Here is a 56,198-nt window from a genome sequence, read left to right as displayed (position 1 = left end):
CCGGCAGGCCGTTCGCCTGGGTCGACGACGAACTCGGCGCCGCCGACCGCGCCTTCGTCGCGGAGCACCACGAAGGATCCGCCCTGCTGCGCCGCGTCGACGCGCGGCTCGGCCTGCTGGACGCCGACTTCGAGGCGCTCGACTCCTTCGGGCGCACCCGGTGACCCGGATTCCCTGCTTGACCTGAAGTCCGGTTGAGGTCTTAGCGTCAGCTCTCGTTGATCATCCTCGATCCAGATGACGGGAGAAGACCTCATGATCCTGGTGACCGGGGCCACCGGAAACATAGGAAGCGCCCTCCTGCGAGAGCTTCGGGCATCAGGCGCGGGACCGTTGAGAGGGCTCACCCGAGAGCCCGAACGGGCGGCGTTCCCCCGGGGGGTCGAAGCCGTGGCGGGCGACCTCGCGCGGACGGCCTCGCTGAAGCCCGCCCTGGCGGGGGCGCGGTCACTGTTCCTCGTCTCGCGTATGGGGGCGGACGACGAGATCATCGAGGCGGCCCGATCGGCCGGTGTGGAACACGTGGTCCTGGTGTCGTCCATCACCGTCCAGACCCATCCGCATCTGGGCCCCGCCGACGAGAACCTGGCCGTCGAGCGGCTGCTCAAGGAGAGCGGTATGACATGGACGATCCTGCGTCCCACACAGTTCACCTCGAACGCACTGTGGTGGGCGCAGGCCATCCGTGACAACGAGACGGTCCGTCTGCCGTACGCGGACGTCGGCCTCCCCGCCATCCACCCGGCGGACATCGCCTCGGTGGCCCGGGCCGCGCTGACCGGGTCCGCGCACCAGGGGCGCACGTACGCGCTGACCGGTCCGGCGCGGATCACGGCCCGACAGCAGGTCGCGGCCGTCGCGGCCGTCCTGGGGCGGGACGTTTCGTTCGCCGAGATCAGCCGGGAGGAGGCACACCGGGGGATGGCCGTCCTCCTGGGCGGCGAATCCGCGGACGCGGTGCTCGACCTGACGGGCGGCGACGTCAACGACGAACTGCTCATGGTGCGCGACACCGCACCCCGGATCAGCGGTACCCCGGCCAGGACGTTCCAGCAGTGGGCCGCGGAGCACATCGGGGCCTTCCGCTGATCAGCGGGCGCCCGGCCGCCGCCTCGGCCGGGCCCCGTCGGCCGGGCCCGTCGTCGGGGCGCGGTCGGGGCGCGGTCGAGGCGTGTTCGGTCAAGGCGTGCTCGGCCAGGGGGTGTTCGGTCAGAGGCCGGTCAGCAACCCCTCCAGTGCCCCCGCCGTCTCCGGGTGGCGGGCGGTGAGGACCGCGCCGGCCGGGGCGGGTGTCGTCGTCTCCCACGTGCCCTCGTAGCCCAGCAGATCCGCGACCGCGTCGCACGTCGCGGGGTACGCGGCGAGCAGCGCGGCACCCGCGCCCGCGCCCGCACGCGTATCGGCGGTCCGGGTGGATCGAGACATGACCCCGGTGTCCGCCTCCTCCAGCCAGGGCGGCACCCATGCGTCCAGCGCCGCCAGCCGGCCGGGGAAGATCCGGCCCGCCTCACGGATCAGGAGCGGAGCCAGTTCGGAACCGTCGGCCCGCAGAGTGCTGATCAGGGTCGGCAGCCACGGCAGCAGTACCGGATCCGGCAGCCGTCCGAACGCGTGGGACACCGCCTCCACGACGAAGTCCGCGAGCTGCGGCACCGGCTCCAGCGCGTGCAGGAACCCGCTGAGGTAGCGCGGATAGACCGGCACCACCAACGGATCGCCGAGCAGGTCGTCGCAGCGCGAACGCAGTTCGGCACGGGAGAGCTGTCCCAGCTGGACCTGGGCCGCCCACAGGAGCGCCACCTTGGCCGGCTCCCGCGGATGCGACTGCGCGAACGCGAGCTCCAACTGCGTACGGTCGCAGCCGAGCGACAGCGCCAGACTCTCCATGCTGAACAGGAAGCCCAGCATCGCGGCGACCTGCCGGACAGTCGCGTCCTCGTCGACGAACGCCGTTGGCAGCAGGGTGCAGTAGTGCGCGTAACCGGTCTTGACGAAGGACTCGATCCACGCCGGCAGCACCGGCTCGCTGGTCCGGTAGTACGCGAGCAGCCGGCGCACCCGGCGCAGCACCTCCGGCGCACCGTCGACACTGCGCTCGGTCGCCAGGACCTCAAGGGCGCGCGTGCCCAGTTCGTCGGCGAGGCGGCGGCTGCGCAGATACAGCGTCGCGTCCTCCACCGCCTTCAGCACCTCCGCCGTGGTCGCCCGCGGATCGTACGCGCGGCGCCGAAGACGCTGCTCCAGGACCTGCTCGATGGTGACGCCCTCGTACCCGAGCTCGATCAGTTCCCGCTGGTGAGTGCCCAGCGCAAGATCCCACGACTCCTGGATGGGCCGCTCGCCGAGCCGCCGTTCGCCCATGATCGCTCGCGCGGCGCCCCACGGCAGCAGATGGCGCAGCATCCACAGCACGTCGGAGCACCGCCCCAGCTCCGGACTGGCCGCCATGTCCAGCAACGCCCTTTGCACGCCGCGTTGTTGGAGTTTCAAATTCAGCGGCGCGAGCCGGTCGTGCACGTCGCGCGCGAGCGGCGGCAGCGAGTCGTAGCCGACCTGTCCGATCCGGTCGCCGCCCATCATGATCTCGACGATGCGGCGTACGTCGCGCCGGCCCGGCACCGAGTCCTTCTCGATACAGGTGATCGCCGCGTCCTGGAAGTCGTACGGCGTGGGCCTGGCCCGGTCGCGCATACCGGCCAGCAGGATCGAGGTCTCGAAGACGGCGATGGCGTCGGCGGTGGAGGCCGGATAGCCGTTGCGGCGCGCGGCGCGCACGATCTCCACCGACCAGCCGAGCAGCTCGGCCTCGTCCAGCGGATCGAGCACAGGCGCGCGCCGCAGGAAACCGGAGAGCCTGTCCGAGGGTTCGTCCACGGCTTCGAGAGCGAGGGGCACCGCGGCCTTCGTGGTCTTCGCCCGCTTCTCCGCGCCCACCTGCCCCGCCAGCCGGAACGGCTGGATCCGTGTGCGCTTGAGGTTCTTCGCCCACTGGGTCGCCGCGATGGAGACGGAGCCGGCGGTGAGGCCGAACTGCGCCTCGATCGCCGTGTGGCTGGAAGGAATCAGACCGTGCTGCCACACGCTGGCGCCGCGCGGAGTGATCTCGAAGGTCGCGGCGCCGTCGACGCCGAACTCCTCGACCCGGCTGGCCGCGTGGAACGCGCCGCAGACGTAGAGACAGTCCGCGGGGTCGGTGCCGGACGCGGCGAGATGCTCCCGCATCCTGGTCCACATGTAGCGCTCGCGGTCCTCGTCCACGCGCACCCGCCCGGCGTCGCCGGGCGCCAGCCGCCGGAAGAGGCTGCCGATCAGCAGCATGACCTGCCGGTAGGTGTCGTGGTCGCTGTCGCCGAGCGGCAGCTCGACGTACTGGTGCCACCACTCCGACCAGTGCCGCACCCGGCCGTGGCGCAGCAGGTGCTCCTCCAGTTCGGCGAAGCGCGGGCGCAGGTCGCCGATCTCCACGCCGACGGCGTCGCCGTGCAGCGGGGCCTCCTCGTCGGCCTGCGGCGCCTCCGCAGGCGCCAGGGGACCGGGGGAATCCGTCTGGGCCGTCCCGCCCGCCTGCCACTGGAACACGTGGTCCGACGAGCGGTCGACGAGCACCAGCTCCACGCCCGGCGTGTCCAGCGCGTAGGCGATCGCCTGGTACTCCGCCGACGCCTCGGTGATCGGTGCGACCACCGACAGCGGCGCCCAGTCCGCCGGGAAGCCCTCGACCTCACTCGCGAACGCCTGCACCGCCACCGGGAGTCGGCAGTTGCGCAGCTCGGACAGGAGCGGTGCCATGTCCTCGCACAGCTCCAGATACACGACCTTCGGCCGCTTCTCCCGCAGCCGCCGCGCCATGGCGATCGCCGAGGCCGGTGAGTGGTGGCAGACGGGGAAGATCTCCAGCGGTTCGCGGACCGCGCGGTCGACGTCGTCGACGATGCCGAGGAGGATGCCCTCCAGCGCGTCGGGCCCGTCGGCCAGCGCCGTCGCGGCCTCCCGCAACTGCCCGCGCAGGGCCTCGAAGACCGCCCCCTCCCGCGCGGGGCTCACGAGAGGGTGGCGATCGCGTCCCGACCGCCCTCCAGGAACTCCGGCCAGGAACCGCCCTGTTCCTTGCTGCGCGGCTCCACCACACCGTGCAGGTACTTGTTGAGAATGGCCAGGTCCTCCGGCTCCCGCCGGGCCAGCGATCCGACGAGCGAGGAGGCGAGGGCACGGGCCGTGAGCTCCCGCTCGCCGAAGAAGTTGCTGTGCAGGACGGCGTCCTCCAGGACGCCGATCTGCTCGGCGCTCGACAGCGCGGACTCCAGCTTCTCGTCGTCGCTGCCCGCGGCCGCGGCGGAGGCACGCAGATCGGCGAAGCTCTGGAGCAGCACGTCCAGCAGCGTGGGCGGCACGTCCAGCTCGATCCGGTGCCGGCGGAGCAGCTCCTCGGTGCGGAAGCGGACGATCTCCGCCTCGCTCTTCCTGTTCGTCACCACCGGGATACGGACGAAATTGAACCGGCGCTTGAGCGCGGAGGACAGGTCGTTGACGCCCCGGTCGCGGCTGTTGGCGGTGGCGATGATCGAGAAGCCGGGCTTGGCGAAGACGATGCCGTCGCTGTCCAGCTCCGGGACCGAGATGTACTTCTCCGAAAGGATCGAGATCAGGGCGTCCTGGACATCGCTGGTGGAGCGGGTGAGCTCCTCGAACCTGCCGATCGCGCCGGTCTCCATCGCGGTCATGATCGGCGAGGGGATCATGGATTCCCGCGACTGGCCCTTGGCGATCACCATGGACACGTTCCACGAATACTTGATGTGGTCCTCGGTGGTGCCGGCCGTGCCCTGCACCACCAGGGTGGAGCTGCGGCATATCGCGGCGGCCAGCAGCTCGGCCAGCCAGCTCTTGCCCGTTCCCGGGTCACCGATCAGCAGCAGGCCGCGGTCCGACGCCAGAGTGACGACGGCGCGCTCCACCAGACTGCGGTCACCGAACCACTTCTGCGGGATCTCCCGGTCGAGGCCGTCGGCCCGCTCGGACCCCAGCACGAACAGGCGGACCATCTTCGGTGAGAGGCGCCAGGAGAACGGCTTGGGACCGTCGTCGACCGACTCCAGCCAGTCCAGTTCCTCCGCGTACTTGACCTCGGCGGGGGCACGCAACATGTCTGACACAGCAGGGCCTTTCTAAGCGAGAAACGTCTTGAGTTCGTGGACGAGCTTGCGGATGTGACCGGAGACCACCGGTGTGCCGAGCGCCTTGAAGCGCTCCCGGAACCAGGGATTGACCTCCTGGCGGCCGGAGCTGGTCACCGAGCCGACCGGGATGAACTTCACGCCGGACCGGTGGACCTCCTCGATGCCCTCGAACAACGGCTGGGAGCGGTCGAATTCATAGAAGTCGGAGATCCACACCAGCACGGTGTTCCGAGGTTCGGTGATCTTCGGGCGGGCCATCGCCATCGCGACGGGACCGTCGTTCCCGCCCCCGAGGTTGGTGCGCAGCAGCGTCTCGAACGGGTCGTTCACCCACGGAGTCAGGTCGATCGCCCGGGTGTCGTAAGCGATCAGGTGCACATCCACCTTCGGCAGCCCCGCGAAGACCGAGGCCAGAATGGTGCAGTTGACCATCGAGTCGACCATGGAGCCCGACTGGTCGACGACCACGATCAGCCGCTGGGGTGTCGTCCGGCGCGCGGTGTGGCGGTAGAAGAGGCGGTCGACATAGAGCCGTTCCTCCTCGGGGCTCCAGTTGGTGAGGTTCTTCCAGATCGTGCGGTCCAGGTCGAGATTGCGGTAGACGCGCTTGGGCGGCACCGAGCGATCCAGGGCGCCGACCGTGGACTTCTCCACCTGCGTACGCAGCACCTCGGCGACCTCGTCGACGAAGCGCCTGATGAGGGACTTGGCATTGGCCAGTGCCACGCCGGACAGATTGCTCTTGTCGCGCAGCAGCTGCTCGATCAACGACATGCTCGGGGTGAGCCGCGCGGCGAGCTCGGGGTCGGCGAGCACCTCGCGCAGGTGCATCCGCTTGACCAGGTCCGCTTCGATGGCTCCCAGCTCCGGACCCATCCCCGGTACGAGCCGGCCGATGTCGGGGCCTCCGGCGCCCTGTGCGGGGCGGCCTCCGCGCAGCGCGCCGGGCTCGCAGCCCAGCGCGCGCTCCAGCCAGCCCGCGTCGGACTGCCACTGCGAGAGCTGTCCGGCGGTGACCGTGCCGGAGCCGGCGGCGGGGGCATAGACGTTGAGCAGCACCTTCGACACCAGTGCCGCGCGCCGTACCTCGGCGGCACGGTCACGTCCGTCGACGGTGTCAACCTCGTCGCCCCCGCCCCCGCCCCCGCCGTCGCCCTCGCCGTCATCCGTCGCGGACGGCGGCGTCGGCACCATCAAGCCGTCGAACTCGGCGGTCAGTTCGGGGTGACGCTGCACGGTCGCGCCCACCGACACCCTCGGGTCCAGCAGCGCGGGCGGCAGGCCGATGTCCTCCACGACGGCGAGGCTCGCCGACTCCAGCGCCGCCTGCTCCTCGGGGTCGAAGAGCTGGGCGAGGAGACGCCAGTAGAGAACCTGGCGGCGGTTGTCGTGGAAGCTCACCTCGGGGCTCTGTCCCGTCATTTCCGTCATTTCCGCAACAGCCTTCCGGCTCGCTCGCGCAGCACCGCTCCGGCGTCCGTCGCGGCCTTCTCGGCCTTGACACCGGCCTTGTCGGACGTACCGCCCGCCCACGCCCCGGCGTGGATCGCGGCACGCTTCTTCCGTACGAGGGTCTCGACGGCGAGTGGCTGAACGGTGAACTCCCCGGCATCCCAGCGGAGCAGGCCGACGCACGCGACCGACGAGGCGACGGCGGCGGGGGTGAGCGGTCCGGCGGTCGGAATACGGTCGGTGTCGACGGCCAGACGGTGCCCGGCGACGGTGAACGTCAGCCCGTCGTCGTCCTGTTGGGCGCTGTAGCCCTCCAGGAAGACGGGTGCGGCGATTCGCGCGGGGTGCCGGTCCAGGGGCGCGGTCGCGGGAGCCGTGGCGGTGGCCATGGCGACACGGGCGGTGGCGAAGGCGTCGGCGGGCTTGCCCGTGCGTGCCAGGGTGTCGTTCCAGATCAGGTCGCCCTCGGCGGTGACCGGCATGTCGGTGAGGTCCATCGAGCGGCCTTCGCTCACGGCTGCCAGGAGCGACATGTGCGGGCGCAGCAGTTGCCAGAGGCCGGCACCGACGACCGTGTCGGGCTTCGGCACCGACACATTCGCGCGCACCAGACGGGGCACGGCGCCGTCCGCGTGCTCGAACACCGCGTACACCTGGGCCTGTACGGCGGTCGCGTGCTCCCGCACATCGACGCCCAGGGGGAGGAGACGTCCGGTGGCCGTACCGGTCACGGGTACGTCGGCCGCGCCGGGCACCGTCAGGATCATCGCCCGCGACCACAGGTCGGCCCAGCGGCGGACCGGTACGCGGTCCAGGGCCGTGCCCGGACAGGACGCGGCGAGTTCGGCGGCGAAGCCGTCGAGAAGCGTCGCCAGGCGTCGCACGGCCGGGTCCGGCAGCATCGCGGAGACGACGGGCGCCGCCCCGGAGACCACGTCGTGGTCGATGCCCCGCCAGCCGCAGCGTGCCAGGTCGGAGAGCCAGGAACGGGCGGCGGCGAGCAGATTCCCCGCCTGTTGACCGGTCGGTGCCGGGACGGTCTCCTCGGCGCGGGCCCGGCCGGTCGCCTCCTCCACGCGGGCCGTGAGCGCGTCGTGGACGGAGCCGGTCAGGGCGGTACGGGCGGCGGCCAGGGCCACGAAGTGGTCCTCGCTCGCCGCACCGGCCGACGCCTTCTCCGCCGCTTCGGCGACTCGCGCGGCCAGTGGCGTCCCCGCGACGGCGTCGGCCAGCTCCGTCAGGCCGGTGGCCAGAGCGGTGTGGGGACGGAGCAGACCGACGACAAGAGCCCGGTCGAAGGCGTCGACGGCGGCCAGGGCCTCGTCGAGCCCGTCGATGGTCTCGGTGAGCAGGTCGGCGCGCATCACGCCACCGCCCTGGTCGGCGGGAACCACTGCATCTCCGGCAACGGCCCGGTCGTCGGGGCGAGTTCCAGATACGCCAGATGGCGCAGGAACCGGCTGAACACGGGCGCGGCGGCCGTGGTGTCGCCCTGCGAGGGACGTGTGCCGATCATGCTCATGGTGAGCGACTGGGCGTTCGGCTCCCCGTCCGCGGTCTCGACCCGGAGATAGCGGGCGACGCGCTCGGCGCCGTACTGCAGCACCGCCTCGTTGATCAGGGTCCGGATGTGATTGCAGAACCCGCCCCGCGCGCCGCCGCACGGGCGGTTGTTGTTGGTGCTGCAGGCGTACGCGTAGGTGCCGGCCCCGACCGACGAGACGTACACCCGCTCGATGTCCGATCCACTGGACACCACACCTTGCAGGCGCCCGTCGGCCAGTTCGACGAACGGGACCTTGGCGAGCTTGCGCGGCCGAGCGGGTGGAACCACCCGTGCCGTGCTCGACCTCTCCCAGTCCGACACCGCACCATCTCCTTTTCACCAGGGGGGACTCGCGCGCCGCCGGAACGGCGGAACACGAACGAACCTACTGGTGACCACTGACAACGACGATCACGATCCACAGGGGGTGAGCGTCGGTGGGGTGAGGTGCGGCGGCGAGCGGTGAGAGCGCGGCGGAACGGGGGACGCCAGACTCGGTGACGGTGGTCCGGGGGCCGGGCGGCGGCCGTGCGCCCGGCCCATGCACCAGGTCAGGTCTTACCCTGGCGCACCAGACCCTCGTCCTGGAAGTGGCTCACCCACGCGTTCACCTCGGGGCGCAGCGACTCGGAGGCCATGCCCCAGTGCTCGGCCAGGACCTCGGCGGCCCGGTCGGGCTTCCAGTCCTGGCGCTGGAGAGCGATCCACATCAAGGTGCCCGTGGGGCCGCAGCGGTGCCGCAGACCTGTGCGGGGAAGGAAGAAATCCACCTTGCCGTCGGGCAATACTTGCGTCTCCAGACCGCTTTCCGATCGCATGGTGACTTCGTCCTCCAATTGTTCGCGGGTGGTCTCGCGCCGTGCTGCTGTACGAGCATATTGCTGTGTGCATCACGATGAAATGCGGCAGACCCCCGAAATTCAGGTGGACGAAGCGTCACCGGTCGTAGGGGGGCTGTGTCCACCTTGACAACGGGCCCATTCGGCGCCTCTGGGAGGGGTGGCCGAAAACTGTTCTCATCAGGCGTGATGTAGTTCGTCGGGAGATTATTTCCGGCCAGGAAGTAGAGCGACTTCTACTCCCGATACACCGCTTGAGTCCAATGAATCGAAGGCGTCCGGTACTTGTGCTTGTGCTTGTCGACACACCACACGTGTCACTATTCGGTTGGCACGTCCCTGGGCACGTGAATGAACTTCGCGTCCGGGAAACGGCGGTACGGCTCGATGTCGTCGCCAGGGCCTACGGGGCGGTGACAATGAGGCCGGCGCTCTCGTGAATTGGCCCTGAGCATCGGCGCGGGAACTCTCACCGCAGGCACGGGCCCGCCCGTTCGGACAGGAACTGCTTCCCGCTCCGCGTCAAGCCGCCGAGCCGCCACCTCGGGCCGCCCGGTGGTCGCCATGCCCTCCGGCCGGCGGTCGGAGGCACCCCCACCTGTCTTCGGAAGAGCGAGTGTGTCGGCCTGATGACTGCCGCAATGACGTGCGACGACCCGTCACTGGAATCGCCGACCGGATCGCCGGTGGGATCGCTTTCCGTCTCCGGATCGCAGCCGACGCGTGCACCACTACGAACGCAAGCCCGAGCATTTCCTTGCCTTCCTTGCCTTCGTTGGCGCAGCGGCCCCGCGCATCTGCTTCCGACGGCCGGCCGTCCGAGCCCGGGGATTCGGGCAGGGTGGTGATCCTGATCCGTCAAAGACCCGACGGGCTGCCGGAAAGCCAGTGGGCATGCCGGTCACGCGTCCGGTCCCGTTCTTCGGGCGTGGCAAGGAAAACGTCGGCGCCCCCGTCGTAGGGGTAGTGAATGCGTCGCATCCGAGGGTCGGTCACGAAGACTCCCGCCACCTTGTCGTCGGCGATGTCACGGAGCAGTTCGTCGAGGCATCCATGTCGCCAGGGTCGGCGGGCGGCGAATAGATGGCAGTAGGTGCGGAACTCCGGGTCGGGGTCGTCCGCCACCAGCAGGCTCTGCCAGTAGTCGTCGTCGGGCCGGCACGCTGGAACCTCGGCTACGGTCGTCCAGACCGGTGTGATCACGTACACGTCCTCACCGGCGAACAGCTCATCGAGGACCGTGTTGTACCGCCCCAGGACGACGGTGTACTCGCTCTCATCCTCTGCGTACCGCTTCGACCCCGGCAGGCTGTGGAAGCGAACCCAGACATGCCGGTACGGGGCGCGGAGCTTGTATCCAACCGGCGGGCAGTCGGGCCAACGCCGCTGCCACAGATCCGTCAAGTCCCTCCGCGCGCCTCCGAACACCTGACTCACTTCGTCCTCCTGGGCATGAGCTCCTGTCGACGACCATGCTGCCCGGCCCCAGTCACCAAGCGAAACGACTTCCAAGCGGCACGCCACAGTCCGTCCCGACCCGTGAGTGACCGCGGGGGAGTCGGTCGCCCCGCCCCCTCGCGGCGCCGATCGCTACGATCGCGACGTGTGCGCAAACATCGTGGTCGCCGAAGACGACGTCAAACAGGCCGAATTGGTGCGCCGGTATCTGGAGCACGAGGGGCACGCCGTCACGGTCGTCGCCGACGGCCGAGCGGCCCTTGAGGAGGTACGGCGCGGAGAACCGGATCTGCTCGTCCTCGATGTGATGATGCCTCGGGCCGACGGCCTGGACGTGGTGCGGATCCTGCGCGCCGAGTGCCACGAGGTACTGGTGCTGATGCTGACCGCCCGCAGTACCGAGGACGATCTGCTGCTCGGGCTGGATCTGGGCGCGGACGACTACATGACGAAGCCGTTCAGTCCCCGGGAGCTGATGGCCCGGGTACGTACGCTGCTGCGCCGCAACAGGCGTTCCGGCGCCCCCGCTTCAGGCTCCGCGAGCGGCGCGCGCGCCGCGCCCGCCGCGCCCGCTGCCGTCGAGGACGAGGCGCTGTCGGTGGGCACCCTCAGGATCGATCCCGCTCGGCACGAGGTAACGGTCGGCGGGACGCAGGTGGTGTGCACCCCCGGCGAGTTCCGGATACTCGCCGCGATGGCCATGGAGCCCGACCGGGTCTTCACCCGGGAGCGGCTCCTGGAGGAACTGCACGGCTTCGACAAGTACATCAGCAACCGCACCGTCGACGTGCACATCATGCATCTGCGCAAGAAGATCGAGCACGCCCCACGGCGCCCGGCCCGGCTGCTGACCGTGTTCGGCGTCGGATACAAACTGACGGACCCCGCGAAGAAGGCACGCCATGCGCCGTCCTGAGCAGCGGCAACAGAAGAAGCGGCAACACAAGCAGCAGGAGCGGAAGAAGCAGCGACGCAGGCTGCCGCTCCGCCGGAGCCTGCTCGGGAGGCTGCTGATCGTGTCGGTGTCGGTGGCCTCCTGCGCGGTCGCCGCCACCGCCTGGCTCGCCGTGCAGACGACCTCCGGGGCGATCCGCCAGGAGCAGGGGCGGGACCTCAGCTCCGACGCGAAGATCTACGACTCGCTGCTGGAGTACGGCGCCACCCACCCCAGTTGGGAGGAGGTCGAGGGCACCGTTCGCGAATTGGCCCGGGCGTCCCAGCGCCGGATCGTACTGACCACCGAGGACCGGCGGCCCCTCGTCGACTCCGCCGGTGAACCCTCCGCCGGTGCTCCGTCCGTCGCGCCGCTGCCGGCCCAGGCCTCGGCGGTCGTCGATCCGCTGTCCGTCGACACGGTGCTGGTGCCCGACGACATGACCGCCGCCGGCGCGGACCGTGTCGACCCACGGGCCGTGGGCCCCTTCCTGCTGCCCGCGAAGGAACGTACCGAGCTACGGCGCATCACGGCCGAGCACGTCGCGTGTCTCAGCTCGATGGGCATCGCCGCGGACGTGGTCGTCGGCCCGAGCGGCCGGCCCCGTGTCGAGTACGTGCGCAACGACAACGACCGTCCCCTGGAGATCAAGTGCCTGGCCGACGAGCCGGGCCCCACCGTGACCGAGAAGAAGGCCCTCGACGAACTCGACGCACTGGCCGACGCCTGCCTGAAACGTCAGGGGCGCGAGGGCGCGACACTGAATCTGGACCTGTCCTGGGACCGGGGGTACGACCAGGTCGGCGTCTCCGCGTCCGAAGAGGCCCGCGAGCGAAAAGCGGAGGCCGCCCGGCAGCAGGCCGAGAAGAAGCCGGTCGTGACCGCCGACCGAGGGAACGACCGGGCCATCGCCTCCTGCGTCGGCAGTGCCCGCCGCGAGCAGCTCACGGCCTATGTCGCCGCGCCCGCACTGCTGTTCATCGAAGGTACCGGCGCCGTCAGCGTGCCCGGATTCGATCTCTCACCGGCGAACACCGGCCGTATCGTCGGGGTCACGGCCCTCGTCCTCGCTCTCACCGTGGGGGTCTCGGTGATCGCCGGAGCCCGGCTCGTACGGCCCCTGCTCGCGCTCACCGGCGCCGCTCAGCGGATGCGGGACGGCCTGGACTCGGCACCGGTGCCGGTCGGCCCGGACAACGAGATCGGACGGCTGGCCGCCGCCTTCAACGACATGGCCGTACACCGCGCCCGCCTCGAGGAGCAGCGCAAGGTGATGGTCAGCGATGTCGCCCACGAGCTGCGTACCCCGCTGAGCAACATCCGTGGCTGGCTGGAGGCGGCACAGGACGGTCTGGCCGATCCGGATCCGGCGTTCGTCTCCTCACTTCTTGAGGAGGCGGTCCAGCTTCAGCACATCATCGACGATCTGCAGGATCTGGGAGCGGCGGACGCGGGCGCGCTGCGCCTGCACCCGGAGCCGGTGTACGTCGACGATCTGCTCGGCCAGGTCGCCGCGGCGTACCAGGGCCCGGCCGAGACCGCCGGCGTCTCCCTCATGGTCGCCGAGGGGAGGCCCGGCCGGCCGGGACCGTCGCTGTACGCCGATCCGGTCCGGCTCCGTCAGGCGGTGAGCAATCTCGTCTCCAACGCGGTACGCCACACACCGTCCGGGGGCCGGGTGACCTTGCGTTCGTACGTGACCGGCCCCGGGGACGGGGACGAGGCGGCCCGTACGGACGAGGTGGCGCTGGAGGTGTCCGACACCGGCGCCGGTATCCCGGCCGACGACATCCCGCATGTGTTCGACCGCTTCTGGCGCGCGGAGAAGTCCCGCAACCGGAGCACCGGCGGCAGCGGCCTCGGCCTGGCCATCGTCCTCAAGCTCGCCGAGGCGCAGGGCGGAACGGCGAGTGTCGTGAGCACCGAGGGACAGGGGTCGGTCTTCACCTTGCGGCTGCCGGCCGCGCCCGGCGAAGCGGACGGCACGGCCCCGGCGGAGGGTTCCGGGGCGGGCGCCGCCCGGTCCTGACGGGATCAGGCCCTGATGCGATCAACATGACGCTCTGACAGCTTCTTCACAAGTGGCCGCCAGCCTGGAGCCCTGCCCGGGGCCTGGTGCGATTCGGCATCCAGGTACCACCGAATTCGGGCTGGAACTGGAGCCGTACATGTCTCACCGTCACCGCCTGCGTCTCGTCGTCCTGCCGGCCGTCGTGGCCGGGGCGCTGCTCGTCCCGGTCTCTGCGGCCGTCGCCTCCGACGGGAAGCCGACGCCGTCCGCGTCGGTGGCCGAGGAGAAGAAGACCGCGGAAGAGAAGATGAAGGAGGACGCCGCGAAGAAGGCCGCGGCCGCCAAGGCGGGCGCGGGCCAGGAAATGACGAAGGAGGAAGCCGCGAAGAGGGCCGAGGACGCCAAGCAGGCCCCGCGTGGCGGCGTCGCCGCGGGCGAGGCCCCGGCCGAGGACTCCGCGACGACCACCGTCGTCGGCTCGGCCGCCGGAGCGCTGCTGCTCGCGGGCGCCGGCACCTTCGTGATCCGCCGCCGCTCCACCGCCCGGCGCGGTATCTGACCCGGCGCGACAGTGGCGCCGCCCTTCGCCGGGCGGCGCCACCGCGCGTTCACCGGGCCTGTCGCCCGCCTCTCGCGGGGTCCGCGTCTGTCACCTGCCGCCGACAACCGCCCGGTGATACGCGGTACTCGGACCCGCGACCCGCGTATCCGGCCCTGATCCGACGACAGGCCCCCCGGCCCTGCTCTGGAGCCCGCCGTGATTCCTGCCCGCCTCGCTCTCGTCGTACCTGCGGTACTCATCGTGCTGACCGGCTGCTCGTCCACACCGGACACGGCTGCCCCGGCCTCCGCGACCGGCCCCGACACCGCCGTCGGTACCCCGTCTCCCCTTCACCCGGGGGCGGTTGGGCAGCCCGGCACACCCGTCGAGGTCGCCATCCCCTCGATCGGTGTGACAAGTTCCCTGATGTCGCTCGGCCTCAACGCGGACGGAACCGTCGAGGTGCCGCCACCCGAGAAGGGCATGACCGCGGGCTGGTACACCGGTGGGGCCGTACCCGGCGAAGCCGGCGCCGCCGTCGTCATCGGCCACAACGACACCCGATTCGGCAAGGCGGTCTTCCACGACCTCAAGAAGATCACCAAGGGCGCGGACATCACGGTCACCAACAGCCGTGGGGAGTTGGCGCGCTTCACCGTCACGGGCACCGAGAGCGTCAGCAAGGATTCCTTCCCCACCGACAAGGTCTACGGCGACACGGAGGACCACGCCCTGCGGCTGATCACCTGCGACGGCGACTTCGACGCCGATGGCCACCCGGTGAACAACCTCATCGTCTACGCGACGCTGGACTGACACCGCCGGGAAGCCGCGGGCCTGCCGTGTCCTGCCGCCCGGCCGCCGCGCCGACGGCTAGTTTCGGTCCATGCCTCCGTTCTCGCCCGTCTATCTCTTCCACAAGCTGCTGGGCAACGAGCGGTGGCGGCGGCTGCACGTCAAGGCGTCCATGTGGGCGGCCGTGGGTGTCGTTCTGGTCATGTTGATCGGCTCCTGGATCATCGTCCCGTGCGAGGCGTCGGCGCCCCGGGCGACCATCACCTCGTTCCCGCTCGCGCTGTGGTGGTCCATCGAGACCGCGACGACCGTCGGGTACGGGGATCTGTATCCGGTCACGGCCGCCGGACGCGTCATCGCGTCGATCGTGATGCTCGTCGGGATCTCCGTGTTCAGCATCGTCACCGCCTCCCTGGCCACCTGGTTCGTCGGCAGCGCCGCGCGCCGCGCCCGCCAGGCGGCGCAGGCGGTCGAACACGCCGAGGCGCGGGGGAGGGCGGACGCCGGCCAGGAACTGCGGGCGCTGCACGCCCGCTTCGACCGGCTGGAACAGCTGATCACCCGTGAGGGCGGCCCCGGTTCCGGGGAGCGCCGGTGAGCCCGGCCGCGCCCGTTCCTGCGGGGTGGACGGGCGACGGCACGACGTACCCGCTCAACTGGCGTGACTCCCCGCCCCGTTACGAAGCCGCCTCGGCCCTCCGGTCCTCCGGCGCGGGCTCCGCGCCCGGCCGCGCGGGCCCGTCCGGCGAGGCCCCGTCCGCCGACGGCCGGACCTCCGGCGGCCGGACCTCCGGCGCGCGCGGCGTCTCCAGACGCGCCATCAGCGCGGGGGTGACCCGGCGGTAGGCCGCGGGGTTGATGGGGTTCAGCCAGTGGACCGCGCGGACCAAAGGGCTGATGTTGAGGCCGAGATCGTTCAGCACTTCGTCGGCGTTGTGCATCGAGAACGGGATGATCTTCGTTCCCCGGCAGTGGTGCCGGTTCGTGGCGTCGTCCATGAAGGCGATCTGGTCCACCACGGCCTGTCGCCGGGCGGCCGGTTCGGGCAGGGGGAGCAGACCCCCGAGGTCGGCGGCGATCCAGAGTGCGGCCATCTCGGCGTTGAGTGGGCTGAAGAGAGAGGAGTTGTAGCCGTTGAAGTACAGCCCGGGTGCGCCGAGCGGCAGGATCTGCCGGTAGAGCATGAAGTTGCCGTTTTCGTCCAGGAGTTGGTCCCGTACGTCATCGGCGAGGAACGGGACGCCCTGGGTGAAGCCGGTGGCGCAGACCACGAGGTCGGCGGGCAGCGTCGTACCGTCGCCGAGTTCCGCGAAGGGGCGGCCCGCCTCGGCGAACAGCCGGGTGATCGTACGATCGCGGCGCACCGCGATCGCGCCCGCTGCCACCGCCTCGAAGAAGCCCTCGGTGCCGAGTCCGATCGCTCCCTGGATGATGTGCTCCATCCGCCCCTTCGGGACCAGACCGTGCCTCTCCAGGCCGTATTGCCGTACGGAGACCGAGCCGATCGAGTTGAGCATCCGCCGGCGCAGACCGTTGCCCGGCCCGTGCAGGAACCGTTCGACTCCCCGCAGTCGCCGGTAGCGGAACAGGGCCTCGCCCATGCGCGTCAGCAGCAGCATCTTGAAGTTGAGGAGACCGCCGATCCTGCGCGGCACCTTCCAGAGCAACTGCCGGGCGACGACGTCGGTGCTCGCCGCCGTCCCGCTGATCGGTACGGCCACATCGCACGCCGACTTGCCGTAACCCACCACGAGCACGTGCTTGCCGCGCGCCTCCTCCGCGTCGTGGAAGGCGCTGCCGGCGCACAACCGGCCCCCGGCCGCGACGAATTCGTCCAGTCCGGGATACGCGGGAACGGCGGGCTCGCAGAACACGCCGTTGGCGACGACGATCCGGTCGAACCTCTCCACGGCCGGTACGCCCGCGCCGTCCGGTGTGCCTCCACCCTCCGGTGTGCCTCCACCCTCCGGTATGTCGGCGTCCGGTGCGTCGGCGTCCGGTGCGTCGGCGTCGCGTACGTCCACCGTCCAGCCACCCTCGGCCGCCCGCACGCGGGTCACCTCGGTCCGCAGCCGCAGATGGCCTTCCAGCCCGAAGTGCCGGGCGTAGGCGGCGAGATAGCCCTGCACCTGGGCCCCGCCCGGCCACTCCGGCAGCTCTTTCGGCATGGGGAAATCCGACAGGGCGTACTGCGTCTTCGGGCTCTGCGTCGACAGGCCGGGATAGCGCCGGGTCTCGCTCCACACACCCCCGACGTCCGGAGTCCGGTCGAAGACCACGACCTCGTGGCCCGCCTGCTTGAGCACCTTGGCCGTGGCCAGCCCGGCGACACCGGCGCCTATGATCCCGATCCTCATGGCTCAGTGCCCCCCGGGCGGCAGGTGCAGCACGATTCCGAAGTCGTCCATGATCGCCTTGATCCTGGAGATGTCCTTCGGTCCCGGCGGCATGGCGGCCAGGGCCTGGTAATACCCTTCGAGCCCCGCCGGCGACACCACGGAGATCACCCGTGACTCCTCTCCGTACGGGTTGCGGAAGGCGTGCGGCACATCGCGCGGCAGATACATGTAGTCGCCGAATTCGAGGACGTAGTCCTGGTCGCCCAGCGTGACGTCCAGGCGGCCGGCGAGACAGATGAAGGACTCGTCCTCGCGTGTGTGCGTGTGCAGCGGTGGTCCGTCGGTCTCCGGGGGGATCGCGTACTCGAACAGCGAATACGCGTCGTGCGTCGACTTGCCGTCGGTCTTCATCGTGATGCCCAGCCCGATCGCGGCGATCTTCGTGCCGTCGCGCGAGGGAAGCAAGTAGCCACCGCCGAGGGTCATTTCTGGGGCTCCTTCGGAGTTGTCGCACCGTCGGTCGACCGGTGTGTCCTGGCTCACAGGGTGACGGGACGCGGTCGATCCACCAAGCTCGCGTCCCGCTCACCGGGACAGCTTCCGCTTCCGGGCTCCTCGGTGCCTCCGTCGGCTCCCGCGCTCACCGCCGCCGCGTGGAGTAGGCGCGCGAGGCGGCCGCGGCGGCCATCCGTACGGCGGGCCCGACGCGATCGGCACGGACCAGTTCCGTCGGTCCGGTGACGGAGAGGGCGGCGACGGCGTCGCCGAGCGGCCCGAAGACCGGCGCGGCCACACAGCTCACTCCGGTGTTGCCCTCCTCCCGGTCCACCGCCCAGCCCCGGTCGGGGATGGCGGCCAGCTCGCGCCGCAGGGCCACCGGGGTGGTGAGGGTCCAGGGCGTACGCGGAGTGAGCCCGGCCTCGATCACCGCGTCGACGGTCGCGGTGTCGGACCACGCGAGGATGGCCCGTCCGAGACCCGAACAGTGGGCCGGGATGGTGCCACCGACCTGCGAGAGCATCGGCATCTGCCGGTGGCCGCTGATCTTCTCGACGACCAGTATCCGCGGGCTGTCGAGCACGCCGAGCTGCACCGTCGCGCGGGTGGCTTGATAGAGGTCCTGGAGATACGGCAGTACGGCCTCACGCAGTTCGTGCCGGACCGGGGCAAGACCGGAGATCTCGAAGAGGCGGTTGCCGATCCGGTAGCGGTCGCGTGGTTTGTCCAGCCAACCCAACCTGATCATGGTGTCGGCGGTGCGGTGCGTGGTCGAGCGCGGCAGACCGCTGCGCTGGACCAGTGCGGCGAGGGTCAGTTCGCGGTGGGTCGGCGTGAAGGCGCCGAGGATCGCCGCGGCGCGGTCGAGCGCGCCCATGGCCGCCGCCGCGGCGCGCGCTTGGGCCGTACCGGTGTCCCGTTCAGTGGGACTCATGGTTGGTACCTCGGTGTCATGCGGGCCAGGCTAGGACCGTCCTCCGGATCGGGCCAGATCCCGTGAGCCCACAACATCCGGACGACGGAGCCCAGTTCGCCGACCCAGGGAGACCGCCATCAGCGATCGGACCGCACTTGTAGGTGGGGGAGCCACCGGAATCGGGTACGCCACCGCCGAACAACTGGCCCTGGCCGGCCACCGGGTGGTCATCACAGGCCGACGCGCCGACGCCCTTGAACCGGCGGCGGCCGGTCTGCGGGCGAGAACCGGGGGAGACGTGCACTGGCTGGCCGGAGATCTGGCCGACCCCTTCTCCACGGACGCGGTGGCGGCCGAGGTCGCGAGCCGGTACGGCTCCCTCGACATCCTCGTTCTCAACGCGGGCGGCCCGCCGCCGGGCCGGATCCTGGAGATCGACGACAAACAGTGGCAGTCCGCGTTCGGCCTCCTGCTGCTCGGCCCCCTCGCACTGGCCCGAACGGCGCTTCCCCGGATGGCGGCCCGCGGCTTCGGCCGCGTGGTGTTCCTGACCTCCACGGCGGTCCGGCAGCCGCAGCCGGACCTCGCGCTCTCCGTCGTGCTCCGCTCGGCGGTGACGGCGGCGGCCAAGCTGCTGGCCCGGGAGTTCGCGGCCGAGGGCGTGACCGTCAACTGTGTCGCACCGGGCCCGACCGCCACCGGCCGGCGCGAACAGATCCTGACCGCCCGCGCCACGGTCACCGGGCGCACCTACGCCGACCTCGACGCCCAGGACGCCGCGAGTGTCCCGGCCGGCCGCGCCGGCCGGCCGACGGAGATCGGAGCCGCTGTGGCCTTCCTGGCCTCGACGGAAGCAAGCTACGTCAACGGGACGGTACTGACCGTCGACGGCGGACGAACGGAGACGATCTGATGGCCGAGTCCGGACCCGACTTCACCCTGGCGGACTTCCTCGGAAGCATCTCCGACACCGTCCGCCCCAGCACGGCGCGCCCGGTCGTGGTGCGCGCGGCGGAACTTGAGCGGCTCCCCGCCGACCAGGTGCACAACCCCACCGCGCTCTCCATCGCCGGGCGGCTGCCGACCACGACATTCGAGATCTTCCGGCAGACGATCCCGGCGGGCGAGAGCTCCGACATGCAGCGCCACCACCACGAGACGGTGCACTACGTCATCTCCGGCGACGGCCACAGCGAGGTCGAGGACGACACCGAGTCCTGGTCGAGCGGCGACTTCGTCTACACCCCGCCGTGGACCTGGCACCGCCACTACAACGACTCCACCGAGCACCCGGTCGAATTCCTGACGATCGAGAACTCCCGGCTGCTCGGACTGCTCGGTGTCGCACGCCGGCAGAGCGCCGGCCTGGTCACGATGGCGCAGGCCCGCGCCCGCTTCGAGGAGGAGAGATCATGAGCGGCCCGTCCGAGCACGCCGGCCTCCCCGACCACATCAGCGTCTGGGCCGAACTGGCCGACGTCGACCACGAGTTGCTGCATGTCGACGTCGGCGGTGTCCGCACCCGGGTACTACGGGCGGGCGCCGGCCCCGATCTGATCCTTCTGCACGGCACCGGCGGGCATCTTGAGGCGTACGCCCGCGACATCGCCGGGCTGGCGGCCGACTTCCGCGTCACGCTCTACGACATGGTCGGCCACGGCTGGTCGGACCTGCCGGACACGCCGTACACCATCGACGTGCTCTCCGGTCATCTGCTGGGCCTCATGGACGCGTTGGGCATCCGCAGCGCGCACCTGTCGGGCGAATCGCTCGGCGGCTGGGTGGTGGCGTGGACGGGCGCCCACCACCCAGGGCGGGTGGACCGGCTGGTCCTCAACACCCCCGGCAACATCGCCAACAAGCCCGACGTCATGACCCTCGTGCGGGAGAGCACGCTGGCCGCCGTGCGGGACCCCAGCGACGCGACCGTACGCCGCCGGGTGGAATTCCTCTTCCACCACAAGGAGTTGGTGACCGACGAGCTGGTGAATCTGCGGCGGGCCGTCTACAGCAGACCCGGATTCGTGCGGGCGATCACCAACACGCTGGTACTCCAGGACCCCGTCGTACGCGAGGACTTCGCCTGGGACCCGGAGTGGGTCGGCCGGATCGGCGCGCCGACGCTGCTGCTGTGGACCGACCACGACCCGACCGGCAGGCTCGACGAGGCCGCGACGCTCCTCCGGTGGCTGCCCGACGCCCGCCTGCACGTCATCGAGGACGCCGGCCACTGGCCCCAGTGGGAGAAGGTCGACGAATACCTGCGCGCGCACCGCGACTTCCTGCTTCTCGACAAGGACCCGGCATGAGCGAGATCATCGGCTTCGTGGGGATGTCCCACTCTCCCTTCGTCACCATGCTGCCGCCCGACTCCGCCGCCGCGCCGGGCGGGGGCTTCCTCAGCGCCGCCGCCAGGGTCGAGGCCGCGGTGGCGGAACTGGCGCCGGACGCGATCGTCGTCATCGGCCCCGACCACTTCCACGCCAACTTCTACGACGTGATGCCGCCGTTCGTCCTCGGCGTCGAGGAGGCCGAGGGCTTCGGTGACTTCGGCAGCGACTCGGGACCGCTGCCGGTGGCCTCGGCGCTCGCCTGGTCCATCCACGAGGGCCTGGCCGCCGCCGACTTCGACATCTCCCTGTCGTACGCCCTCACCGTCGACCACGGCATCGTGCAGAGCTACAAGATGGTGTCGCACAAGGACGGCATCCCGCTGGTCCCGCTGATCGTCAACACCGCGGCGCCGCCGCTGCCGGGTATGGAGCGCTGTGTGGCGCTGGGCAGGGCGCTGGGCGCGGCGATCCGGGGCTCCGACTTCGACGGGCGGGTGCTGCTCGTCGCCAGCGGCGGGCTGTCGCACTGGCTGCCCTCCAACGACCCCCGCGACGTGTCGGTCGCCGGTGAGAAGCGCGAGTCGCTGATCCACGGCCGCCGGGACACCCGCGCCTTCGCCGCGGCCCGGGAACCACGGGTGCGCGCGATGGGCGGCGACCCCACCGCGCGGGTCAACGCCGAATGGGACGGCTGGTTCCTGGAACAACTCACCGCCACCGACGTCGCGTCCGTCACCGCGCTCGGACACGAGGGCCTGGAGGAGAGGGCCGGCAGCGGCGGCCACGAGATCCGCTGCTGGCTGGTGGGACACGCCGCCGTCGGCGAGCCGCTGGTGTGGAGTTCGTACGAGCCGGTGCCGGAGTGGATCACCGGCATGGCCATCGGCACGACCTTCGAGGTCGTGTGACATGCCCCCCGAGACGACGCCCGAGACGACGCCCGAGACGACGGCTGAGAAGACGGCTGAGAAGACGGCTGAGACGACCCGCGTGACAACTCGTGCGACGACCCCCGAGGCGACCTCGTCCCCGCTCGCCCGCGCCACCGCGGAGGCGGCCCTGCGGCTGGCCGCGGCCCGCGCGTCGCGCCGCCCCTGTCCACCGGTACGTGACCTCCTGCCGCCGGACGACATCCACGCGGCCTACGCCGTGCAGTCGCGGTGGGTGGCCGGACGAGAGGCGGCGGGCGCCCGTGTGACCGGCCGCAAGATCGGCCTCACCAGTCCCAAGGTTCAGGCCCAACTCGGCGTGGACCAGCCCGACTTCGGATTCCTGCTGGACGACATGGCGTGCGCGGACGGCGCCCCCGTCGACATGGACCGGCTGATCCGGCCGAAGATCGAGGCGGAGGTCGCCTTCGTGCTCGCCACCGATCTCGACACCGACCGCATCGGCCCGGCCGAGGTCGCGGCGGCGACCGGCCACGTGGTCGCCGCCCTGGAGATCGTGGACAGCCGGATCGCCGACTGGGACATCTCCCTCGTCGACACCGTGGCCGACAACGCCTCCTCCGGTCTCTTCGTCCTCGGCTCCGAGCCGCGCCCCCTCGACTTGCTGGATCTGGCCGGGTGCGCGATGGTGCTGCGGCGCGGCGACGACGTGGTGTCCACCGGCACGGGCGCCGACTGCCTCGGCGGTCCCGTCCTGGCCGTGGCCTGGCTGGCCCGGACCGCGCGTGCCCATGGCCGGCCGCTGCGCGCGGGCGACATCGTGCTCTCCGGCGCGCTCGGCCCGATGGTGCCGGTGACGGCGGGAGATGTCTTCGAGGCGGAGATCACCGGCCTCGGCACGGTCCGCACGAGCTTCACGGGAGGCGCCTCGTGACCAAGGTCGCGGTGATCGGCTCCGGCAACATCGGCACCGACCTCATGATCAAGGTACTGCGGCTGTCCGAGCGTCTGACGATGGCCGCGATGGTCGGCATCGACCCGGCCTCGGACGGCCTGGCGCGCGCCGCCGGGTTCGGAGTGCCCACGACGGCCGACGGTGTCGAGGGGCTGCTCGCGCTTCCCGGGGCCGACGAGATCGAGATCGTCTTCGACGCCACCTCGGCCGGCGCGCACGAGGCCAACGCACGCGCGCTCGCGCCGTACGGCAAACGCCTGATCGACCTCACACCCGCCGCACTGGGCCCGTTCGTCGTCCCCGCGGTGAATCTCGGCGAGCATCTGGACGAGCCCGACCTCAACATGGTGACCTGCGGGGGCCAGGCGACCATCCCGGTCGTCGCCGCCGTCTCGCGGGTGACCCCCGTCCCGTACGCCGAGATCGTCGCGGCCATCGCCTCGAAGTCGGCGGGTCCGGGCACCCGCGCCAACATCGACGAGTTCACCGAGACCACGGCGACCGCGATCCGGACCGTCGGCGGGGCCGGTCGCGGCAAGGCGGTGATCATCCTCAATCCGGCCGAGCCTCCGATGATCATGCGTGACACGGTGTCCTGTCTGATCGGCGACCCGGATCCCGCCACACACGAGCGGGTGGTCGCCTCCGTCGAACGGGTGGTCGCCGACGTGGCGGCGTACGTACCCGGCTACCGGCTCAAACAGCGCGTACAGATCACCCCGCTCGACGACGACGTACGCACCCTGGCCGGGGACGCCCGCGTCACGCACCGCGTCGGCGTGTTCCTCCAGGTGGAGGGCGCGGGCCACTACCTGCCCGGATACGCCGGGAATCTCGACATCATGACCTCGGCGGCCCTGGCGGTCGCCGAGCGCGTCGCCAACCACCCGGTACGGGAGCCCAGTTGATGACCCGTCGACCGACCCGTCGGCTGTTCGTCCAGGACGTCACACTCCGGGACGGTATGCACGCGACGCGCCACCGGATCACCCCGGAACAGGTCGCCAGGATCGCCGGAGCGCTGGACGCCGCCGGGGTCGACGGCATCGAAGTCGCGCACGGCGACGGGCTGGCCGGCGGAAGTCTCACATACGGCCCGGGAAGTCACACGGACTGGGAGTGGATCGAGGCGGCGGCCGGGGCGATCACCCACGCCCGCCTCACCACACTCCTGCTGCCCGGCATCGGCACGGTCAAGGAGCTGCGACAGGCGTTCGCGCTGGGTGTTCGGTCGGTGCGGGTGGCCACGCACTGCACGGAGGCCGACGTCGCGGCTCAACACATCGCGACCGCCCGTGAGTTGGGCATGGACGTGGCGGGCTTCCTGATGATGAGCCACCTGGCCGCCCCGGCCGAACTGGCCCGTCAGGCACGGCTGATGGAGTCGTACGGCGCGCACTGCGTGTACGTCACCGACTCCGGCGGGCGTCTCACGGTGAACGGTGTCCGCGAACGGGTCCGGGCCTACCGCGACACCCTCGATCCCGGCACCGGGATCGGCATCCACGCGCACGAGAACCTGTCGCTGTCCGTGGCCAACTCGCTGGCCGCGGCCGAGGAGGGCGCGACCCGTGTCGACGCCTCGCTGGCGGGGCACGGCGCGGGGGCCGGCAATTGCCCCCTGGAACCGTTCGTCGCGGTCGCCACGCTGGAGGGATGGGAACACGGCTGCGACCTGTTCGCCCTCCAGGACGCCGCCGAGGATCTCGTACGCCCACTCCAGGACAGGCCCGCACGGGTCGACCGCGAGACGCTGACTCTCGGATACGCCGGGGTCTACTCCAGCTTCCTGCGCCACGCCGAGACGGCGGCCCGCCAACACGGTGTCGACGTACGCGACTTGCTGGTGGAGGCCGGGAGGAGGGGCCTGGTCGGCGGGCAGGAGGACATGCTGGTCGACATCGCGCTGGACATGCCGGGCGGGCGGCTCTGAGCGGAAGCGACCGGGCACCCCGTTGCCGTCGATCGTCAACTCGGCGAGCCCGTTCGTCAGGGACCGCCGGGCCCGTTCACCTGGGGAGGCCGGTATCCCTTCAGCCGCCAACCCTCGTCGAGCGGCGCCACCGGATCGCCGCACAACCAGCAGTCCCGCATCGCCCCGGCGTCCAGCCGCCACCGGCCCCCCGCCAAGGCCCGTGGCGTGCCCGCGCGCGCAACCGTTCGGCAACGACAGGTGTCTTAGCGATCGAGGGACTGTTCTCCCGGAGGACACCGTCCGTTTGCCCGCGTCGTACAGAGGTTCATTCAATGCCGATCCCCCCACGCAACCGTCGCACCTTCCGTACTCCTCGTACCCCTCGTACCGCTGTCGCCGCGCTGAGCGCCGCCGGGCTGGTCGCACTGTGCGCCGCCCCCACCGCCGTCGCCGACGAGACCGCACCCGAGCTGGTCATGGGAGACATCGCACCGATCGAGGGCGTGAAGCCGGGCAGCGGCTTCGACCCGTCGGTCACCGTCGCGAACAAGGGCAGCAAGGCCGCCGACGCGGTCTGGGTCTACTACTCCGTCACACGGGGCCTCGGCTACGCGGAGATTCCGTCCAACTGCCAAGCACACCAGGTCCCTTCCTACGACGAGATGACCGAGAAGTCGAACGTGGTGTGTGAGTTCGACCAGGCGGTGGAGCCCGGCGTCGTGTACGCGCCCGAGAAGCCCCTCGCGGTCAAGGCACTGGCCCGCGCGCTCAACGACCACCTGCGCGTGACCGTCGGGGACACCGCCCCGGAACTGGACGAATCCGCCACGCCGCCGGTGGCCGGAACCGCACCGCCGGTGAAACTGGTCCAGCGCCCGGGCGGGGGCGAGACCACCGAGGACGCCATCGACGTGCCGGTCACCTCCGTCAACACGGCCGACTACCAGGTCGAGGGAGCCGCCCTGAAGGGCGGCGTCGGCGACACGGTGACGCTGACGGCGAAGTTCTCCAACGCCGGGCCCGCCTGGGTACTGACCGACGAGGGGGACCCGCTCGTCGAAGTCCTCATCACACCTCCCGCCGGGACGTCGGTCGTCAAGCCCGACGGATTCTGCGAGGCCAAGGGCAAGGCGCTGGCCTGCGGCACAAGCCAGAGGTGGGTCGATGAGGGCGGGGGAGAGACCTACACGATCAAGCTGAAGATCGACAAGCGGGTGGCGGGCGCGAAGGGCTCGGTGGCGCTGAGCACCGAGGCGCGCCCGTTCGACCCCGACAAGGCCAACGACAAGGCCGACATCACGCTGGACGTGACGGGCGGGGGGTCGACCGGCTCATCGGGGTCATCGGGCTCGACCGGCAGCTCGACCAACGGCTCGGCAGGCGCCTCCTCTTCCTCCTCCTCGACGGGCGGTAGCGGCTCGACCTCGACCGGCGGCGACTTGGCCGCCACCGGCTCCTCCTCCGCGACGCTGCCGATCGCGGTCGCGGCTGCCGCAGCGGTGGTCGTCGGTGCGGGCAGCCTCCTCGTCGTACGCCGCCGCGCCCAGCGCCGGGGCTGACCTACCCCGGCATCCCGGCATTCTCAGACGACCGGTCCCGCGCCCCGGTCAGGCGCTCCCCTCGTGAGAGGACCGGATGAGGACGTTCGACGTCGGCGGGACCGTCGCGCGGCGCGACATGTACCGCGGCCGGGTAGGGAGCGCGCAGGCGCGCTGCGCGTCATCGCCGACACCGGCGAGGCGTTGGTGACAGCGTGCGTGCCCGGAGCCGAGGCGCGCCGGGCGTCGCTGCACGTCAAGGCCCGCGATGACGACGACCGTACGGTGCGTACGGCGGCGTCCGACACGACGGCGACGGGGGAGTGGGAACTCGCGCCCGGCGGGTGGCAGGACACCGAACTGCCGCTGTGGAAGCCGCCGAAGGCATGCCCCGTCCTGGCCCGCGCCATGCCTCCCGCTCGGGAAATTCGGATGACCTGGAACACGACTGTTCCTACGCTCACTTCTCATGGACGATGCCGAGTACCTGCTGAACGTGGTCGACATCGAAGCGACTTGCTGGGATGGACAGCCGCCGCCCGGCCAGATGAGCGAGATCATCGAGATCGGGCTCACGGTGGTCGACCTGCGCGCGGGGGAACGCCTCGCCAAACACCGGCTGTTGGTGCGCCCCGCGCGCTCGAAGGTGAGCCCGTTCTGTACGGAGCTGACCGGGCTGACGCAGACCGAGGTGGACGCGGGCCTGCCGTTCGCCGAGGCGTGCCGCACGCTGGCTGCCCGGCACCGGACGGGCCCGCTGCCCTGGGCAAGTTGGGGCGACTACGACCGTAACCAGTTCATCCGCCAGTGCCGGCAGACGGATACGACGTACCCCTTCGGCCACCGCCACACCAACGCGAAGGTCTCCTTCACCGCCTCCTACGGCCTGCGGCGACGCCCCGGCATGGCCCAGGCACTGAAGACGGCCGGCCTCCCGCTGGAGGGCCGCCACCACCGAGGTGACGACGACGCGTGGAACATCGCCGCCCTGGTACTGGATCTCGCGAGGCGCGGAGACTGGCCCGTCGGCTAGGGCGTGTTTCGAAAGTCCCTCCCCCAGCCTTCGGCCGGGAGGTGCCCCCAGCCCGGCGACGCCCGGCTCCCGGGGCCCGTCCGACGACTCCCGTCGCCGTTGTAGCCCGTCGGCGGCCCCGCGTTAGGCCAACTCCGCTTCTCCAGGCTCCGCTTGAGGCACTCGATTGCCTCGATCGGACGTCAACTCCGCACAACCCCGTGGCCCCGATTCTCATCCTCTCCTCAGGGACGAGAGAGATGCCCGGGACACCTGAGGCGACTGAGGTGCCCGGGCGCTGGAGCCAAACAGGAGGAGAAGGACGTTGATCCATGCCCGGCGCACATTGGTCGCCGCTGCGGCGTTGCTGGCGGTGGTGGTGGGGTCGCAAGGAGTGGCGCAGGCCCGGCCCGCCGCCGAACCCGCACCGCCCGCGACATCGGCCGACCCCGACGGCAGACTGCCGGCGGGCTGGCAGATCACCGGGGCGAGATCGGGCCAGCAGCTGACCTGGCGCTCGACCACACCGGTGCCCATGGGAGACGCCGCCGTCGAGTTCTACTCCGGCGACCGGCTCCTGGGCCGGCCCCTCGCCGCCAAGGACGGGCACACGTTCAACCTCGCCCTCCAGGGCGTGGCGCTCGGACCGGCGAAGGACTTGCAGGTACGGGCCGCCGGCCGCCGCCTCGACGAGGCCGGCATCGAGGCCGACTCACGGCGACGTGCCTCCAAGGCCCCGGTGAAGCCGTCGGCCCTGCCGCCCGCCAACCCCGTGGACCCCGGTGTGCCCGGCCCGTACCGCACGGTCAGCGGTGAGTACGAGCTGAAGTCCGTGAAGCTGCCCGACTTCCCCGAACCGGTGGAGATGCGCGCGGCCGTGGTCGCGCCGGCCGAGGCCCAGGGCAACCGCCCGCTCGCCCTCTTCCTGCACGGCCGCCACCCCACCTGCTACACCGGGGGCCCGGAGGGCGAGCTCGTCGGCGGCTGGCCCTGCCCCACCGACTCGAAGCCGGTACCGAGCCACCGCGGCACTCTGCACGACCAGAAACTGCTGGCGTCCCAGGGCTATGTGACGGTGTCCATATCCGCCAACGGCGTCAACGGACAGGACTACCTGGCGGAGGACGGCGGAGCGCAGGCCCGCTCCTCCCTCGTACGGCAGCACCTCGCCCAGTGGGCCAACTGGTCCGGCGCCGGACGGACTTCGGCACCGGCGATCGTACGCAAAGCCGCGCGGGCCGACCTCTCGCGCGTACTCCTGGTCGGTCACTCGCGGGGCGGCGAGGGCGTGAACCGGGCAGCGATGGACAGCCTCTCCGAGCCTCCCGCCGACCAGGACGGCTACCGGGGTCCGGTGCGCTGGAAGATCAGCGGGACCGTCCTCATCGGCCCCACCATCTTCGGGCAGAACCCCACTCCCGACGTGCCGTCGATGACGATCCTGCCCGGCTGCGACGGCGATGTGGGCGATCTGCAGGGTGAGATCTTCGTGGACGGGACACGCGGCGTCAGCCGTGGTGCCGCCCTGCACAGCGCGGTCTACATGGTCGGCGCCAACCACAACTACTTCAACACCGAGTGGACGCCGGGACAGGCCGAGGCGCCTGCCAACGACGACTTCTGGGTCGACGAGGAGTCGCCGGACCCGGTGTGCACGCCGGGCACCGCGACGCGCCTGACCGCCGAGCAGCAGCAGACCGCCGGTTCCACGTACATAGCCGCCGCGGCCCAGGTGTTCGTCGCGGGCGACGACCGGGTCCGGCCACTGCTGGACGGCTCCGGCGTAAGCGCGAAGTCCGCGGGTCCCGCCCGCGTCCTCACCCACGCCGTCGGCGCCCGTCGCGCCGGCGCGTTCCTGCCGGACCCCTCGGTGAAGGTGGACGGCGGCCGGCTGTGCGAGCAGGTCGACCCCGACCCGGCGACGGCCTGCCTGAACCCTGACGAGCCCGGCAGATCACCGCACTTCGCCGGCTGGGAGACGGAACGGGAAGCGGGCCGCAACGCCGTGGCGCTCGACTGGTCGACGCCCGGTTCCGCGGTACGGGTGCAGCCCGAGCGACCGGTCTCCGTGACCGGAGCCGAGTCGCTGGCCCTGCGCGTCATCGTGCCCCCGAACACCACCGGCACCCGCATGGACGTGTCCCTCACGGACACCGCGGGCCGACGGGCGAAGCTCGGCGACATCCGCCTCGACGGACTGCCGGGCTCCTCGCAGACGGCCTCGTACTGGGGTCAGGAGGTACGCGTACCGCTGACCGCCGCGACCACGGCCGGGCTGGACCTCAAGCAGGTGAAGTCCCTGGAACTGACCCCCCTCAGCGGCTCGGGGAAGGCGTGGCTGATCGACGCCTGGGGCTGGCGCCCCGGCATGACGGACGTGCAGCCGGTCTCACTGCCCCGCGTCGACATCGGCAGGCTGGCCGCCGACGAGGGCGACTCCGGAGTCAAGACCTACCGCGTGCCGGTACGGCTCTCCGGGCAGGGCAGTGGACAGATCCGGCTCTTCGTCTCGGACTCCGCGACCCGTGAGACCACGTCCAGGGTGGTGACCGTGCGCCCCGGCGGCGAGAACATCGACGTGCCGGTCGACGTGCCCGGCAACACCCGCTACAACTACGGCACGACGTACAACGTGTTCGCGAAGGCCGTCCACGACACGGTGGTCGGCAACCACCGCGGCGGCCTGATCGTGAAGAACGACGACCCGCTGCCCACGTTCAGCGTGTCGCCGGTCCTGAGCCGGGTCGCCGAGGGGCAGAACCTGACCTGGCGGATCACCCAGTCCGCGGTCGCCGACACGGAGATCTGGTTCGACGCCGCGTTCGCACCGGTCGACGGCGCCGAACTGTCCACCACCGACGTCGACCCGGACTGGCTCGGCGAAGTCACCGGTGAGTCACCGCCCCCCGCCCGGTCGGCCGCTGAGTCACTGGCCCCCGCCCGGCCGCTGTCCGAACTGGAAGGGCTCAATCTGCCCATCGCCATCCCCCCGGGCGAGCTGAGCACCGACGTGACCATTCCCATCGTCGCGGACGGCGTGAGCGAGCCGGAGGAGTCTCTGCGGATCAAGCTGTCCCTCTGGACGATGGACGGCGAACGGTTGGAGGGGCCGGTCCTCGACGGCACGGTGACCGACGCGCCGTAGTGGCTCTGTAGCCGCTCTTCGATCGGCTTCGACCGGCTTCGGCTGGGCTCGAGCGACTTCAACTGAACGGAATCAGATGCGGGGGCCCGGAAGTTCCGGGCCCCCGTTTCGCGTTCCCTGGGCTCCCTGGGTTCAGTCCGCGGGCCCGTGAGCCATGATGCGGCGCAGTTCCTCGCTGAAGTCGGCCGCTGTCGGCTCCAGCAGCAGCGCCGCCAGGGGGATGTCGGCCCGCAGCCGTTCCCGGAGGGTCTCTACGACGCGCAGCACCTTGAAGGAATCACCGCCCAGGTCTCCAGGAGACGGCGGTCTAGATCCTGTTATGAAAGCGAGCACTGAGGTAGTGCTGGCTATGGAGCTGAATGATCTGTTGGAGCACCGATGTCAGATGCGGCTGGTGCTGGCACGATGTCGCCATGGAGCGGACGTTGAGTCGACGGGAAGCTTCGGACGCGGTCGGCGACCTGGGATGGCGCTTCCTGCTGGGCACCGTACGAACCTCGGTCCCGGTCGGGTCAATGGCAGAGGCAGTCGTGATGGCGGCGAGCGCGGTGGCGGTGTGCGGGGACCATGCCGACCAGCACCTCCGCGCCGATGTGCGGCCCGGCCGGGTCGTGTTCACTCTCCAGTCGCTGGACCACGCCGCGGTGACCTCGCGCGACATCGACCTCGCGCGTCGGATCTCCGGTGCTGTGCACGAGAGCGGATCGCGGACGGAGTCCGAGATCGGTGCCGAAGGGCCACGGTCGGTCCAACTCCTGGAGATCGCGATCGACGCACTCGACATCGCGGCGATCCGCCCGTTCTGGAAGGCGGTGCTCGGTTACGCCGATGAGGCCGGAGCCCGCGGTCCCGAGGATCCGCTCGTCGACCCGGTCGGCCAGGGCCCGGCGGTCTGGTTCCAGCAGATGGACCGAGCGCGAGCGGAACGCAATCGCATTCACCTCGACGTCTGCGTCCCGCACGACGAGGCACCCCGACGGATCGAGGATACTGAACCGCCCGCACCGCCGTCAGCCACGTCGGTGGACGGTCGTGCGGGGTGGCAACGAGATCCGGCCGTGCGGCCCGGTCAAGTGCGATCAGCGCTCGGCCGACCGGCGATTCCGCCGACAGGTGCGCCACGATGAGGAAGCGATCCGCCGAGCAGACGGCACGTCACCGAGCGCTCGGCCCAGCCTTTCGCGCCGGCGGATGTCCCGGACAACGCCGGGCCCGGCCCCCGCCCGCAATCGAATGGAGCCGGCCGGCGCGGGTGCCCGGCCGGCGCCCCGCCCTTGGTTGTCAGTGGTGGCTGGGATGCTGCCCTGATGGACGAACTGATGCGGCGGCGGGTGTACGGCGCCGACCATGACGACCCGGATCCGGGGCCTCGGCCGGGCCGCGCGTACCGGGAGCTGTGCGCGGGCCCGTTGGACGGGCTGCTCCTGGATGTGACCGGCTGGACGGACGAGGAGCTGGGCACCGGCGCGATGCTTGTTACGGAGATCGGGGCGTACGGGCCGGGCGGGCGCGCCGGGTACGGGCCGCGTACCGGCGATTCGCGGCGGTGGGACTGGCAGGGCGACAGCCCGTGACAGCCGCGCGCGGGCGGATCACGTAGGCGTCCGCCACGGTCCGGATCGGGGCGGTGATCTGACGAGGGAGGCCGAGGGGTGGGGGCCGCGATACCCCGTTGGGGGCTCCTGGGCCGACCGCGCCAGGAGCCCAGGGCGGGCGCCGTTACTTCTTCGCGATGCCGTATGTGGCGCGCGCGGCGGCGCGGATCTGGTCGGTGATCAGGTCGGGGTGCGAGACCATCGCCACGTGCGAGGAGTCGACCTCGACGGTGTGGGACTTGGCGCGCTTGGCCTCGAAGCGTTCCAGGTCCGGGGCGATGGCTCTGTCGTTCCTCGCGACCACGGCCCACGACGGGATCGACTTCCACGCCGCCGCCGTCGCGTTCTGCGCGAACCCGGCGGCGGCGACCGGGCGCTGCTCGACCGCCATCTCCCTGCTCTGCCCCCTGGGCAGGTCGGCGGCGAACACCGCGTGGAACTTGGCGTTCTGGATGTACAGGTCCGTCCCACTGGTCTTCCCATCCGTGTACGGGACCTCCCGCAGCGCCGGGGCGAGTTCGCTGCCCTCGAACTTCGTCGAGAGGGTGGCCGGGCTCTCGCCCACGTCCGGCATGAACGCCGACACGTACACGAGGGCTTTCACGTTCCTGTTGCCTGCGGCCGCCTGGCTGATGACCGCACCGCCGTACGAGTGGCCGGCGAGGACGATCGGACCGTCGATCGACTTGAGGATCGACGCGAGGTAGGCGGAGTCGCCGAGCACATCCCGCAGCGGGTTCGGCGGGGCGACCACCGGATATCCGTCGTGCTGGAGCCGCTCGACCACTCCGTTCCAGCCCGACGCGTCCGCGAACGCGCCGTGGACCAGCACCACCGTCGGCTTCACGGCCCGACCGGTCGGCTCGGAGTCCCCGCTGCCGAACAGACCCCCGCCGGCGACGGCCGAGCCGTTGGCGAACACCCCCGCGGTCAGTGCGAGGGACAAGGCACCCACGCGCATGAGGCGACGTCGTACCGGATGGAGGGAGGGGGGTGACGCAACCATGAGAGGTCTCACTTCTGCTGGTGGGGAAGCCGTGTCGCTCTCAGTGTTGATCCGAATCCGTACGGTGCGCCCCCTGGTTGTGGCGGGTGAGTGAACCTGGTGCCGGTACGCGCGCGGAGTACGCGGCCGGCGTCACAGCCCGGGAGGTCGGCCGTGGTGGCGGCGGAAAGCTGCCGCGAAAGGAGCGGCGCCCGGATCGACGGCGCCGTCGCGGCCGGGCTCGTGCCCGCCGACTACGCCGTCATGACCCGCCGGCTGACGGGCACGATCGCGTCCGGCCCGGGCGGCACGGCCACCCATCGCTCCCCGGTGGTGACCACACGCCAGGAGAGCCCGGCGCCGCGGGGGATGGGCAGCCGGGCGACGGCCACGTCCACCTCGCCGTCGGCCGGCCCGGCCGACAGGTTTCCCCAGGGCACCTGGGCCGGCCGGGCGTCCATTGGACATCCTGGTCAACAACGCGGCCGTGTTCGCCGGCACGCTCGACCAGGTGACACCGGAGGAGTTCGACCGGCTCTTGGCGGTCAACGTGAAGGCCCGTACTTCATCGTCCAGCGGGCGCCGCCACTCCCGCGCGACGGCGGCCGGATCGTCAGCATCTCCTGCGCCGCCACCCGGATCGCCCGGCCCGAGACCGGGTACGCGATGTCCAAGGGCGCGCTGGACGTGCTCGGCCGGAACCTGGCCAACGGACTCGGCCCCAGAGGTATCACCGCGCTGGGCCGGGTCGGCCAACCGGAGGACGTGGCCGACGCCGTCGCGTTCCTCGTCTCCGACGACGCCCGCCGGATCACGCGCCACTGGCTCGACGCCACGGGCGGCCTGCACCTGGGGCCCGGCGGGTTCCGGGCCCGAGCCGGCCACGCGGTCCCGCGACGGCCCTTCCCGGAGAGGGACGGATCAAGTTCACCCGGCTTCGACGGCCTTCACCGCCTAGAGTTGCGGCAGATATGAGGGCACGTCAGGGCGGGGGGTCGCAGTGTTCGTCCCCGGGCCTCCCAGGCGCCCCGGACGTGGGACATCGGAGTCGGGCGGACCGCATGGCGTATGAACTTCCTCCGGAAATCGTGCACTTCGTCAATCGGGAGGACGAGCAGAACCGGGCCTTCACCGCGGTCGCCGAGTGGAACGCGCGCTCCCGGCCCCTGTGCCTCGCGTTGAGCGGGCCCGGCGGCTCGGGCAAGACGGAGCTCGCCTTCCGCCTCGCTCGCGCGCTGCGGGACCAGTACCCGGACAGCGTGCTGTACGTGGATCTCGACGACTTCCGCCGGGACGGGACGGTGGTGGTCGCCGACGCGCTGGGTCAACTGCTCGTCTCCCTCGGTGTCGCGCCCGAGATGCTGGCGTCCTCCTTCAAAGGACGCTGCAAGCAGTACTGGACTCGGACCGACGGCGAACGGCTGGTCGTGGTGATCGACAACGCCCGCTACGGAGCGGAGGTCGTCCCCCTGCTCCCGGGGTCCGGCACCAGTGTGGCGATCGTCGCGAGCCACGGTCCGCTGTACGACATCGAGGACGGCGCCGCGGTCGATCTCGAACTGCATCCGCTGGACGAGGCGGATTCCGCGGAACTGCTACGGCTCGTGGTACGGGATCAACGGCTCACGGACGAGCCCGACGCGGCGCGTGGGGTCGTCCAGCTCTGTTCCGGCCTGCCGGCGGCCCTGCACGTCGCCGCCCGCTGGATCCGTAAGTACCGGCGGCGACCGCTGTCACGCCTGCTTGCCGAACTGTCGAAGGAACTGCACGAGAAGGGCGTGCCGGTGGTCGAGAAGGTATGGGACGCGGCGTATCTCGGCCTCACCCCCGAAGCAGCCCTGCTCTACCGGCTGCTCGCCGACCATCCGGGACCGTCGTTCACTCCGGAATCCGCAGCGGCGCTTCTCGGGCTCGGCCGGGACGCGGCCGACGAAGCGCTCGAAGAACTGGAGATCGCCGGGCTGCTCGACACCCGCGAGGTGCCGGGCACCACGGACGGTGGGATCCGGATGCCCGATCTGATGCGCGCGCACGCCCGTCGCCGGGCCGGGAAGGACGGGGCGGAGCGGGAACGGGCCGAAGCGCAGCGGCGAATCGTGACCTGGTTCCTGCGGCAGGCTCAGCGGGCGGACGTCTTCGCCGCCGGCCGGAGGCTCGTCGTGGCGGACGCCGTTCCGCCGATCGAAGGTGCCCCCGACACCCCGCTCGCGGACCCCGCCGACGCGAAGGAGAGCGGGCGGCCCGAGGAGGCCAGGGCGAGGGCGCGGCGCGCGGCACGCTGGCTGCACACCGAACGGCACGCGCTGCACGCCTGCGTACGCCTCGCCCACTCGCTGGGCCTCGACACCGAGACATGGGCCCTGTGTGAGCCTCTGTGGACGCACTACCTCGACCACCCCCAACCCGCCGACGACATCGAGGTGTTCGGCCTTGGCGTCGCGGCGGCGGGGCGCGCCGGGAGTTTGCCCGCGCTGGTCCGTATGCGGTGCCAGCTGGCTCGTCCCCTGTGGGAGCAGGGGAGAACGGACGAGGCCGAGCAGGAGCTGGAGCGGGCACTCGCGACGCTGGAGACGCTCGGGGATTCGGCGCGGATGAGCAAACTGCGCGCGTCCGCCGTTGAGTTCCGAGGCATGCTGCACTCGGCCCAAGGCGACTGGGCCGCCGCGGCGGCGGACTTCCGGCGCTCGCGCGACGTGCACCACGCGATCTCCAACACGTACGGCGTCACACTCCAGACCTACCGTCTGGGCCAGGCGACTGCCGAACTCGGCGACTTGGACGAGGCGGCCCAACTGCTGGCGCAGGCCCACCGATCGGCCGTCGAACTGGGACGGGAGCGGCTGGCCGGGCGTATCGGTTTCGCGTGGGGCGGTGTGCTGTGCGGACTCGGACGTCCAGCCGAGGCGCGGGTGCTATACGTCGATTCGCTGGCCGGCGCTCGCGGCCGGGGCTCCGACGCCGACGAGCAACGGATCCTCCACGCTTTCGCCGAACTGGCCGACGAGGAGGGGCGCCCTGACGAGGCGGAGGCCCACCGGGTGGCCGCGCATGCGATTCGGGTGCGGAACGGCCTCGCCTAGAGGATCCGCCCCGTCTCCTCCGCGGTGGCGGGGGACAGGCGTACGTCGTACCGACGGCCCCCGATCACACAGGTCACAGCGATGTCAGCGGTCTCAGCGGTCCTGGAGGTCTCGGAACAGACCTGGCCGCCCGACACGGCCAGTCGCGCGTGGACGGCGGAGAGCACGGCTGCCGGATCGCTGTGGGCGATCCGGCCGTTCTCCCGTGATGGTTCGATCCGGACGGACAGCGGCGAACCGCCCCGGACCCGCACCACACAGTGCGTCGGGGAGAGCACGGCCGCGGCGGTGCGGCAGCCCGGGTAGCTGTCGAGGGCGTGAGAGGTCCAGCCGGCCACGGTCCACCCGGCGCTGTACGGCGCGGTTGCCGTCCGGTCCGTGCGCCGGTACAGCAACCCCGCACTCTGCAACTGCCGTTCCCCGGCCGCGCCGTACTCGGCGGCGAGGTGGTGCGCGGGCGCGTCGACGTGGCTGGGGAAGCGCTCGATGTGCGTCTCGTCGCCGTCGAGACGTACGCGTACGGCAAAGGCGGACGGCGTACGGGAGGGCGGAGCCGGGACCGGCAGCAGCCGGGCGGCGACGGGGACGGCGGGCGGGGTGAGGCCGAGCAGCCGGTACAGCTCCCGCCGGAGGCGTTCCAGCGCGCCCTCCTGTCCGGGGGAGGTGAACGCGAACGCGGACGTGGCCGCGGCCCGCCCGGTCCCCGCCCGACAACTCCCCAGTACCTCTTCGAGATCGGCGGAGCGGTCCAAGTGCGGTGCGTGGGCGAGGAGTTCCGCCATCGGGCTGCCGGGGATCAGCTCGTCGCCCCCGTCGTAGGCGCCGAGTATCGGACCGTCCAGCGCGGCAGCGTAGTAGAGCGCGGTCGAGCCGTGATCGGTGATCAGGGCGTCGGCGGCCACCAGGACCGAGGCCCAGTCCTCGTGCGGCCGGGCGAGGATCATTCCGGCGTCGAGCGCGGGCGCGAGTTGCTCCGACAGCTCGAACTCGCCGGTCCGGCTCCACTGGTTCGGGTGCACGATCAGCGCGAGTTGGTACGCATCCTGCGGAAGGCGGGCGGCGAGTTCGCCGGGGAGGGTCGCACGACGCCGGAGCAGGGACTCCTCGCCCCAGGTGGACGTCAGCACGACCAGCCGTCTGGCACCCGTTCCCAGCGCGGCGCGGAATCTGTCACGCAGGGGGAGCGAGGCGAGGATCCGCTCCAGGGTCGGATCACCCACCACGGTGGCGCGTGCCGCCGCTCGCGGACTGAGCGCCGCCAGCCGGTCGATCTGGCTGGGGTGAGCCAGCGCGTGCAGAGCGGGCGGTGTACCGCCGTCCGGCACCAAGTACCTCGGATCCAGGCCCGACGCCTCGCCCGCGGATCCCTCCCCTCCCTCTCCGTGGAACGTCTTGCTGAAGCCGGCGCCGTGCGGCAACAGCACCCGGGGGCCGCGCAGGAGGTGCGGTTCGCCCTTCGGACTCGCGGTGACGATCAGGTCGTACGAGGTGCGGCAGGCCTCGTCCCAGGGGACGGTGTGTGCGCCGACCCGTTCGACGGCCGCGAGCGCGTCGACCCCGAACTCGGAACCGGGAACGAGGGTGAACACACGGCTGACGCGCTCGTCACCGGCGAACACCGGAAGGACATCGAGCAGCCGGTACAGGGCGATCGCCGAGCGCGCGGCGAACAGCACCACCCCGCCCGTCGCCCGTCGCCCGTCGCCCGTCGCCCGAAGTGTGCATTCTAGCTTCGGGCGGCCCGTCGGGCATGAAGTTACCGCTGATCAGGCCAGGTTCCTCGGGCTCGCTCGGCGGCATGATCCTGATCGTACCTTCGTGACTTGCGGGGTACCCGACGACTGTTCGTGCCCCGTCACCGGCCCGGTCGGGAACAATGGCCGCCATGGACGAGTGGGGGATCGCACTGATCGCGGCAGGTTCGGCCCTCGCGGGCAGCCTGGTCACCGGCTGGTTCGCGCGGAGCGCGGGCATGAGACAGGCCGAGGCGGCACAGCACGCCGGCGACCGGCAGGCGGACGCCCTGCTCCACACGGTCCGCCTGACGCTTCAGGAGCAGCGCGCTGTCCGACTGCTTGATCTCCGGCGCCAGACCTATGTGGCTTTTCTGGAAGCCGCGGAAGCCGCGACGCTCACGAGCCGCACCGGGATTGGACCCGGAAGCGACGGCGCGGCTCTCCAACGGGCCTTCGGCGCCGTGGCGTTGGAAGGCCCCGCCGATGTGGCTCGCGCGGCGCGCGAGGTGGCCGACCGCCTGCGGCGCGACGACTCGCCGGACGACATCGAGCGCGCCAAGCAGACCTTCATCTCGGCCGCACAGGCCGCTCTGGACCCGGCTGTCCCGCGACCGGAGTGACTCGTCATCCTGGGCGCACGGTTCGTATCGCTGATGGACAGCGCAGAACGGCGACCGCGCGCGTACGGAGATCACGCCGCCCCGGCAGTTGACCCTGACGCAGGGGCAACCTCGCACCATGGTTCGCATGACAACGAGAACCAGCGCGATCGAGGTCAGCGGACTCCGCAAGTCGTACGGCGACCACCAAGTGCTCGCCGGAGTCGATCTGACCGTCCCCGCGGGCACCGTCTACGCACTGCTCGGACCCAACGGGTCCGGTAAGACCACCGCCGTCCGGATCCTGTCCACCTTGCTGCCCGCGGACGCCGGCGAGGCCAGGGTCGCCGGCTACGACGTACGCCGCGAGGCCGATCAGGTGCGCGCGTCGATCGGCGTCACGGGACAGTTCTCCGCCGTGGACGAGCTGCTGACCGGACGTGAGAATCTGCTGCTGATGGCCGACCTCGGCCACCTCGACCGGCACCGCGCGCGGAGCGCGGCCGGGCGACTGCTGGAGCGGTTCGATCTGGCCGAGGCCGCCGACCGGCGCGCGGCGACGTACTCCGGCGGTATGAAGCGGCGGCTGGACCTGGCGATGACCCTGGTGCCCGGCCCGCGGCTGATCTTCCTCGACGAGCCGACCACCGGCCTCGACCCGCGCAGCCGCCGTGACCTGTGGGGGATCGTGCGCGAGCTGGTGGCCGACCGGGTCACCGTCTTCCTCACCACCCAGTACCTCGAAGAGGCCGACCAACTCGCAGACCGGATCGGTGTGCTCGACGGGGGCCGGCTCGTCGCCGATGGCACAGCCGCCGAGTTGAAACGGCTGGTCCCCGGCGGCCACGTTCAGCTCCAGGCCACCGACCGTGAGCAAGTAGCCGTACTCGCGAGCCGGTTGCCCGACGCGAGCCCGAACGCCGAGACGCTCACCGTGACTCTGCCGTACGACGGCAGCCTCACCGCACTGCGACGGGTGCTGGACCGGATCGACGACGACGGCGCTGTCGCCGGGCTCGCCGTACACACCCCGGACCTCGACGACGTGTTCCTGGCCCTCACCGGCCGCCCCACCACCCACGACCCCTCGCGGGAGGTGCCGGTATGAGCACCGCGACGTACGCCGTCCGCGACTCGGCGACCATGCTGCGGCGCAACCTGAGACACATGGCCCGGTACCCGTCGATGACGGTGATACTGGTCGGGCAGCCACTTCTGTTCCTGCTGCTGTTCGTCTACGTCTTCGGCGCGACCATGGGCGCCAGTCTGCCCGGAACCCCGGCGGGAGCCCCGGCGGGGGACCGGGCCGACTACCTGACGTACATCACTCCCGGGATCTTGATGATGACGGTGGCCAGCGTCTCCATCGGCACCGCGGTCCTGGTCGCCACCGATATGAAGAACGGGATCATCGACCGGTTCCGGACCATGCCGATCGCCAAGGCCTCGGTGCTCACCGGCCATGTTCTCGGCGCGGTGATCCAGACGGCGCTCGCGCTCGCGGCGCTCCTCGGGGCGGCGTTCCTGATGGGTCTCCAGACCGCCGCCTCGGCGACTCAGTGGCTTGGCCTGACCGGCCTGCTCACACTCCTCTCCCTGGCGATGACCTGGTTCACCGTGGCGCTGGGACTGGCCGGCCCCGACCCGGAGACCGCGAGCAACCTGCCGATGATCTTCGTACTCCTGCCGTTCGTGGGCAGCGGCTTCGTGCCGGTCGAGTCGATGCCCGCCGGACTGCGCCCGTTCGCCGAACACCAGCCGTTCACACCGCTCATGGACACTTGCCGCGGTCTGCTGGCCGGAGCGCCGGCCGGTCCGGACGTTCTCCGGGCCGTCGGCTGGTGCGTGTTGATCGGCCTGACCGGCTACCTCTGGTCACGACACCTCTACCGGACCCGCGCCGCGGCCTAGCTTGTTGTGCGAGGTGATCCAGCGTTTGACCCTGCGAACGCTTTCCGTTTCCCCGCCTTTCTGGGATGGGACCGCCGCGCCCCGCCGATCACGCTGAACGGGCCGGTGGACTGCGCGGGCACGAACGCCGCCAAGAGTGGGACGTCGCCTGGGTCTACCCGGAGGCCGGCGGCTACTACGAGCTTCGCAACAGCGCCAGCGGACTGTGCCTGGACGCCGACTTGGGGCTCGATCGGCGGGAACGGCACCCGTACGCAGGTGTGGGACCGCGTCGCCACCCAGACCAACCGGCACTGGCGGATCGCCTGACGGTCTCCCCCTCGGCGATGGTCCCGCCTCCTGCCGAAGGTGACCAACAGGCGCTATGTCCGGGGAAGTTGGAGTATCAACGGCGAAGTCAGGCCTAATCTGAGGTCATGCCTGACAACGGGGATAGACGTGGCCGGCTCGGCAGGGTCCGGGACGACGCGGTGCGGGCGGCGGGAGCCGCCCGCACGGTGGAGGGGATGTTCGCCGGGGTGATCGGGGCGGTGTCCCCGATACTGCGGTCCGAAGTGTGGGCGGGCATCACCGTCGATCCGTGGACGCTGATGAACACCGGGGGCAACTACCGGGACGCCGTACCAGGGCGGCTGATGCCCCGGATGATCGACATCGAGTACCGGGAGGGTGACGTCAACTCCCTTCCGGAGCTGGCGCGAAGACCCGTGCCGGTCGGCCTGCTCAGACGCGAGATCGATGGCCCGCCGGAACACAGCCCCCGCTACCGGGACATCATCGGACCGCTCGGCCTGGAGGACGAACTCCGGATCCTGCTGCGCGACTCCCGTGGTGCCTGGGGCGCACTCATCATCGGTCTCGGCGACGGGCCTCCGCTCGGGCCGGACGCCCTGGCTCTCGCCGCGGGCCTGTCCCGGCCCCTCGGCGAGGCGTTACGCCGGTTCCATCTCACCGAACGGGCCCGGCAGGAGCCGTCGCCCGTCTCCCCGGCCCTGGTGATGCTGGACGCCGGATACCGGCCGCTGCACCTGACGTCGTCGGTCGCGGCCTGGTTCGAGGACCTTCCGCCGGACGACCGTACGGTACGAGGCCGGGCCACCGGATCGCGCCCGGCCGACCTGCCCCCGGCGGTGTACGCACTCGCCGCCGCCGTCCGCGCCCCCGGCGCCGCGGACTCGCTCTCCTCGCTGGTACGTACCCGGTCGCGCGGCCTGGTCCGCCTGCACGCCTGGCGCCTGGGCGACCAGCCGCCCGCCGACGTCGCCGTCGTGGTCGAACCCGCCGGACCGGGTGAACACGCCGCGCTCGTCGTCGCGGCGTACGGACTGACTCCCCGCGAACGGGACATCACGGCCCTCGTCCTGCGCGGCCACTCCACGGCCGAGATCAGCGAGCAGGCCCGGCTGTCCGCGCACACGGTCCAGGACCACCTCAAGTCGGTCTTCGACAAGACGGGCGTCCGCAGCCGCCGCGACCTGGTCGCGACCCTCTTCACGCGGCACTACCAGCCCGCCCTCATTCCGTCCGGCGATCCCATGCAGGAACCGGGACCGGAGCCGGGGCCAGGACCGGGGCCGGAATCACCGCGTACGAGTCGCCTCCCGGCGCACTGAGCTTCTTCGCAACGTCCGCCCGGAAAGGGGAAGTTGCCGGGAACGACTCAACTCCACTTCCAGAGGCGGTCGTTGAAGACCAAGCTAGGAGACTGATCCGATGCTGACCATCGGCGAGCTGGCCTCGTACGCCGGAGTGACCGTGCGCGCGGTACGGCACTACCACGCCAAAGGCCTGCTGCCGGAACCGGAACGGGACCATTCCGGCTACCGCAGATACGACGCCGCCGCCGTGATCGAGCTGATCAAGATCCGTACCCTCGGCGACGCGGGCGTCCCACTGGCGCGCGTACGGGCGCTGCTCCGGGCCGACGAGGACGAGTTCGCCACGGCGGTCGCGGACATCGACAAGCGGCTACGGGCGGAGATCCGGGACCGGCAGCGGCACCGCGAACGGATCGCCCGCCTTGCCGCCGGGGACAACCTGGCGCTCCCTCCGGAAGTCGTCGCGTTCCTCGACCATTTACGCGCACTCGGGGTCGACGAACGGATCGTCCGGGTCGAACGCGACGGCTGGATCCCGTTGGCCGCCCACTCACCCGAGCGAATCCCGGAGTGGACCGCACGCAAGCGGGCGCAGATCGCCGACCCGCAACTCATCGACTTCTATCTCACCCTCGGCCAAGCCCTCGACCGAACCGACGACGACCCCCAACTGGTCGACCTGGCCGACAAGATGGCCGCCTACATCACGAAGATGGCAGACGAGAGGGGTGAGGACTACCTCGACGATTCCGACATCGACCCACCCATCGCCAAGCTGCTCGACACACTGGCCTTCGATACCGCGCCGCCGGCCCGTCGGCTGATCGACCTGCTGAAGAAGCGGGGCTGGACCGGCTGGACCAAGATCGAGCGCGTGGACCCGCCAGGTGTCGTCGGCAGATCCGCTGTTGATGACTGAGTGAGCGCTGCTCTGACTCCGGGCCGGGGGTGTTGTCGCCATTCGTCCGTCCCGGAGTCAGAGCAGCGTTGGAGTCGGTCTGGCCGGAGCCCCAGAAGAGACCACGGCCTTGTGGGACAAGGCTGGATGCGTACAAACCGTTGATCGACGTTCCAGATCCTTCCCGTGCGGTCGAGGTTGAACTCATGCAGGCTCAGCCCGTCGCAGTCGGCCCGGCGCAGGTCCGTGACGCCGAGGTTGACCCAGGACTGCTTCCGGGGTTGCGGGTGTGTGTGCTGAGGAGTCCCGCCGGTTGGGTCGGCGGGACTCCTCTGATGAACGGGCGTCAGATCATGATCAGTAGCCGGGTGTGGGGGACGAGCTTGCGGTTGACGCTGGTGCTCTGGACGAAGATGGTGAAGTCGTCGTTGTGGTCCGGCTTGACGCGGACCTCGGTGTCGGGCAGGCCGAGCAGGCTTCGGGCTTCGGGACCCGTGTAGACGCGGTCTGTCTTCTTCTCAAGCACGGCGATCTGCTTTCGTGCCTGGACCTTCTCCGGCTTGCTCAGCTGGTAGAACGCGCAGCCGGTGCGGTAGGCGTGTCCGCATTCGGTGACCCAGTCCCTGATTCCCGCTTCGCGTGCGACCGGAATCAGCTGGTACTCCGACGGTTTCACGGGGGTGAGACCGGCTGCCTTTATGGTGTCCTTGTTGACAGCGTCGGCACCGGTGGAGAACACCGCCCGCGAGCCGCGGATTCCCTTTGCGCGGCCCACCATGAAGTTCTCGGTTGCCTGCTGAATGACCTGCCCGGCCTCTTCCAGCCCCTGCGTGCTCGTGGCGTCCCAGATGGCGATGTTGTCCTTGGGGAAGCCGCACTGCATGGCCTCGCGCTTGCCCATCTGGTCGGGCACCAGGACAGCCAGTGTCCAGTTGTCCGCTTGCGTCCGGGTCAGGCTGGCCACGGCATTGACCAGTTCCCGCGGGTCCGTGGCGGGGGCGTCGGGGCAGCGGTGGCTTGCGTTCTCCTGACCGTCGGTCAGAACGAACGTCAGGAAGCTGTGGTCGCCGTAGAGTTGAGCTGTCTGCGCCAGCTCGCTCTGCGACTTCAGCGTGGCCGCGAGCAGAGCCGTCATGCCGCCGGCCCGGTAGAGCTGCTTGAGGGACGGCATCCGGAGCACGTCCTTGTCATAGACGACGCACTCCACCTTGTTCGCGAAGACGTACACCGTGACGCGGGTTTCCTGGTCCAGTTCCTTCGACCGGCGGGCCAGATAGGCGATCTGCTGATCGGCGACTTCGACGACCTTGCCGCTCAGATGCGACATGGACGAACTGGCGTCCAGCACCAGAGCAACGTGGTTGATGTAGTTCTGAGTTACGGACATGAAAAGCTCCCCCTCTTTCCGGCTTTCCGGCTCGATGTACTGATCGTCTCACCCACCACTGACAATCGATCTTGGTCTGCCGGGGGCGCGGACAGCGGACGGCCGGGCTGTGCGCGGGGATGAATCCTGGCCGGGCCGTCGAACGGACCACCCGCGTTTGCGTGGTGGGGCCGGCGGGCCGGGTGTGGCTGCGGTCCCGCGCAGGGCCCCGCCCCACCCACCCTCGCCCAGCGGCCACTACTCGCTGACCACGCGGCGCGGATCGAGGCGGGCCCCAGGTCCGGTCCGGTCCGGTTCCCGGAGGCGACGGCATCACGCATGGGCTGTCAGCACAGAACCCGGCGGACCCGAGTCCCTTCCTGGGCCGGCCCGGGGGATCGAGAACAGTTCTCAGCCCCTGTTGGTCGAGCGCGGCAGGCGGAGCGCCGAGACCAGGAAGAAGATCCCTCCGAGCGTGGCGTAGCCGGCGAGGGTGGTCAGCGAGGGGGCGTCCTGTGAGGCGCTTCGGATGAAGGTCGCGCCGGCCAGCACCGAGATGCCGCCGCTGGCGATCATGGCCCACTGGCCGCCCATCGGCCGGCGCGCGACGCCCACGAGGAGCTGGACCAGCCCGGACAGGACCGCCCACGCGCCCCAGACGCGCAGCACGTCGCCGACGCCCGAGGTGCTGGCGACCGCGATGCCGATGGCGGCGAGCGAGCTGACGGCGATGTTGGCGTACAGGCCCTTGACCGGCCCGTCGGCACGCGCCGACCTGGCATCGACGACGGCCGCCACCACGTCGAAGGCCGGATAGAGGAACAGCAGCAGTTTGGCCCCGGCGCTGAGGTCCGAGCCGGACACCAACAGGAGCGCCGCCCATGCGGCGGCGAAGACGAAGCGAATGACGTACAGCCGACGCAGGGCGGGCTTGGCGCCGACGAGTTCGGCGGAGGCGGTGGATGCCATGGGGTACTCCAGTGAGTGTGTGAGATAGAGAGAACGGTCTCTCTTGCTCGCAGCCTGGCACACCCCTCCCGCGAAAACAAGAGAGATCGTTCTACCCGCTACAATGGGTGATATGACACGGATGGAAGCCGGCACAGGCCCTGGCAGGCGAGTGTCCGAGGCTCGGGAGCGGCTCCTGAGGACCGCCGGGCAGCTCTTCTACGCCGAGGGCATCCACACGGTGGGCGTCGACCGCCTGGTCGCCGAGTCGAAGGTCACCAACGCCACCTTCTACCGCCACTTCCGCAGCAAGGACGACCTTTCCGTCGCCTACATCGGAAGCGTCGACCAGGCGATCCGCGCCCAGATCGGCTCCCTGATGGCGGCAGACGTGCCGACCGACGCCATCCTGCGGGGCATCGGTGTGTCCCTGGTCGAGCAGATCCGCTCGCCCGGCTACCGCGGATGCGCCTTTCTCAACGCGGCAGCGGAATTCCCCGATCCCGACCACCCGGTCCACCGTGCCGTCGTGCAGCACCGCGAGTGGTTCCTGCACACGATCACCGGTCTGTTCGCCAGGATCACGGCCGCGCAGGCCGAGTACGCCGGGCGCCACTTCGTCATGCTCCGCGACGGCGCCATGAGCGCGGGCTATCTCGGCGACCCCGTCCTGACCGGCGAGACCTTGCTGCGCGGCATCGAAGGACTGCTGCGGATCCACACCGCCCGTGGGCCCGACGAACGCGCCGTCTCCGCACCCGGCCGGACGTTCTCGGCGGCCACGACGGTCTCCGGCATTGAGTGCTCGCCCCCCGGCGCGTAACGGCGGTCGTGGCGAGACCGGCGGGCCGGTCCCGCTCCGCGAAGGAGACCCGCGTGCACCCGCGTGCACCCGCGTGCACCCGCGTGTACCCATGTGCGCTTCCCCGAACCGGCGGTGACCGCGATGGTCGGCGCCGCAGGATCCGGCAGGTCCCGCTACGCGGAAGCCCCGACCTCCCCGGCCGTGACCTGGGGCGGGTTGGGGAGCCGCGACGCGAGGTTCTCCCGCACGAAGTGCGATGCCCTCAACGTCGACTCCTCGGCACCGGCACGGTCCCCGAAGACGCTGGTCGAGACGAAAACACCGTTCCCGGCATCGATCCAGTAGAAGGCCACGAAACCGGGGATCTCGCGCACGAGCGGCACGAAGCCCTCTCGCACGAGCCGTGCCACCTCGGGCGGATCGGTCACACCTTCGTACCGCCGTACTGCTGCGTACATGGCTGATCTCCTCGCGGGTTCCGGGTTCCGGGTTCATCCTGTGCTGAGGTGCCGTACCCCCGCGGCAGCTACTTCGCTCACGAGGTGCCTCGCAATCACCGGAAGGGCCGCTCGCGGTGATCCGGATGGCGGCTTCGGGCGGCGAGAGCCCCCTCGGCGAAAGCCTTACCGCCACGCCGCGCCGACGAAGCGTTCGCCGCCCGGACCGGGCAGGCTCCGGTCCTCATGGAAACCCGTGGCTCGGACCGCGTCAGCCCGCGGCCAGGGCGCGGGCGGCGAGGATCAGTGCGGCGTTGTCGGGAGCGTCCGTGCCGTCGGGGAGGTCCGTACCGTCCTCGAAGCCGACCCGGGTTTCATGACCGTCCTCGATCGCCGCCCGTACCAGGGGCCATACCGTCGGGCCGTCGCCGTGGTAGAGGAGCGGGCAGGCCACCCCCGCCTCCTGGAGACGCGTCGCCATCGCACGGGCCGACGCGACCGCCTCCGCCGGATCCTCCTCCACGGGCTCGATGAGGATACGGATGTTGTCGTGCAGTGTCGGTGACGCCAGCAAGCGGGGGACGTCGTCCATCGTCCACACCGCGCTCTCCAGGGCCATGCCGCGTTTCACCACCAGCTCCGCCGTCCGCGCCGCGTCCTCCTCGCTGAAGGCGACGGACGCGAAGTCGGGCAGGACATCCCACGACATGACCAGCCGGTAGCGCTCCTCCGGGCCCGAGCAGGTCCACAGGCCCGTCGTGGTACCGACGACCGCGTCCGGCGCTGCCGCCCGGACAGCGGACAGCACCTCGGAGAGGGCTTCGGGCCTGATGGTCTGCCCGCCGTCCGGGTCGCGGACATGGAAGTGGACGACGTCCGCCCCGGCCGAGAGTACGGCGAGGGTGTCGGCGGCGATCTCCGCGGCGGTCACCGGGACGGTGGGCCGCTCCGCCTGGGAACGCCCGCCGTTGACGGCGGCTTTGAGGAACACGTGGGTCCTTTCGGGGTTGTGCGCGACACGTGTGCGTCGCGCGAGGGGGGTACCCGGCTTCCGGTCTCCCCGGGCGCTCTCCCCGGGCACCCCGGCGCGGATCTCAGATGAGGCGCTGAAGCGTCTCGGTGGCACCGGTCAGCGAGCCCAGTGGTCCGCCCTGCCAGAGTCTCGCCACGAGGGCCGGTTCCTCCGCGTCGTCGGCCAGCGCCTCGTCGACGACGGCGGCGAGCCGCGCGGCGGACGCGATGATCACGCCGTTGGCATCACCCAGGACGACGTACCCGGCCTGCACCGGGACGCCGCCACACACGACCGGAGCGCACAGCGAACCGTCCGCGATCCCGTGCAGCTTGGTGGTCAGGGCCGTACGCCCGTACGCGTACACCGGCAGCCCCACCGCCCGCAGCGCGTCTATGTCTGTGCACAGACCGTCCACGACCGCGCCCGCCGCGCCACGGGACGCGAGGGCGTTGGCGAGGACCTCGCCCAGTGCGGCGTGGCGCCGGTCGCCACCGCAGTCGACCACGACCACGTCCCCCGGCCCGATCAGCCCGGCGGCGTGATGGAGCATCGTGGAGTCCGTGGCCGTGATCCGTACGGTCACGGCCCGCCCGACGATCCGGTCGGTCCCCGCCTGCCGCTGGAGCGAGGGGTCGCAGAAACCTTCCTCCAGATAGTGGCCGAGGGTGGGGAAGTCCACCTTGCGCAGCTTCTCGGCCAGCTCCTCGTCGAGCGGGGCGGGCAGCTCGTACATCTCGATGGGCATGACGGGTTACCTCGGTCCGATGATGATGCGGCGGTTGCGGAGCACGGGAAGGACCGTGCGGGCCTTGTCGATCCGGTCCTTGTCGGCGTTCACGACGAGCATCGAGCGTTCCTCCTCGCCGAGGGCCGCCCGCACCACGCCGAGCGGGTCGACGGCCATGCTCATGCCGATGCAGTCAGGCGTGGTCAGCGACGACGCCACCACCCAGCAGGTGTTCTCGATCGCCCGGGTGCGCAGCAGGGTCGTCCAGTGGTCCTCCTTGAGCGGGCCCTTGACCCAGGCCGCCGACACGGACAGCAGGTCGGCGCCCATCTCCACCAGGGACCGGGTGAACTCCGGGAAGCGGACGTCGTAGCAGTTCACCAGGCCGACGTTGAAGTCGCCGATCCGGACGACGACCGGGCCGGTGTCACCGCGCTGGACCTTGCGGGACTCCTTGTAGTCGAACGCGTCGTACAGATGCATCTTGCGGTAGAGACCGAGGACCTCGCCGCCCGCGTCCACGGCGGCGATCGTGTTGTACGGGAGCGCCGTGCCGCTGTCCTCGTATCCGGCGGCGATGACCGCGATGCGGTAGGCGGACGCGATCCGGGTGATGCAGTCGATGAACGCGGGCCAGTGGCTCGCGGCGAGTTCATGGAGCGGGGTCGGCCCGGACTCGGCGGCCTCCGAGGGGATCATCGACTCCTCGGGGAAGACGACGAGTTCGGCGCCGGACTCGGCGGCCTCCCTGGTCATCTCCTCGATGACCGCGAGGTTGGCCGCCGCGTCTGCGGTCGGGGCGAATTGGGCTGCGGCGACCTTCACGGTCGTATCTCCTTGGTACGAGGGGGCGGGGCGGACCGGGGAAGCGGGCGCGCGGTCATTCGGCCAGCACCCGGGAGTGCCGGGGGTGCCATCCGGCGACCACCCGTTCGCCGACGGCGAGCCCGCTCGCATCCGCGCCGCGTGCTTCGGCGATCAGCTCGCCGCCGCCCGTGAGGGCGAGGTGGTAGCGGGTGGCGTTGCCGAGGTAGACGATCTGCTGAAGGGTGGCGTCCACCAGGACCGGGCAGTCGGCCGGTTCCTCGGACGCGCGGGTGAGCCGGACGTTCTCCGGGCGGACGGCCAGATGCACCCGGCCGCCGTCGGGCTGTCCATGGCCGTCGGGGACCGCGATGTTTCCCAGCCCGTCCGCCCCCAGCCGTCCGCCTCCGAGCACACCGGTCAGGAAGTTGGACGTACCGATGAAGTCGGCGACGAACCGTGTCGCGGGCCGTTCGTAGATCGCCTCGGGGGTGTCCACCTGGAGCACCCGGCCGCCGTCCATGACCGCGATGCGGTCGGACATGGTCAGGGCCTCCTCCTGGTCGTGGGTGACCGTGACGAAGGTGACCCCCACCTCGCGCTGGATCTTCTTCAGCTCCAGCTGCATCTCGGCCCGCAGTTTCTGGTCGAGCGCGCCGAGCGGTTCGTCCAGGAGCAGCAGGGCGGGACGGCCGATCAGGGCACGGGCGATGGCGACCCGCTGTCGCTGTCCGCCGGAGAGCTGAGCGATGGACCGGTCCCCGTACCCGTCGAGACGGACGAGCGCGAGCGCCTCCAGTACGGCGGTCGCGATCTCCGCCTTGGGGCGCGATCTGCGGACCTTCAGTTCGAAGGCCACGTTCTCGCGGACGTTCAGGTGCGGGAACAGGGCGTAGCTCTGGAAGAGCATGTTGAGGTCCCGTTTGTGCGGCGGCACGCCCGTCGCCAGGGCCCCGCCCACTTCGACGGTGCCCTCGGTGGGTGACTCGAAGCCGGTGATCATCCGCATGAGGGTGGTCTTGCCGCAGCCCGAGGGGCCGAGGATCGAGAAGAACTCGTTGCGTTGAATGTCGAGGGTGACGTCCTTGACGGCCCAGGTGCCGTCGAACGACTTCCCGACACCGGTCAGCCGGACGGCCGGCGCCGTGGATGTCGCGCCGTGCTGCGAGTCCTTGAGGGAGACTGTCCCGGGAACCGTCATGTCAGGACGCCTTCACCTTGGTCCAGCCCTGCTGGAAGTGCTTCATCGCGGCGCCCGGGTCGAGCAGGAAGTCCGCGTTCGCGACGGCCTCGTCGGTGGCGTAGATCGCCGGGTTCTCCAGCGCCTTCCTGTCCTTGACGAACTCGCGGGCCTTGGCGTTGGTGCTGGCACTGCCGCCGTCGTCGGTTGCCATCGCCGCGATCTCGGGGCGCAGCGTGAAGTTGATGAACTCGTAGGCGGCGTCCGTGTTCTTCGCGCCCTGGGGGACGGCGAGCCCGTCGGTCCAGATCGAGCCGCCCTCCTCGGGGATGACGTAGTGGACGTTCTGGTTGGCGGCGACGACCTTCGCCATGGCCGTACCGCTCCACGCCTGGGCCGCGCACGCCTGCCCGGTGGACAGGAGCTGCGGGTAGTTGGTGGAGTTGTAGCCCGCGAGGAGCTTCTTCTGGTCTTCGAGTGCCTTGGTCGCGGCCTTGATCTCGCCCTCGTCGGTGCTGGTGGCGCGGGCGCCGGTGACCTGGAGCCCCGCGATGTAGGCCGCCAGCATGTTGTCCAGCATGTAGACCTTGCCCTGGTACTTCTTGTCGAAGAGGGTCTTCCAACTGGTCGCCGACGCGATGCACTTGTCGTTGTACGCGAAGCCGGTCGTGCCCCAGATCCACGGGACGCTGTACTTGTTGCCCGGGTCGTACGACGGGTCGCGGAACTTGTCCGCGAGATTGTCCATGCCCTTGATCCGGGAGTGGTCGAGAGGCTGGATCAGCTTCTGGCCGACGAGCTGCTGGACGGTGTACTGGCTGGGCTCCACCAGGTCGTAACCGGCCGAGCCGGAGCTGAGCTTGGCGGTCATGGTCTCGTTGCTGTCGAAGGTGTCGAGCGTGACCGCGATTCCGGTCTCCGCCTCGAACTTCTTCACCACCGAGTCGGGTATCTCCCCGGCCCAGGCGTAGATGTGGAGTGTCTTCCCGCCGCCGGAGCCGGCGACGGAGGCGGTGCCGCCGCAACTGGTGACGACGAGTGAGAGGACGGCGGCGGCGGAGGAGACGGCGAGGACGGATCTGGCTTTGCGCGTACGCATGAGGGTGTGCCTTTCACGGGGTTGGGCGATCAGGGGAGCCGGACCGGGGGCTAGTCGCGCTTGCCGCCCAGCAGCACCTGCCGCATCTGGCGCAGACCCACGCCGAGGATGATCAGCAGGGTGAAGAGCACGAGCAGCGTGCCCAAGGCGTTGATCTCGGGCGTCAGACCGCCCTTGAGCATGGAGTACACCCGCAGCGGCAGCGTGGTGGAGCCGATGCCGTTGGTGAACGTCGACATCACGATGTTGCCGAAGGAGATGGTGAAGCAGAGCAGCCAGGCCGCGAGCAGCGGCTGGCGCAGCAACGGCAGGGTGACCCGCCGGAACGCCTGCCAGGGGTTGCAGCCGAGATCGGTCGCGGCCTCCCCGAGCGAGTCGTCCAGCGCGTTGTACGCGCCGAGGACGATGAGCGCCGCGTACGGCAGGGTCACCACCAGATGGCCGAGGACGAGGGTCGTCATCCCCAGGTTCGCGCCCATCGCGCCGAACACGGAGAGCAGGGCGACGCCGAGCACGATCTCCGGGATGATCAGCGGCAGGAACAGCCCGCCGGAGAACACGACCTTCCAGCGGTTCGCCAGGCGGGCCATGCCCATCGCGGAGAGCAGTCCGCACACGGTGGCGAGGGTCGCGGATATCAGGGCGACCTCGGCGCTGACCCGCAGCGCGGCCAGCAGCTCGGTGTTGTCGGCGAGCGTCCCGTACCAGCGGGTGGAGAACCCGGCCCACTTGTAGGTGACCTCGGAGTCGTTGAACGAGAGCACCACCACGACGATGATCGGGATGTAGAGGAAGGCGATGACGCCCCGGGCCAGCCAGGCCGTCATGGTGTCGAGTGCGTGCTTCATGCGGTCTTCCTCCTCAGCCGCCGGGCGGCCAGTCCGAAGGCCGCCGTCGAAGCCACCATCAGGACCAGGAGGACCACGGAAACCGCGGCGCCCATGGGCTGGTTACGGAACTCGGTGTACAGGGTCACGATCAGATTGCCGACCAGCTGGTCCCGTCCGCCGCCGAGCAGCACGGGGATGACGAAGACGCCGAGGGTCGGGATGAAGGTGAGCAGCGCCGCCGCGAGCATGCCCGGCCGGGCGATCGGCAGCAGCACCCGCGTGTGCACCCGCCACCAGCCGCAGCCCAGGTCGCGGGCGGCCTCGCCGAGCGAGCTGTCGACACCGCGCAGCGAGGCGTAGATCGGGAAGATCGCGGTCGGCAGGAACGCGTACACCAGACCGATGAACGACGCTCCCTGACTCGGTATCCACTGGGTGGGTCCGTCGGTGAAGCCGATGGCGTCGGTGAGGCTGTTGACCGGCCCGCCGGGGCTCAGCAGGTTGATCCACGCGAACGTCCGGACCAGGAAGTCCGTCCAGAAGGGCACGATGATCAGTAGCAGGAGCAGCATCTGGCGCTGCGGGGTCCGGCCGGCGAGGTAGTACGAGACGACGTAGCCGAGGAGGAGACAGACGAGGGTGTTCAGAGCCGCCATGCCCAGGCTGTAGCCGAACACCTTCAGGTAGATCGGGTCGAGCAGGTCCTGATAGTTGGCGAGGGTGTACCCGCCCTTGACACCGCCGTACGCGTCGGCGGAGGCGAAGCTGTTGCGCACCACGAGGAGCAGCGGCACGAGTACCAGGCCGAGTACCGTGATCCCGGCCGGCGCGAGCAGCGCCGTGGTCACCGCGGCCCGGCGCACGGAGCGTGGCGCGGTCGTCGTCAACGGGACATCCTGCGAGGGGGCCCGTCGGGCGGAACGGTCGTGTGCATACGCTGTTCTCCTTGGTCCGGTCTGGGGCCGCCGATGGAGAACAGCTTCGGTGATCGGCCAGTGGCCGAAAAGATGAAGAGGAAACGAATTCCGTGGGAAACGGTGCCTCATTCCACGGATTTCGCAGTCGGCGGTCGGGGCGAAGGCCGACTCTTGACGTGCGGGGGATGATGAAGGTGAGTATCGCCCACTGCCCGGAGGTGTCCCGTGATCGATGACCTGGATCGGCAGATCATCGACCAGCTGCGGGTGGACGGCCGCCGTTCCTTCGCCGAGATCGGACGTACCGTCGGCCTCTCCGAGGCGTCCGTACGAGCCCGCTACCAGCGGCTCCAGCGCAAGGGCGTGCTTCAGGTGGTCGGCATGACGGACGCGCTGCGGATGGGCGAGATGGAGGTCCACCTCGCGCTACGGGTCCACCACATCCCCGTCGCGCTGGTGGCCCGCGAGCTGTCCCGGATGCCGGAGATCCGGTACGTGGCGTCCTGCGTGGGGCCCTACGACCTGATCGCGGATGTTCGCTGCCGCGACCTCGAACACCTCGCGGAGCTTCTCACCGAACGGGTGCGCCGGGTCAACGGCGTGGCCCACGCGGAGGCCCTCACAGTGCTGGAGGTCATCAAGGACACCTATCTGTGGGCCGGCTTCCGGGAGGTCCCGGTGCGCCCGGGGGACCGGATCATCCCCGGCTGACATGCCCGCGGGGGAGCGGCCGGTGTCGCGTGGTGCCGGGGCGCACGAGCCCCGCCAAGGTCCGAACGACGGGATCTAATCCTCGGTGATGCCCTGGCCCACGGCGCTGGACAGCCCGCTCCACGAGTAGTCCTTGAACAGTTCGAGCAGCAACAGCACCTGTACGCGGGACACCCCCGGCAGCATGCGGATGTCGTCCATCAACTGCACCAGCTGCGCCTGGTCCCGGCAGGTGCCTTCGAGGAAGATGTCCTGGCTGCCCGCACAGAGCGCGACGTGGTTGATCATCGGCATCCCGGACAGCGATTTCGCCACCGCGCGCGGGGTCAGATCCCGTACGCGGATCATCAGCCGTACGGACTGATGGCCCAGGGCCAGCGGGTCGCACAGTGCCACGATCCGCAGCACATCCCCCTCCTGGAGCCGGGCCACACGCTGCCGCACGGTCGCCTCGGAGACGCCGAGTCCCCGGGCCAGTCCCGTGTAGGAACTCCTGCCGTCCCGGGTCAGCGCCTGCACGATCCTGCGGTCTATGTCATCGAGCACGTCTTCAACCATGACATACCCGTCACATGAGGCGGCGGGACGGGGTGGTCGGGTGCCCGGCCGACGCCGGAGTGGCGCCCCACGCAGCCGTGGTCGAGGAGCCGACCGGCCGACGCAAGAGGCCACCCACCCCTCGGCACGTCTCTCGTGACCTGCTGTGGGTGCCGTACCACCGGCGGATCGCGGCGCGAGGGCAGGTCGGCGAACCGGCCTGGTTTCGTCCGGGGATGCGGGGTACTCGGCACCCGTAAGAGTGCAGCGGTGAGCCGTCAGCCCAGCTGTTGGAGGCCGCTGCACTTCGAAGACCTGGAGATTGGGAACACCATGATTCTTCTTGGCGTCATTCTGCTCATCATCGGCCTGGCGGTCGGTGTGTCCCTCCTTACGACCATCGGTGGCGTACTCGTTCTGATCGGTGCGGTCCTGTGGCTTCTCGGCGCCACCGGTCGCGCCGTTGGCGGCCGTAAGCACTACTTCTAGGAAGCCGTCGACCAGATGATCGCGCTGATCGCCCGCCGGCTCGCCGGCGTCGTCGACCGCCACCGGATCCACGTCGTCGAAACAGCCGCGTCACCGAGGCCGGCTCCCCTGACGAGCTGATGGGCGGCGGCGGTGTCCACACCGCGATGTTCGCCCTGCGAGCCGGCGGCCACCGACGCCGCACCGCCCGGCCGGCACCGGCGACTGCCGGCCGCGGCCGGCAGTGGTCGCGGGATCCCGGTCCCCGGTGTGGGGGTGGCATGGGAGGGCACCCGTGAGATGCCCACGAGCCCGCGGGCGGGGTCGGCACCAGAGAGGGAGACACCGGTGAAGAAGAAGCAGAAGCTGCCACTCGCCTACAAGCCCGTCGGATTCGCCCTCGGATGGGTGGGCGGCACGCTGGCCGGGCTCGCCTTCCAGAAGGCGTGGAAGGTGATCCGGCACGAGGACGACGCACCCGACGCTTTGGACCGCGACCGGGGGTGGGGCGAGGTGCTGTTCGCCGCGGCCGTGCAGGGCGCCATCTTCGACGTGGTACGCAGCGCCGTGGACCGGTCCGGCGCCACGGTGATCGAACGGGCCACCGGCACCTGGCCGACCACGGACAAGGGCGGCCGCGACTGACGGCGTCCGCCGTCGCGACCGGCCGGCACCGGCGCCTCCGGCGGTGGCGGCAGCCGCTTCCGCCCGCAGTCGTCGTGCCGGTGCGCAGCTGGGTGTCCGACGTCGCCCACGGCTGGCACCCCGACTACCGGTGGCACGAAGCCGCCACCGTGTGGCAGGGGAGCCCGGAGGGTGAGGAGTTCGCTCGCCGGGCTGCGCACGTCGCCCACCGGCAGGGCCACACCTTCGGCGACTTCCTCCAGCCCCGGGGCATGAGCCCCGAACTCGCGAAGGAGGTCGACGGCATCCACGACGAGGAGATGAGCGCGGCCGTCCTGGCGCTCTACCGCTCGGCCTGGCCCAACTTCCACGCCGACTGGGGCAAAGTCCGGCCGTGGACCATTCACAACTCCAGTGCCACCGCGGCGCGGTGGCCGGCGGGGACGGTGATGTCGGCCGTCAGCCAGCCGGCGGGTGCGGATGGGACCGGGCCGGATCCGACGTACTCGGCCGACGGATCGGCGCCCAGGCCGACGCCGATGCCCTTCAGGTAGGCCTCCTTTCTGGTCCATACACGGGCGAACGCGGCGGGGCGCAGTTCGGGGGCGAGAGCGGCCAGTTCCGCCGCCTCGGCCGGGTGGAGGACTTCCGCGGCCTCCCTGACGGTGTGCGGCGCCGGCACCGGCTCGACGTCCACGCCCACCGGGGTGGCGGCGACGGCGATCAGGCTCAGTCCATCGCAGTGGGAAAGGGAGAAGTGGAGCCGCCCGTCGGGCAGTACGGGGCGACCGTGCGGCTCCCCGCAGCAGGGGCACGGGGCACGGGCCACCGACACGGTGCGTGGCGCGACCCCGAGGTGCGCGCCGAGCAGACGGCGCAGTCCGACGTGCGCGCACATGTAGGTGTCGCGGTCGCCGGGCCGCCGGAACTCCTGGGCGCGGGCCAGTTCGGCCGGGTCGAGGACGAGAGAGGCGTATCGGGCCACTGTGTGCTGGTGCGCGGCGGTGGCTACGAGCCACAGTCCCGGGCGGGCC

Annotated in this window: 56 protein-coding genes (1 of these 56 running past the window's edge); 30 read left to right on the top strand and 26 right to left on the bottom strand. The window is 70.6% G+C overall.

The window, feature by feature from the left end; all coding sequences use genetic code 11:
- A protein-coding gene (locus P3L51_RS09365) for a hypothetical protein (protein ID WP_354604636.1) crosses the window boundary here: on the top strand, positions 1-164 show its final stretch. Its footprint begins 373 nt before the window's first position; the window shows 164 of its 537 coding nt (coding positions 374-537); its start codon lies off the left edge, out of view; the stop codon is at positions 162-164.
- Between the two features lie 91 nt (positions 165-255).
- Positions 256-1,089, top strand: coding sequence for an SDR family oxidoreductase (locus P3L51_RS09360; RefSeq protein ID WP_354604642.1), 834 nt, complete (start codon positions 256-258; stop codon positions 1,087-1,089).
- A 120-nt stretch (positions 1,090-1,209) separates the two neighbouring features.
- On the opposite strand, the gene P3L51_RS09355 is transcribed toward P3L51_RS09360, so the two are convergent.
- The 7 genes from P3L51_RS09355 to P3L51_RS09325 form a co-directional block, all read right to left on the bottom strand.
- Complete coding sequence (locus P3L51_RS09355; RefSeq protein WP_354604635.1) at positions 1,210-4,044, bottom strand: DUF5682 family protein; 2,835 nt, start codon at positions 4,042-4,044, stop codon at positions 1,210-1,212.
- A complete protein-coding gene (locus P3L51_RS09350; RefSeq protein ID WP_354604634.1) occupies positions 4,041-5,153 on the bottom strand; it encodes an ATP-binding protein in 1,113 nt (370 codons plus the stop codon). Before P3L51_RS09350 ends, P3L51_RS09355 begins: the two co-directional genes overlap by 4 nt.
- Before the next feature lie 12 nt (positions 5,154-5,165).
- The gene (locus P3L51_RS09345; protein WP_354604641.1) at positions 5,166-6,599 is read right to left on the bottom strand and encodes a VWA domain-containing protein; all 1,434 of its coding nucleotides are present in this window, start codon (positions 6,597-6,599) and stop codon (positions 5,166-5,168) included.
- Positions 6,600-6,604: 5 nt separating this feature from the next.
- Complete coding sequence (locus P3L51_RS09340; RefSeq protein ID WP_354604633.1) at positions 6,605-8,023, bottom strand: hypothetical protein; 1,419 nt, start codon at positions 8,021-8,023, stop codon at positions 6,605-6,607.
- Positions 7,993-8,496 (bottom strand): hypothetical protein, encoded by a 504-nt coding sequence (locus P3L51_RS09335; RefSeq protein WP_354604632.1) that lies wholly within the window; start codon positions 8,494-8,496, stop codon positions 7,993-7,995. Before P3L51_RS09335 ends, P3L51_RS09340 begins: the two co-directional genes overlap by 31 nt.
- Before the next feature lie 230 nt (positions 8,497-8,726).
- Positions 8,727-8,993 carry a hypothetical protein gene (locus P3L51_RS09330; protein WP_354604631.1) on the bottom strand — a complete coding sequence of 89 codons (267 nt, stop codon included), beginning with the start codon at positions 8,991-8,993 and terminating at the stop codon, positions 8,727-8,729.
- Between the two features lie 879 nt (positions 8,994-9,872).
- Positions 9,873-10,451, bottom strand: coding sequence for a DUF3885 domain-containing protein (locus tag P3L51_RS09325; protein WP_354604630.1), 579 nt, complete (start codon positions 10,449-10,451; stop codon positions 9,873-9,875).
- A gap of 166 nt (positions 10,452-10,617) precedes the next feature.
- On the opposite strand from P3L51_RS09325, the gene P3L51_RS09320 reads away from it, so the two are divergent.
- The 5 genes from P3L51_RS09320 (at position 10,618) to P3L51_RS09300 (ending at position 15,351) form a co-directional block, all read left to right on the top strand.
- Positions 10,618-11,388 carry a response regulator transcription factor gene (locus tag P3L51_RS09320; protein WP_354604629.1) on the top strand — a complete coding sequence of 257 codons (771 nt, stop codon included), beginning with the start codon at positions 10,618-10,620 and terminating at the stop codon, positions 11,386-11,388.
- Positions 11,375-13,435, top strand: coding sequence for a sensor histidine kinase (locus tag P3L51_RS09315; RefSeq protein ID WP_354604628.1), 2,061 nt, complete (start codon positions 11,375-11,377; stop codon positions 13,433-13,435). Before P3L51_RS09320 ends, P3L51_RS09315 begins: the two co-directional genes overlap by 14 nt.
- A 139-nt stretch (positions 13,436-13,574) precedes the next feature.
- A complete protein-coding gene (locus tag P3L51_RS09310) occupies positions 13,575-13,976 on the top strand; it encodes a sortase-dependent protein (protein ID WP_354604627.1) in 402 nt (133 codons plus the stop codon).
- A gap of 198 nt (positions 13,977-14,174) precedes the next feature.
- A complete protein-coding gene (locus tag P3L51_RS09305) occupies positions 14,175-14,774 on the top strand; it encodes a class F sortase (RefSeq protein WP_354604626.1) in 600 nt (199 codons plus the stop codon).
- Positions 14,775-14,844: 70 nt separating this feature from the next.
- The gene (locus P3L51_RS09300) at positions 14,845-15,351 is read left to right on the top strand and encodes a potassium channel family protein (RefSeq protein ID WP_354604625.1); all 507 of its coding nucleotides are present in this window, start codon (positions 14,845-14,847) and stop codon (positions 15,349-15,351) included.
- A 79-nt stretch (positions 15,352-15,430) separates the two neighbouring features.
- On the opposite strand, the gene P3L51_RS09295 is transcribed toward P3L51_RS09300, so the two are convergent.
- The 3 genes from P3L51_RS09295 to P3L51_RS09285 all read right to left on the bottom strand — a co-directional run bounded on the left by P3L51_RS09295 (position 15,431) and on the right by P3L51_RS09285 (position 18,524).
- Entirely contained in the window at positions 15,431-17,110 is a 1,680-nt protein-coding gene (locus tag P3L51_RS09295; protein WP_354604624.1) for a flavin-containing monooxygenase, read from the bottom strand.
- A 3-nt stretch (positions 17,111-17,113) separates the two neighbouring features.
- Complete coding sequence (locus P3L51_RS09290; RefSeq protein ID WP_354604623.1) at positions 17,114-17,578, bottom strand: cupin domain-containing protein; 465 nt, start codon at positions 17,576-17,578, stop codon at positions 17,114-17,116.
- A gap of 154 nt (positions 17,579-17,732) precedes the next feature.
- On the bottom strand, positions 17,733-18,524 hold the full coding sequence (locus P3L51_RS09285) for an IclR family transcriptional regulator (protein WP_354604622.1): 792 nt from the start codon (positions 18,522-18,524) through the stop codon (positions 17,733-17,735).
- 118 nt (positions 18,525-18,642) lie between these two features.
- On the opposite strand from P3L51_RS09285, the gene P3L51_RS09280 reads away from it, so the two are divergent.
- The 10 genes from P3L51_RS09280 to P3L51_RS09235 all read left to right on the top strand — a co-directional run bounded on the left by P3L51_RS09280 (position 18,643) and on the right by P3L51_RS09235 (position 30,294).
- On the top strand, positions 18,643-19,419 hold the full coding sequence (locus P3L51_RS09280; protein WP_354604640.1) for an SDR family oxidoreductase: 777 nt from the start codon (positions 18,643-18,645) through the stop codon (positions 19,417-19,419).
- The gene (locus tag P3L51_RS09275; protein WP_354604621.1) at positions 19,419-19,922 is read left to right on the top strand and encodes a cupin domain-containing protein; all 504 of its coding nucleotides are present in this window, start codon (positions 19,419-19,421) and stop codon (positions 19,920-19,922) included. Before P3L51_RS09280 ends, P3L51_RS09275 begins: the two co-directional genes overlap by 1 nt.
- Positions 19,919-20,815, top strand: a complete 897-nt coding sequence (locus P3L51_RS09270) for an alpha/beta fold hydrolase (RefSeq protein ID WP_354604620.1) — start codon at positions 19,919-19,921, stop codon at positions 20,813-20,815. Before P3L51_RS09275 ends, P3L51_RS09270 begins: the two co-directional genes overlap by 4 nt.
- Complete coding sequence (locus P3L51_RS09265) at positions 20,812-21,747, top strand: DODA-type extradiol aromatic ring-opening family dioxygenase (RefSeq protein ID WP_354604619.1); 936 nt, start codon at positions 20,812-20,814, stop codon at positions 21,745-21,747. Before P3L51_RS09270 ends, P3L51_RS09265 begins: the two co-directional genes overlap by 4 nt.
- Before the next feature lies 1 nt (position 21,748).
- Complete coding sequence (locus P3L51_RS09260; protein ID WP_354604618.1) at positions 21,749-22,663, top strand: 2-keto-4-pentenoate hydratase; 915 nt, start codon at positions 21,749-21,751, stop codon at positions 22,661-22,663.
- Between the two features lie 44 nt (positions 22,664-22,707).
- Entirely contained in the window at positions 22,708-23,592 is an 885-nt protein-coding gene (locus P3L51_RS09255) for an acetaldehyde dehydrogenase (acetylating) (protein ID WP_435594414.1), read from the top strand.
- Complete coding sequence (gene dmpG, locus P3L51_RS09250) at positions 23,592-24,617, top strand: 4-hydroxy-2-oxovalerate aldolase (protein WP_354604616.1); 1,026 nt, start codon at positions 23,592-23,594, stop codon at positions 24,615-24,617. The genes P3L51_RS09255 and dmpG overlap by 1 nt, the downstream gene beginning before the upstream one ends.
- 314 nt (positions 24,618-24,931) lie before the next feature.
- Complete coding sequence (locus tag P3L51_RS09245; RefSeq protein WP_354604615.1) at positions 24,932-26,158, top strand: LAETG motif-containing sortase-dependent surface protein; 1,227 nt, start codon at positions 24,932-24,934, stop codon at positions 26,156-26,158.
- A gap of 448 nt (positions 26,159-26,606) precedes the next feature.
- Complete coding sequence (locus tag P3L51_RS09240) at positions 26,607-27,170, top strand: 3'-5' exonuclease (protein WP_354604614.1); 564 nt, start codon at positions 26,607-26,609, stop codon at positions 27,168-27,170.
- A 304-nt stretch (positions 27,171-27,474) separates the two neighbouring features.
- Entirely contained in the window at positions 27,475-30,294 is a 2,820-nt protein-coding gene (locus tag P3L51_RS09235; RefSeq protein WP_354604613.1) for an alpha/beta hydrolase, read from the top strand.
- A gap of 132 nt (positions 30,295-30,426) precedes the next feature.
- On the opposite strand, the gene P3L51_RS09230 is transcribed toward P3L51_RS09235, so the two are convergent.
- Positions 30,427-30,627 (bottom strand): phosphopantetheine-binding protein, encoded by a 201-nt coding sequence (locus tag P3L51_RS09230; RefSeq protein WP_354604612.1) that lies wholly within the window; start codon positions 30,625-30,627, stop codon positions 30,427-30,429.
- Between the two features lie 26 nt (positions 30,628-30,653).
- Here P3L51_RS09230 and P3L51_RS09225 point away from each other — a divergent pair, with 26 nt between their 5' ends.
- Together P3L51_RS09225 and P3L51_RS09220 are read left to right on the top strand one after the other, a co-directional pair.
- Positions 30,654-31,421 carry a 4a-hydroxytetrahydrobiopterin dehydratase family protein gene (locus P3L51_RS09225; RefSeq protein WP_354604611.1) on the top strand — a complete coding sequence of 256 codons (768 nt, stop codon included), beginning with the start codon at positions 30,654-30,656 and terminating at the stop codon, positions 31,419-31,421.
- Positions 31,422-31,601: 180 nt separating this feature from the next.
- On the top strand, positions 31,602-31,868 hold the full coding sequence (locus P3L51_RS09220; RefSeq protein ID WP_354604610.1) for a hypothetical protein: 267 nt from the start codon (positions 31,602-31,604) through the stop codon (positions 31,866-31,868).
- A gap of 145 nt (positions 31,869-32,013) precedes the next feature.
- On the opposite strand, the gene P3L51_RS09215 is transcribed toward P3L51_RS09220, so the two are convergent.
- Both P3L51_RS09215 and P3L51_RS09210 read right to left on the bottom strand, forming a co-directional pair.
- Complete coding sequence (locus tag P3L51_RS09215; RefSeq protein ID WP_354604609.1) at positions 32,014-32,850, bottom strand: alpha/beta fold hydrolase; 837 nt, start codon at positions 32,848-32,850, stop codon at positions 32,014-32,016.
- Between the two features lie 278 nt (positions 32,851-33,128).
- Positions 33,129-33,335, bottom strand: coding sequence for a hypothetical protein (locus tag P3L51_RS09210; RefSeq protein ID WP_354604643.1), 207 nt, complete (start codon positions 33,333-33,335; stop codon positions 33,129-33,131).
- Between P3L51_RS09210 and P3L51_RS09205 the strand changes: the two genes are divergently transcribed.
- Together P3L51_RS09205 and P3L51_RS09200 are read left to right on the top strand one after the other, a co-directional pair.
- Positions 33,244-33,849: an SDR family oxidoreductase gene (locus P3L51_RS09205; RefSeq protein WP_354604639.1), complete on the top strand. Its 606-nt coding sequence runs from the start codon at positions 33,244-33,246 to the stop codon at positions 33,847-33,849. The genes P3L51_RS09210 and P3L51_RS09205 overlap by 92 nt on opposite strands.
- Positions 33,850-33,935: 86 nt before the next feature.
- Positions 33,936-35,954 (top strand): hypothetical protein, encoded by a 2,019-nt coding sequence (locus tag P3L51_RS09200; protein WP_354604608.1) that lies wholly within the window; start codon positions 33,936-33,938, stop codon positions 35,952-35,954.
- Here P3L51_RS09200 and P3L51_RS09195 read toward each other — a convergent pair.
- Positions 35,951-37,630 carry a translation initiation factor 2 gene (locus P3L51_RS09195; protein ID WP_435594413.1) on the bottom strand — a complete coding sequence of 560 codons (1,680 nt, stop codon included), beginning with the start codon at positions 37,628-37,630 and terminating at the stop codon, positions 35,951-35,953. The two genes, P3L51_RS09200 and P3L51_RS09195, sit on opposite strands and share 4 nt — an antisense overlap.
- Positions 37,631-37,839: 209 nt before the next feature.
- Here P3L51_RS09195 and P3L51_RS09190 point away from each other — a divergent pair, with 209 nt between their 5' ends.
- The 5 genes from P3L51_RS09190 to P3L51_RS09170 all read left to right on the top strand — a co-directional run bounded on the left by P3L51_RS09190 (position 37,840) and on the right by P3L51_RS09170 (position 42,717).
- On the top strand, positions 37,840-38,310 hold the full coding sequence (locus P3L51_RS09190) for a hypothetical protein (RefSeq protein WP_354604606.1): 471 nt from the start codon (positions 37,840-37,842) through the stop codon (positions 38,308-38,310).
- Between the two features lie 127 nt (positions 38,311-38,437).
- Complete coding sequence (locus P3L51_RS09185) at positions 38,438-39,397, top strand: ATP-binding cassette domain-containing protein (protein WP_354604605.1); 960 nt, start codon at positions 38,438-38,440, stop codon at positions 39,395-39,397.
- Positions 39,394-40,200: an ABC transporter permease gene (locus P3L51_RS09180; protein ID WP_354604604.1), complete on the top strand. Its 807-nt coding sequence runs from the start codon at positions 39,394-39,396 to the stop codon at positions 40,198-40,200. The genes P3L51_RS09185 and P3L51_RS09180 overlap by 4 nt, the downstream gene beginning before the upstream one ends.
- 416 nt (positions 40,201-40,616) lie before the next feature.
- Positions 40,617-41,813, top strand: coding sequence for a helix-turn-helix transcriptional regulator (locus tag P3L51_RS09175; protein WP_354604603.1), 1,197 nt, complete (start codon positions 40,617-40,619; stop codon positions 41,811-41,813).
- A gap of 100 nt (positions 41,814-41,913) precedes the next feature.
- A complete protein-coding gene (locus P3L51_RS09170) occupies positions 41,914-42,717 on the top strand; it encodes a MerR family transcriptional regulator (RefSeq protein ID WP_354604602.1) in 804 nt (267 codons plus the stop codon).
- A gap of 325 nt (positions 42,718-43,042) precedes the next feature.
- On the opposite strand, the gene P3L51_RS09165 is transcribed toward P3L51_RS09170, so the two are convergent.
- Positions 43,043-44,083, bottom strand: coding sequence for a vWA domain-containing protein (locus tag P3L51_RS09165; protein WP_354604601.1), 1,041 nt, complete (start codon positions 44,081-44,083; stop codon positions 43,043-43,045).
- A gap of 390 nt (positions 44,084-44,473) precedes the next feature.
- Positions 44,474-45,031, bottom strand: a complete 558-nt coding sequence (locus P3L51_RS09160; protein WP_354604600.1) for a hypothetical protein — start codon at positions 45,029-45,031, stop codon at positions 44,474-44,476.
- Between the two features lie 103 nt (positions 45,032-45,134).
- Between P3L51_RS09160 and P3L51_RS09155 the strand changes: the two genes are divergently transcribed.
- Positions 45,135-45,833, top strand: coding sequence for a TetR/AcrR family transcriptional regulator (locus P3L51_RS09155; RefSeq protein ID WP_354604599.1), 699 nt, complete (start codon positions 45,135-45,137; stop codon positions 45,831-45,833).
- A gap of 155 nt (positions 45,834-45,988) precedes the next feature.
- Here P3L51_RS09155 and P3L51_RS09150 read toward each other — a convergent pair whose 3' ends face one another.
- From P3L51_RS09150 to P3L51_RS09115, 8 genes are all read right to left on the bottom strand, one after another.
- Positions 45,989-46,273, bottom strand: a complete 285-nt coding sequence (locus tag P3L51_RS09150) for a hypothetical protein (protein ID WP_354604598.1) — start codon at positions 46,271-46,273, stop codon at positions 45,989-45,991.
- Between the two features lie 250 nt (positions 46,274-46,523).
- Positions 46,524-47,243, bottom strand: a complete 720-nt coding sequence (locus P3L51_RS09145) for a 3-keto-5-aminohexanoate cleavage protein (protein WP_354604597.1) — start codon at positions 47,241-47,243, stop codon at positions 46,524-46,526.
- A 103-nt stretch (positions 47,244-47,346) separates the two neighbouring features.
- Positions 47,347-48,012, bottom strand: coding sequence for an RraA family protein (locus P3L51_RS09140; RefSeq protein ID WP_354604596.1), 666 nt, complete (start codon positions 48,010-48,012; stop codon positions 47,347-47,349).
- Positions 48,013-48,018: 6 nt separating this feature from the next.
- Entirely contained in the window at positions 48,019-48,819 is an 801-nt protein-coding gene (locus P3L51_RS09135; protein ID WP_354604595.1) for a carbon-nitrogen hydrolase family protein, read from the bottom strand.
- 55 nt (positions 48,820-48,874) lie between these two features.
- Complete coding sequence (locus P3L51_RS09130) at positions 48,875-49,999, bottom strand: ABC transporter ATP-binding protein (protein WP_354604594.1); 1,125 nt, start codon at positions 49,997-49,999, stop codon at positions 48,875-48,877.
- Between the two features lies 1 nt (position 50,000).
- Positions 50,001-51,077 (bottom strand): ABC transporter substrate-binding protein, encoded by a 1,077-nt coding sequence (locus P3L51_RS09125; RefSeq protein WP_354604593.1) that lies wholly within the window; start codon positions 51,075-51,077, stop codon positions 50,001-50,003.
- 50 nt (positions 51,078-51,127) lie between these two features.
- The gene (locus tag P3L51_RS09120) at positions 51,128-51,925 is read right to left on the bottom strand and encodes an ABC transporter permease (RefSeq protein WP_354604592.1); all 798 of its coding nucleotides are present in this window, start codon (positions 51,923-51,925) and stop codon (positions 51,128-51,130) included.
- A complete protein-coding gene (locus tag P3L51_RS09115; protein ID WP_354604591.1) occupies positions 51,922-52,794 on the bottom strand; it encodes an ABC transporter permease in 873 nt (290 codons plus the stop codon). The genes P3L51_RS09120 and P3L51_RS09115 overlap by 4 nt, the downstream gene beginning before the upstream one ends.
- A 255-nt stretch (positions 52,795-53,049) precedes the next feature.
- Between P3L51_RS09115 and P3L51_RS09110 the strand changes: the two genes are divergently transcribed.
- Positions 53,050-53,535, top strand: coding sequence for an Lrp/AsnC family transcriptional regulator (locus P3L51_RS09110; RefSeq protein WP_354604590.1), 486 nt, complete (start codon positions 53,050-53,052; stop codon positions 53,533-53,535).
- A gap of 75 nt (positions 53,536-53,610) precedes the next feature.
- Here the strand turns inward: P3L51_RS09110 and P3L51_RS09105 are convergent, their stop codons facing one another.
- Positions 53,611-54,081, bottom strand: a complete 471-nt coding sequence (locus tag P3L51_RS09105; RefSeq protein WP_354604589.1) for an Lrp/AsnC family transcriptional regulator — start codon at positions 54,079-54,081, stop codon at positions 53,611-53,613.
- Between the two features lie 324 nt (positions 54,082-54,405).
- On the opposite strand from P3L51_RS09105, the gene P3L51_RS09100 reads away from it, so the two are divergent.
- Together P3L51_RS09100 and P3L51_RS09095 are read left to right on the top strand one after the other, a co-directional pair.
- On the top strand, positions 54,406-54,561 hold the full coding sequence (locus P3L51_RS09100) for a hypothetical protein (protein WP_354604588.1): 156 nt from the start codon (positions 54,406-54,408) through the stop codon (positions 54,559-54,561).
- A 279-nt stretch (positions 54,562-54,840) separates the two neighbouring features.
- Positions 54,841-55,185 carry a DUF4235 domain-containing protein gene (locus P3L51_RS09095; protein ID WP_435594412.1) on the top strand — a complete coding sequence of 115 codons (345 nt, stop codon included), beginning with the start codon at positions 54,841-54,843 and terminating at the stop codon, positions 55,183-55,185.
- 382 nt (positions 55,186-55,567) lie between these two features.
- Here P3L51_RS09095 and P3L51_RS09090 read toward each other — a convergent pair.
- Positions 55,568-56,198: 4'-phosphopantetheinyl transferase family protein (locus tag P3L51_RS09090; RefSeq protein ID WP_354604586.1), on the bottom strand; the 631-nt coding region annotated here is incomplete at its 5' end.

Origin of the sequence: Streptomyces panacea (assembly GCF_040560175.1) — a bacterium.
GTDB classification, from domain to species: domain Bacteria; phylum Actinomycetota; class Actinomycetes; order Streptomycetales; family Streptomycetaceae; genus Streptomyces; species Streptomyces panacea.
Note: the sequence above shows the minus strand (reverse complement) of the source record. Positions and strands in the feature narration are given on the sequence as shown.

Excerpts from the sequence above, each read along its gene's own strand:
- P3L51_RS09130 (WP_354604594.1), bottom strand. The coding sequence starts at position 49,999 with ATGACGGTTCCCGGGACAGTCTCCCTCAAGGACTCGCAGCACGGCGCG.
- P3L51_RS09300 (WP_354604625.1), top strand. The coding sequence starts at position 14,845 with ATGCCTCCGTTCTCGCCCGTCTATCTCTTCCACAAGCTGCTGGGCAAC.
- P3L51_RS09180 (WP_354604604.1), top strand. The coding sequence starts at position 39,394 with ATGAGCACCGCGACGTACGCCGTCCGCGACTCGGCGACCATGCTGCGG.
- P3L51_RS09095 (WP_435594412.1), top strand. The coding sequence starts at position 54,841 with ATGCCCACGAGCCCGCGGGCGGGGTCGGCACCAGAGAGGGAGACACCG.
- P3L51_RS09240 (WP_354604614.1), top strand. The coding sequence starts at position 26,607 with ATGGACGATGCCGAGTACCTGCTGAACGTGGTCGACATCGAAGCGACT.
- P3L51_RS09100 (WP_354604588.1), top strand. The coding sequence starts at position 54,406 with ATGATTCTTCTTGGCGTCATTCTGCTCATCATCGGCCTGGCGGTCGGT.
- P3L51_RS09310 (WP_354604627.1), top strand. The coding sequence starts at position 13,575 with ATGTCTCACCGTCACCGCCTGCGTCTCGTCGTCCTGCCGGCCGTCGTG.
- P3L51_RS09225 (WP_354604611.1), top strand. The coding sequence starts at position 30,654 with ATGATCTGTTGGAGCACCGATGTCAGATGCGGCTGGTGCTGGCACGAT.
- P3L51_RS09270 (WP_354604620.1), top strand. The coding sequence starts at position 19,919 with ATGAGCGGCCCGTCCGAGCACGCCGGCCTCCCCGACCACATCAGCGTC.
- P3L51_RS09165 (WP_354604601.1), bottom strand. The coding sequence starts at position 44,083 with ATGTCCGTAACTCAGAACTACATCAACCACGTTGCTCTGGTGCTGGAC.
- P3L51_RS09125 (WP_354604593.1), bottom strand. The coding sequence starts at position 51,077 with ATGCGTACGCGCAAAGCCAGATCCGTCCTCGCCGTCTCCTCCGCCGCC.
- P3L51_RS09155 (WP_354604599.1), top strand. The coding sequence starts at position 45,135 with ATGGGTGATATGACACGGATGGAAGCCGGCACAGGCCCTGGCAGGCGA.
- P3L51_RS09150 (WP_354604598.1), bottom strand. The coding sequence starts at position 46,273 with ATGTACGCAGCAGTACGGCGGTACGAAGGTGTGACCGATCCGCCCGAG.
- P3L51_RS09190 (WP_354604606.1), top strand. The coding sequence starts at position 37,840 with ATGGACGAGTGGGGGATCGCACTGATCGCGGCAGGTTCGGCCCTCGCG.
- P3L51_RS09205 (WP_354604639.1), top strand. The coding sequence starts at position 33,244 with ATGGGCAGCCGGGCGACGGCCACGTCCACCTCGCCGTCGGCCGGCCCG.
- P3L51_RS09290 (WP_354604623.1), bottom strand. The coding sequence starts at position 17,578 with ATGACCCTCGGCGGTGGCTACTTGCTTCCCTCGCGCGACGGCACGAAG.
- P3L51_RS09175 (WP_354604603.1), top strand. The coding sequence starts at position 40,617 with ATGCCTGACAACGGGGATAGACGTGGCCGGCTCGGCAGGGTCCGGGAC.
- P3L51_RS09210 (WP_354604643.1), bottom strand. The coding sequence starts at position 33,335 with ATGGACGCCCGGCCGGCCCAGGTGCCCTGGGGAAACCTGTCGGCCGGG.
- P3L51_RS09345 (WP_354604641.1), bottom strand. The coding sequence starts at position 6,599 with ATGACGGGACAGAGCCCCGAGGTGAGCTTCCACGACAACCGCCGCCAG.
- P3L51_RS09285 (WP_354604622.1), bottom strand. The coding sequence starts at position 18,524 with ATGAGTCCCACTGAACGGGACACCGGTACGGCCCAAGCGCGCGCCGCG.
- P3L51_RS09315 (WP_354604628.1), top strand. The coding sequence starts at position 11,375 with ATGCGCCGTCCTGAGCAGCGGCAACAGAAGAAGCGGCAACACAAGCAG.
- P3L51_RS09120 (WP_354604592.1), bottom strand. The coding sequence starts at position 51,925 with ATGAAGCACGCACTCGACACCATGACGGCCTGGCTGGCCCGGGGCGTC.
- P3L51_RS09265 (WP_354604619.1), top strand. The coding sequence starts at position 20,812 with ATGAGCGAGATCATCGGCTTCGTGGGGATGTCCCACTCTCCCTTCGTC.
- P3L51_RS09185 (WP_354604605.1), top strand. The coding sequence starts at position 38,438 with ATGACAACGAGAACCAGCGCGATCGAGGTCAGCGGACTCCGCAAGTCG.
- P3L51_RS09360 (WP_354604642.1), top strand. The coding sequence starts at position 256 with ATGATCCTGGTGACCGGGGCCACCGGAAACATAGGAAGCGCCCTCCTG.
- P3L51_RS09215 (WP_354604609.1), bottom strand. The coding sequence starts at position 32,850 with ATGCGCGTGGGTGCCTTGTCCCTCGCACTGACCGCGGGGGTGTTCGCC.
- P3L51_RS09330 (WP_354604631.1), bottom strand. The coding sequence starts at position 8,993 with ATGCGATCGGAAAGCGGTCTGGAGACGCAAGTATTGCCCGACGGCAAG.
- P3L51_RS09245 (WP_354604615.1), top strand. The coding sequence starts at position 24,932 with ATGCCGATCCCCCCACGCAACCGTCGCACCTTCCGTACTCCTCGTACC.
- P3L51_RS09260 (WP_354604618.1), top strand. The coding sequence starts at position 21,749 with ATGCCCCCCGAGACGACGCCCGAGACGACGCCCGAGACGACGGCTGAG.
- P3L51_RS09255 (WP_435594414.1), top strand. The coding sequence starts at position 22,708 with ATGATCAAGGTACTGCGGCTGTCCGAGCGTCTGACGATGGCCGCGATG.
- P3L51_RS09160 (WP_354604600.1), bottom strand. The coding sequence starts at position 45,031 with ATGGCATCCACCGCCTCCGCCGAACTCGTCGGCGCCAAGCCCGCCCTG.
- P3L51_RS09170 (WP_354604602.1), top strand. The coding sequence starts at position 41,914 with ATGCTGACCATCGGCGAGCTGGCCTCGTACGCCGGAGTGACCGTGCGC.
- P3L51_RS09295 (WP_354604624.1), bottom strand. The coding sequence starts at position 17,110 with ATGAGGATCGGGATCATAGGCGCCGGTGTCGCCGGGCTGGCCACGGCC.
- P3L51_RS09140 (WP_354604596.1), bottom strand. The coding sequence starts at position 48,012 with ATGCCCATCGAGATGTACGAGCTGCCCGCCCCGCTCGACGAGGAGCTG.
- P3L51_RS09200 (WP_354604608.1), top strand. The coding sequence starts at position 33,936 with ATGGCGTATGAACTTCCTCCGGAAATCGTGCACTTCGTCAATCGGGAG.
- dmpG (WP_354604616.1), top strand. The coding sequence starts at position 23,592 with ATGACCCGTCGACCGACCCGTCGGCTGTTCGTCCAGGACGTCACACTC.
- P3L51_RS09220 (WP_354604610.1), top strand. The coding sequence starts at position 31,602 with ATGGACGAACTGATGCGGCGGCGGGTGTACGGCGCCGACCATGACGAC.
- P3L51_RS09275 (WP_354604621.1), top strand. The coding sequence starts at position 19,419 with ATGGCCGAGTCCGGACCCGACTTCACCCTGGCGGACTTCCTCGGAAGC.